Here is a 57,671-nt window from a genome sequence, read left to right as displayed (position 1 = left end):
GCCCAAGGCCCTGCCGGCCATCGCCAAGGCGCTGCCGGTCGGTGACCCGGGTGAGCTGCTGCGCCGCCGCCCGGACATCCGCAGCGCCGAGCGCCAGCTGGCGGCCGCCACCGCCAACGTTGGCGTGGCCACCGCCGACCTGTTCCCCCGCGTCAGCCTCAGTGGCTTCCTCGGCTTTACCGCCGCCCGCGGCTCGCAGATCGGCTCGTCGGCAGCCAACGCCTGGGCGCTGGGCCCGAGCATCACCTGGGCGGCCTTCGACCTGGGCAGCGTGCGGGCCCGCCTGCGCGGCGCCAAGGCCGATGCCGAAGGTGCACTGGCCAACTACGAACAGCAGGTGCTGCTGGCGCTGGAAGAGTCGGCCAACGCCTTCAGCGATTACGACAAGACCCAGCAGCGTCTGCTGTCGCTGATGCGCCAGAGCGACGCCAGCCGCAAGGCTGCAGAACTGGCCTCGATTCGTTATCGCGAGGGTACCGTGGACTACCTGGTACTGCTCGATGCCGAACGTGAGCGGCTAAGTGCTGAAGACGCACAAGCTCAGGGTGAAGTCGACCTTTATCGCGGCATCGTCTCGATCTACAAGGCCCTGGGTGGCGGCTGGCAACCGGAGACGGTGGCCAGCGCGCACTGATTCCACTGCCTCAACGACTCCTTTGGTTGGCTCCTCCCCCAACCGTTTGCCCCGCAGGCCATGGCCCGCGGGTTTTTTTTATGTTTGCCATCGTATTCACCCCAATACGCAGTGCATGGAATGCCACCGCAGGCCTGGCGCCTGGCCAACGGCGTGCCCGGTTCGGTTGCATTTACCCCCCGGCTGGCCCAAGCTCTGCCCTTCCCGCCGCCACGGATCGTCCGATGCCCAGACGCAACCGCTACCTGATCGCCCTGCTGTTGTCGATTCTGGTATCGGCCCTGTTCGGCTACCTGTGGCGCGACGCCCCGCCAACCCCGCCGACCTTGCCAGCACACAGCTACGCCAAGGCGCTGCGCCAGGCCCATGACGGTCAGCCCGGCGCCGCACGGGTGCTGTACCAGCAATTGCAGCGTAACGACCTACCTGCGATCCGCCGTGCGGCGCTGTACGCCGAGTTGCCCAACTACCCCTCGCCGCAGGCATTGAAACTGGCCCGCCAGGACCTGGAACATGCCGAGCCGCTGGTGCGTCGAGCGGCCATTGCCAGTATCCGCCGCCTGTTACCGCCAGCACAGCGCAGCCTGGTACTCGGCCCGCTGCTGGACGACAGTGAGCAAAGCGTGCGTTTTGCCGCCGTGGATGCCCTGTTGGGCCTCGATCCCGACGCCATCGGCCTCTATTTCGGCCCCCTGCAGTCAGCCTTGGAGCAATACCAGCAAGCCCTGGAGCAACAGCCTGAAGATGCCGACGCCCAAGTGCACCTGGCGCGCCTGTACCTGCACGAAAACGACTACACGCACGCCGCTGCGGCCCTGCAGCGTGCGCTCGCGATTGCCCCCGGCAACCTCAATGCCCTGGCGACTCAGGTACGCCTGCTCGAGCGCCAGGGCCACCACGACGCCTCCCGCCAGGTGCTGGGCAAAGCCCTGGCGCTGAGCCCCGACTCGGCCTTTCTGCAGTATGAGCTAGGGCTTTGGCTGAAGCGCCACGAACAGCGCGAGTATGCCTTGCTGGCCCTGTCCCGCGCCGTCGAACTGGACCCGGACAACGCCGATTACCGCTATACCCTGGCGGTCACCCTGCATGAGCTGGACCAGCTCGACGCCGCCCAGAAGCAACTGGAAACCGTGCTCAATCGGCAGCCAGCCAATCGCCGGGCACGGGTGCTGCTGATTCAATACTGGAAAGAGTCCGGCCAGTTGCAGAACGTGCAAGTATCGCTCGCCGAGCTGGAGCGTCAGAACCCGGACGACCCTGTGCTGCAACAGGGCCTGTAGGCAGTACCTGAACTTAGTTGAACCCTGAGCCTGTGCCAGGGTCCAGTGGGTATAAGGCCACCCTAAAGGAGAGTCGTTTTGGCCAGTTCGTTGGCGCTGGATGAACGTGCCTTGATCCTCGCACCGCCACAACTGGCGGCGGATACCTCACGTCTGCTGACTTCCGCCGGCATCAACAGCCTCTGCGCGGTCGACCTGGCCAACCTGCAGGCGCGTCTGACCGAGGGCGCAGGGTTGGCGATCATTGCCGAGCAGGTGTTCAGCCAAGGCCCAAGCGCTTTGCTGCAGGCATTCATCGACCAGCAACCGAGCTGGTCGGATTTGCCCATCGTGCTGCTGACCCAGGGCGCCTGGTCGGCCGCTGGCGTGAATCACCATCCAGTGGGCAATCTGCTCTGGCTGGTTACGCCCTACCAAAATGCCCAGTTGCTGCACATCACCCAGTCCGCGCTGCGCAACCGGCGGCGACAGTACGTGACACGTGACCAGCTCCATGGCATGCAGCAGCGCCTGGACAGCCGGCCTTCAACTCCGGAAGAAGAGCAGGACCGCAGTGAGTTCACCCGCTGCCAGGCACGCAAGATGGAGGCCATCGGCCAACTGGCCGGCGGCGTCGCCCATGACTTCAACAACCTGCTCACCAGCATCAGCGGCAGCTTCGAACTCATCCAGCGGCGCCTGCGCCAAGGCCGCAGCGACGGCCTGGATGGCGTTCTGTGCATGGGCCGCGAGGCCGTTTCACGCGCCGCCCGCCTGACCCACCGCTTGCTTGCCTTCTCTTCCCGTCAATCGCTGCACAGCCAACGTATAGACCTGCATACCTTGCTCAAGGCGGAACGCCTGGGCGCTCGCCTGAGCCCGTCGATAACCCTGCAAGTGCACGCGGCCAAAGACCTGTGGCCCGTGGAGGCGGATGACCAGCAGTTGCAGGAGGCCCTCGACAACCTGCTGCTCAATGCCCGCGAGGCCATGCCCAACGGTGGCCTGCTATGCATCGAGGCGAACAATCATCACATCGCCACCGAGCAAGCTGCTGACGGCGCTTTGCGCACTGGCGACTATGTGCGCCTGCGAATCACCGACAGCGGCCAAGGCATGGCGCAAAGCACGCTGGAGCACGCCTTCGAACCCTTCTTCAGCACCAAGGCGACCGGCCAGGGCATTGGCCTGGGGTTGTCGATGGTGTACGGCTTCAGCAAGCAGTCCCATGGGCATATCACCCTCAGCAGCGAGATTGGCCAGGGAACCCAGGTGGAGCTGTATTTGCCACGCCATGTCGACCAGGCCCGGCCATCCAGCAAGCCTGTGCCGGCCAGGCAAGACGGCTGCAGCCGACACGTGCTGGTTGTCGAGGACGATCCCCATGTGCGCCAACTGCTTTGCCAGGCGCTGGACGAAAACGGCTTCCCCTGCCAAAGCGCAGCCGACGCCAACGAGGGACTGAAGGTGCTGCGCTCGGCACAACCGGTGGATTTGCTCATCACCGATGTGGGCTTGCCCGGCATGAACGGCCGGCAACTGGCAGAAATTGCCCGCAGCCTGCGCCCACGATTACCGGTGCTGTTCATCACCGGTTACGCGGAAACGGCCATGGCCCGCGAAGGCTTCCTGGGCGCTGACATGCACCTGATCTGCAAGCCGTTCGAGTTGCAGCAGTTGCAGGCTCGAGTGACACACATTCTAGGCAAGCCTTGAAGCGCCCTACACGTCAAGCAGGCGTAGCGCTTCATCGGCAAGATGCGCCAGCGAAAACGGCTTGTTCAACAATGCCGTGCCCGGCTGATCGAGCAATTGCGCTTCAATCGACTGATCCGCATAACCGGTGATGAACAGAATTTTCTGCTGTGCAAGCTGCATGCGCATGGCCTTGGCCACTTGCCGGCCACTGAACCCACCCGGCAAACCGATATCGGTGATGACCAGATCGAAAGGGCCGCCATGGCGAAAGCGCTCCAGTGCGCTATTGGCATCGCCCACATCCGTGACGTCAAACCCACGCTCAGTCAGGTATTCGCGCATGACCGCGCGCAGATCAAGCTCGTCATCCACCAGCAGCAGGCGCTCGCCCCGTGCCATGCGCTGCGAAAGCGGTACCGGCGCGGGCTCATCCGGAACCGGCTCATGGCTCCTCGGGAAAAGCATGGAAACCCTGGTGCCCTGCTCCGGCGCCGACTCGATCCAGGCATACCCCCCCGACTGACGGACGAAGCCATACACCATCGACAGGCCAAGCCCGGCCCCACGCCCGAGAGGTTTGGTTGTGTAAAACGGTTCGAAAGCCCTGGCGATATCCGCCGCGGCCATGCCATGGCCATCATCCTCGACATGCAAGGCCACATAGTCGCCCGGCGGCAAGCCACCTTCATCCGGGAAGAACGCGGTCAGCCGTTCGTTGACGCTGCTGATGGTGACATTGCCCTGTTCCAGGCACGCTTCACGCGCATTGGCACACAAGTGGATCAAGGCATTCTCTAGCTGGGGTACGTCCAGGCTCACTGCCCAAGGTGCAACGTCCAGTTGCCAGTGCAAGCGCATCTCTGCCCCCAGCGCCCGCAGCAACAGGGGTTCGCTCAGACGTAACTGCCGATTGAAGTCCAGTGGCCGAGGGGCCAATGGCTGATGGCGGGAAAATGCGATCAACCGATGGGTCAGGTCCATGGCACGCTGCACCGAGTCGCGCGCAACGTCCACGTAGGCCTCCACACGCTCCAGCCGCCCCTCCTGCAGGCGCCGCTGCAGCAGTTCGAGGCTGCCACCGATACCGGACAGCAAGTTGTTCATTTCATGGCCCATGCCGCCCGCCAACTGGCCAACCACCTCCATACGCTCACTGTTGTGCATCAGCGCCTCTGCCTGACGCGCCGCCTCTTCACGGTCTGCGGTGATGTCCCGGCCAACCGCCGTCAGCAGGCTGCCGTCAAACCTCGCACTCCAGCGAAACCAGTGGTAGTGACCATCGCGGTGTCGCAGGCGGATCTCCAGCTGCTCCGCGTGGCTGCATTGGAACAGCCCGGACACTGCCAATCGTACTTCGGTACGCTCTGTCGGGTGCACCAGCTCCATCACCGACATCGTCTGCACCTGCTCTTGTGTCCAGCCCAGAATGCGGTACCAGGCAGGGTTGGCGGCATGCAGTTTCAATTCTGGGGTGAGCATCATCATCGCTTCGCGCGACAGCAACCAGAACTGCTCTCGCTCGGCCACATGCTGCTCAACCTGGCGTTCAAAGCTCTGCACCTGCTCACGCCAATGGCGGTGGGCCTCGACGCTGGCCGTGGTCTCGATCACCGTATGCAGAAACCCCGCCACGTTACCGAGTTCATCGTGCAGGGGGGCATAACCGAATGCGCACCATAGTGGTTCGGCGCCTTCACTGCGGACGATACGCAGGGGTGGGTCCTCGACAAAATTCGAGTGGCCTTCCAGTGCCTTGAACACCCAGGGGCCCACTGCAGGCCAGATATCACTCCACAGGGTATCGAACGCCATGCCCAGCGCATCCGGTAATGCCCGCAACGCCCGGTAGCCATCGTTATGCACCACACACAGGTCCGGCCCCCAGACCACCGCACATGGGAAAGGTGACAAATGCATCATGTCCACGGCAATGCGCAACGAAGCAGGCCAGCGCGACAATGGCCCAAGCGAGGTACGCCACCAGTCGAACTGGGCTATCCGCTCCCCCATCGGCTCGATCGATGGCAAAACAGGCGACTGCAGGATGACCTGCGGCGCGGGCTCGCGTGGCTTACCGTTAGCGACCAATATCGTGACTCCAGCAATGCTCAGGGTTGACCACAGCGCCGCCAAGCCTGGCACGCTCGCCCGTGGATGGATTCAAGTTAGCACAGCACGTCCGGCACACCATGGCGGAGTTGCTGGTGGCAGCTATGCTATTTAGGTTTTCCCTCGGGCCAGGGAGCACCGGCCCATTCAGGTTGGCGACGGGAGCAGGGTCATGAGCAAGAAAATTCTGGTGGTGTTGACCAATACAGCGAAGTATCCAACCCTCAAACGGGCGACCGGGTTGTGGCTGGGTGAAGCCGTTCACTTTGTCGAGAAAGTCGAAAAGGCCGGCTACACGGTCGATTATGTCAGCCCACAGGGCGGTTACGTTCCCGTCGACCCGAAAAGCCTGCAGATGGCCCCTGACCTGGACTGGCAGTGGTATGACGACAAGCGCTTCATGACGCGCCTGGGCAGTACCTTGGCCCCAGGGCAGGTGAAGGCCAACGAATACAGCGTCATCTATTACACCGGTGGGCATGGGGTGATGTATGACTTCGCAGAAAGCCAGGCTCTGCAGGAACTGGCACGCAAAATCTATGAAAAAGGTGGCATTGTCGCAGCAGTCTGTCACGGCGTAGTCGGCCTGCTGAACATCAAGCTGAGTAACAACTGCCTGCTGCTCAAAGACCGCAAGGTGACCGGCTTTTCCAACATAGAGGAAAAACTGGCCGAACTGGACGACGTAGTGCCGTTCCTGACGGAGAACGAACTTGGGGCGCGCGGCGGTGAGTACAGCAAACATGATGAGCCGTGGAAGCCGTACGTGGTCGACGATGACAGGCTGATCACCGGGCAGAACCCCGCTTCCACCGCCTTGCTGGCCGAGGCAGTGCTGAAAAAGCTCAAGGGCAGTTAGCTACATCAAGGCGCTCGCTTTCCTACCGCTTCAACTGCAGCCGGACTACAGCAGCCCGGTCAGCAAATACATAGGCTCAGGGCTCAACTGTTCACCACGGACAGTTTCAGAGCGGAGAACTATTAGCCTATGTCGAAAATCATGCACGCGGGGCGCAGCATGGTGGAGCTGCTGCTGCTCATTGCAGTGGCGCTGGTGCCTGTGGTTTCCGGTTTGCTGGTGATGGCTTTCCAGCTGGAAGCGAAACTTGCGGAAAACGCCAGCATTTCCGTTCAGGAGGCGGTTTTCAGCGTCGACAATGCGCTGGACAGAATGCACGAGACGGCCCTGCGCACCCTGCCATTTGCAGGGGAATCTTGCGATAACGTCAAAAGCGCCTTGCAGGACCAGGTTGCCATCCGCTCCATGGTCAGGTCGCTGACCTTGCTCAAAGACAATCAACCCTACTGCAGCACGGCTTCAGGTTCGCTGGAGCATTATTCATCATTCGCGTCGTCCGGCCAGCGGGTCGCACTGTCCTACGGCCCTCCTGACACGCGCCAGAAGCTGCTGGTCGACTTTCACCAGAAGGGCAAGAACAATGGCGTGATCGTGACAGCCTATGCCATGCAGATTCGCAACGAACTGGATGGCTTTCAGGATGGGCTGACACTGCTGGTCGAGTTTGGCGACCGCTACATATGGAGCAATGGTGATAGCCGCGGCCTTGAACGCCCTTCACAGTCCGAATTCTTTACAAGCGCCATGTCGGCCAAGTATGGATACACGGTCAAAGGTGGCTACCCAGCGGGTTTCACCGCTCAGGAAATCCGCCAGTCGGTGCTGCAGATCGTCCCCTCACTGATGCTGGTGGGGATCGTGACCGGTTCGATCGTCTACCTGGCCCTGTTCAGGGCACGTGCCAACAGGCGGGGTACCGCCGCCGAACGAACATGACGACGACGGTACTCCAGGGGCGATCAGTCTGTGCTCAGCACGCCACGGCGTACCTGGTCACGTTCGATGGATTCGAACAGCGCCTTGAAGTTGCCCTCACCGAAGCCATCGTCACCTTTGCGCTGGATGAACTCGAAAAAGACCGGGCCAAGCAGGGTTTCCGAGAAAATCTGCAGCAGCAGGCGCTTGTCTTCGGGCTGCGACGCACCATCGAGCAGGATGCCACGCGCTTGCAGTTGGTCGACCGGCTCACCATGGCCAGGCAGGCGCTCTTCGAGCATTTCGTAGTAGGTTTGCGGTGGCGGGGTCATGAAGCGCATGCCCAGCCCCTTCAGGGCATCCCAGGTCTTGAGCAGGTCATCGGTCAGGAAGGCTACGTGCTGGATACCTTCACCGTTGAACTGCATCAGGAACTCTTCGATCTGCCCTGCGCCCTTGGACGACTCTTCGTTGAGCGGGATGCGGATCATGCCATCAGGCGCAGTCATGGCCTTGGAGGTCAGGCCGGTGTATTCGCCCTTGATGTCGAAGTAGCGGATTTCACGGAAGTTGAACAGTTTCTCGTAGAACCCGGCCCAGTAGGCCATGCGCCCGCGGTAGACGTTATGGGTGAGGTGGTCGATGATTTTCAGGCCAGCACCCACCGGGTTGCGATCCACGCCTTCGATGAAGTTGAAGTCGATGTCGTAGATAGAGCTGCCTTCCTCGAAGCGGTCGATCAGATAGAGCGGTGCCCCCCCGATACCCTTGATCGCCGGCAGGCGCAATTCCATCGGGCCGGTTTCGATTTCTACCGGCTGAGCGCCCAGTTCCAGGGCGCGGGCATAAGCCTCATGGGCATTGCGCACGCGAAAAGCCATGCCACATACCGACGGGCCGTGTTCAGCGGCGAAGTACGAAGCGATGCTTTTGGGTTCATTGTTCAGGATCAGGTTGATGCCACCCTGGCGATACAGGTGCACATCCTTGGAACGGTGGGTGGCCACTTTGGTGAAGCCCAGTATCTGGAATACAGGCTCAAGTACGCCTGGGGTCGGCGAAGCCAGTTCGATGAATTCGAAGCCCATCAGGCCCATAGGATTTTCAAAGATATCAGCCATGTTCGTGTTCTCATCTGCAGCGAAAATTATTGATTGCGTGGGATGTGGAACAGGAACGGCGGTGAGCACGGAATGCCCCGCACGCTACGGGCGAGGTAGTCACCTATGATCAGCTTGAACCCATGGTATGTCATATGGACCCATTCTCGGCGGGCTTGATCCTTCGGACGTGAAGGACCTTATTGTTGTATTCGTAAATCGATTCTACATTGCGTAAAATGGTTTGTCGCGTTTTAGTTGCTCGTACGCGGCGACAAACGGCTATCCTCTCGTTTTACTTCATGATAGTCAGATCAGCATGCCCCTTACCGTCAAACGCCGCGCCGCACTCAGCTGGCGCACGCTCTTGCCCTGGGTCGTCGGCGTGCTGCCGGTCATGTGCGGCCTGGCCGTGATGAACTGGCAGGTCGAGCGCGAAATGCAGGCCAGCAGCCAGGCCACCACCCGCCAGGCACTGGAGCACGTCGAACACATTCTCGACGACCTGTCCCGTGCCGCCAATTCGCTGCTTCCACTGACTGACAGCCCATGCGAGCAGGTCAAGCTTATGCTACGGGCCCAGGTTACCCGCAATGCCTTCGTGCGCTCGACCAACCTGTTCAGGCACAACAACCTTTATTGCACTTCGCTGTTCGGCGAGTTCGAAGAACCGGTCAATCCTGGCGATTACGTCGACGGCAAGTTATGGCTGATGGACGGCAACTCGGTTACGCCGGGCCACCCGCTGCTGGTCTACCGTGCCAGCGACGGCGACCACGGTGCAATCACCACGGTGGATGGCGACCACCTGCTGACTGCACTGCGCCTGATCGGCCCCGATGAAGAACTGCAGATCCGCGTGGGCGACGCCTGGATGGGCAAGGACGGGGTGGTCCACAAAGGCGTATCCCCTGCGGCCCCCAGTGCCAACGTGCTGATTGGCTCAACCCGCTACCCTTTCAGCGTGCAGGGCGGCTACAGTGCCGACAAGCAAGGCCAACTGTTACGCAGCCACTACCCTGGCCTGCTCAGTCTGCTGCTGGTACTGGGTGCCTTGGCGGCGCTGGTGTGCCGCTGGCAGATTCGCCGCGCCACCTCTCCGCGTGCCGAACTGGAGCGTGCCCTGCAGGCCGATGAATTCCTGCCGTATTTTCAGCCGGTGGTGCGCAAGGGCGATTACCGCTGGGCTGGCGCGGAAGTGCTGATGCGCTGGCACCACCCGCGAGAGGGCCTGGTTCGCCCCGACCTGTTCATCCCCTATGCCGAACACAGCGGGCAGATTGTCGCCATGACCCGCGCGCTGCTGACACATACCGCGCAAAGCCTGGCGCCCTATGCCGGGCTGTTGGAAGACGGCTTCCATATTGGTGTCAACATCACCGCTGACCACTGCCGCGACCTCAGCCTGCTGGATGACTGCCGCACATTCCTGCAGCACTTTCCGCCCGGCCGGGTGGTGCTGACCCTGGAGCTGACAGAGCGCAAGCTGATCGAGCCTACGCCGGTCACCCTTGAGTTGTTCGAAAAGCTGCATGCCATGGGCGTGATGATTGCCCTCGACGACTTCGGCACCGGCCAGTCGAGCCTCAACTATCTGCGGCAATTCAAGGTCGACTACCTGAAGATCGACCAGAGCTTTGTTGCCATGATCGGCGCCGATGCGCTGTCAGTACACATTCTCGAGACCATCATCGAACTGTCGGGAAAGCTGGACCTGGGCATCGTCGCCGAGGGTGTGGAAACCGCCATGCAGCGCGACTACCTGGCCGCGCACGGGGTGGACTTCCAGCAGGGTTACCTGTTCGCCAGACCCATGCCGGCCGCCCAGTTCCTCGAAGCCCTGGCCACTCGCCCGGGCGCAACGCAGTTGCCGCAAGATGCGCCCCCTGAGATCATGCGCGGCTGATCAACCCGCTCAATTCCCGTATTCGAGGCATTCGTGTCAAAAGGCATTGTTTCATCGGTCATGGCGTCCTGCCTGTTCGCTGTGATGTACTTCTATACCTCCCTGCTCAAGCCACTCGATGGCGAAGAAATCTTTGGCTGGCGCACCCTGCTGACACTGCCCTGCCTCACCTTGTTCATGCTTGTCTCGAAAGACTGGAAGCGGGTGGGCGAACTGATGGGCCGGGTAAAACGCACGCCGGTGCTGTTGCTAGGCATGATCGGCACTTCCTGGCTGATGGGGGTGCAACTGTGGCTGTTTCTCTGGGCGCCCCTGCATGGGCGCAGCCTGGAAGTGTCGATGGGTTACTTCCTGCTGCCACTGGCCATGGTCCTGACCGGGCGGCTGGTATATGGCGAGCGGCTGTCACGCCTGCAGACGGTAGCCGTGGCCTGCGCCGCACTGGGCGTAGGCCACGAGCTGTACCAAAACGGCAGTTTTGCCTGGGAAACCCTGCTGGTAACGATCGGCTACCCGATCTACTTCGTGCTGCGCCGACGCTGCCGCACCGACCACCTGGGCGGCCTGTGGTGCGACATGTGCCTGCTGCTGCCGTGGGCGCTGTACTTCGTGATCCAGAGCCCACTGTCCAACGCTGACCTGCAAGCACACCCCGGGCTGTACGTGTTGGTACCGATCCTTGGCGCGATCAGCGCTTCGGCGCTTATCGCCTACGTGCTGGCCAGCCGCATGCTGCCATTCAGCCTGTTCGGCCTGCTCAGCTACGTCGAACCCGTGCTGCTGGTAGGCGTGGCGTTGCTGCTGGGCGAAACCATCGGCCCGGATCAGTGGCTGACCTACCTGCCAATCTGGGCCGCAGTACTGGTGCTGGTGCTTGAGGGCTTCAAGCACCTGCTACGTCAGCGTCGCCGTTCGGTGTAAGCCGTACCTGGCGTACCCGTCGCTCTTCAACCGCCTCCACGGTCAGCATCCAGCCATTCCAGGCTAGCCGGTCACCGACCATCGGCAGGCGGTCGAGCAAGCTCATCACCAGGCCCGCAAGGGTCTGGTAATCCTCGGTAGCACGGGCGCTGAAGCCAGTACGCGCCTGCACCTGGCTGAGGTTCAGCGCGCCGCTGACCACGAAGCCTTCCCCCTCCTGAACGATGCCCGGGCCTTCAACCTCACTGGCATCCGGCAGCTCACCGGCAATCGACTCAAGGATGTCGGTCATGGTCAACAGCCCGGTGAAGTCACCGAACTCGTTGACCACGAAGGCAATATGGGTCGACTGACCGCGCATTTGCTCCAGGGCATTGAGGATGCTGAAGCTCTCCAGCAGGTTCAACGGCGCCCGGGCCATGCTTTCCAGGTCGGGCTGGCTGCCCGAGAGCAGTTCCTTCAGCAGTTCCTTCTTGTGCACAAAGCCCAAGGGCTCGTCCACGCGACCATCGCGGATCAGCGGCAGGCGCGAGTACGGCGAATTGGCCAGGGCCTGGGCAATGGCGTCGGCCGGTTGCGCCAGGTCAATCACATCAACCTCGGCACGGGCAGTCATCACCGTACGAATCGGCCGCTCGGCCAGGTTCAGCACGCCGCTGATCATGACCCGCTCACGGCGGTCGAACAGCACCTGTTCCCCGCCGCCCTCGACCAGGTCGGCAATCTCCTCCCCAACCTCGTCAGCCTCGACCCGGCGGCCGCCCAGCAGGCGCAGCACGGCATGGGCAGTGCGTTCGCGCAACGGCCGATGCTGTTGCAAGCTGCGCTTGCGGCGGGCACGGGCCAGCTGGTTGAACAGCTCGATCAGGATCGAGAAGCCGATGGCCGCGTACAGGTAGCCTTTCGGGATATGGAAGCCCAGGCCTTCGGCGGTGAGGCTGAAACCGATCATCATCAGGAAGCCCAGGCACAGCATGATCACCGTAGGGTGGGCGTTGACGAAGCGGGTCAGCGGCTTGCTGGCAACGATCATGATACCGATCGAGAAGATCACCGCGATCATCATCACGGACAACTCATCGACCATGCCGACCGCCGTGATCACGGCATCCAGCGAGAATACCGCGTCCAGTACCACGATCTGGGCAACGATCGGCCAGAACGCGGCATGGCGCAGCGTGCCGCTGGCCTGGGTCACGTGACCTTCCAGGCGTTCATGCAGCTCCATGGTGGCCTTGAACAGCAGGAACACACCACCGAACAGCATGATCAGGTCACGGCCAGAGAAGCTCTTGCCGAACACTTCGAACAGCGGTGCGGTCAGGGTGACCATCCACGAAATGCTGGCCAACAGGCCCAGGCGCATGATGAGCGCCAGGCTCAGGCCAATGACCCGCGCGCGGTCGCGCTGATGGGGCGGCAACTTATCGGCAAGGATGGCGATGAACACCAGGTTGTCGATACCCAGCACCAGCTCGAGGACGATAAGCGTCAACAGGCCTAACCAGGCCGTGGGGTCGGCTAGCCATTCCATTAGCGGGTACTCACGAGGGGCACGTCACAAGGACGGGAGAAGGATGGCCAGAAAGGCCGAAGACTGGGGGGCTCCGCGAAGGTGCTCATATAGACCTTGATAACAAATTGGGAGAACGATGCTACAAGCACAGCAGGTTTCTGTAGTAGCGCAAAACTATTACAAAACCTGTAACAACCCTGCATCGCCCTTAGCCCTGCAGGTGCGAGTCGTGCGCAGGTACTTTTGTTCAATACAGCAGAACGCCGGCCACGCGAGGATAACGCCTCCCCAACCACGCGGATCTTCCTCATGAGCCTATACCTGTCCATGGCCGCCTTCGCCCTTGCGGCCTCGATCTCCCCCGGCCCGGTCAATATCGTCGCACTTGGCAGCGGTGCCCGCCATGGCCTGCGCGCCAGCGTTGCCCATGTGGCCGGCGCCACGCTGGGGTTCTGCCTGTTGCTGGTGCTGGTCGGGCTGGGCCTGCATCAACTGCTGTTGCGCTGGCCCTTGCTGGGCTTGATGTTGCACTGGGGCGGTGTAGCGTTTCTGCTGTACATGGCGTGGAAGCTGGCCAGTGACGACGGTAACCTGAACAACGCACAGCCTACCCAAGCCCCTTCAGCCTGGCACGGCGCAGCGATGCAGTGGCTGAACCCCAAAGCCTGGTTGGCAGCCGTTGCCGGGGTGGGTGCCTACACCGGCGGTGAACAGCACTTGCTGTGGCTGTTTACCTGGATCTACGGGCCGATCTGTTTCATCTCGGTGGCCTGCTGGGCCTGGGCCGGCAGCGTGGTTCGCCAGTACCTGGACAACCCACGTTACCTGCGCATGCTCAATCGGAGCCTGGCCGTGTTACTGGTCGCCAGCGCGGTTTACCTGATTTTTTAAGGCTTGCACGGCTCCTGCAGGAGCGCCCAGGCTAGCGCCGGCATTTCTGTAATGCCCCGGTGTCGCCGCCAGGTGCTGTTTGAATGCCCGCTGCAGGTGTGCCTGATCAGCGAACCCGGCCTCCTGTGCAACTTGAGCAATTGAGCTGCCCTGGCGCAACTGTGCCCGGGCCAGTTGCACGCGCTGGTCTAGCAGGTAGCCATGCGGCGTCAGGCCGAAGCGTTGGCGAAAGGCACGAATCAGGTAGGACCGAGACAGGCCGCAAGCCCCGCAGATGTCCTCGAGGCTGAGCGGGTCACTGCGATGGGCGCGTATGAACGCTGCCGCTGCATCCAGCCGTGGGTTGCCCTCGCCACCCTCGCTGGCATTACCACCAAGCATGCCCGGCAACTCGTGAAACAGGGCCGCCAGGCGGGCTTCGCGATCAGGCAGCCTGGCATCGAACAGGTCGGCAAAGGCCTGCAACAGCCGCCGATACAACACAGGCGAGCGACTCCAGGTCTGCGTGGGCAGGGTAAAACCCACTGCCTGCAACCAAGGCTGATCGACGAACAGCATCAGGTAAGACCAGGGTTCCCCGGCAACAGGGTTGCAGGTATGCACCACGCCTGGGTTCATCAACACCGTGGTACCCGCCCCAACCTCAACGCACTGGTCACTGTTGATGTAAGTGCTACGTCCCCCCGTGATCACCCCGATGGAGAAACTCTCGTGAGAGTGCGCGGCGTAGCACACCTTGCGCCCGTCCCCTACCCGTCGGGCTTCGACGAACGGCAAGGCAGGGTCGCGCCAAAACCGTGATACCTCGATCATCCTCTACTGCCCTGCCCGCCGCTGATCCATGCACGGATACTACACATTTATCGAGGAAACAGATCCAGCGTGCGCTCCACCTCGTCAATATCGATCCGGAAACCATCGCCTTCCGGTAGGCCTACCACAAAGCCGAAATGCTGGTGATCACGATCCGTCAGGTATTTGTAGTAACTGACGAAACGGTTCGGCGGCTGCAAAGTCAGCAGGCAGCCTCCCGCCTGCAGCACATTCACGCCATGCACCAACTGGCTACCCTCCACCCCGATGACCACTTTAGCCCCGGCGCAGGCCGCGACAATGCTCGGCACATCGGACTTCAGCGGGTTGACGATGCGAAAACCGCGGGTCGTGCGCAGGTGTTCGGCAAGCTCCAGCTCGTTGCGCAACAGGCGCAGGTCACCATCACCGCCCCGTAACAGGAAAACCCCCGGGTGCTGCGTGTGCGTCACATGCGACAGCAGCTTGTCACCCATGGCTCGGTAGCGAGCATGCCGGCTGCGGTTGTTGCTCTGGTCATCGAACAGCACCAGCTCACGGAAGAACGCACTGCGCAGGCGCAAAGGCTTCATGTCCAGCCAGTCTTCATAGGCCGGTGCCTGGGTGAACAGCGGATACCTGGCAGAGGGGGCGGTGGTCACCGGGATGCCCTCGTTGCAGGCCAGCGCATAGGTCGGGCAATCTTCCATCAGCCAGGTGCCGAACCAGGCGTTACCGTTTAGCGTGCAGTAGATCGCAGCGCGGTCGATTTCATGGTCGATGAGGATGGTCGGGAAGGTACTCGGCTTCTGTGACAGCCAGTGGCTGGCCTTGCCCTTGTACAATGCCCCATCGACCAGCCATACATCCTTGATCAGGTAGCCGCGGGTTGGCCCTTGCAACGTGTGGATACCTCCCGCCATGGTCTGCGCCGGGTGCACGTAGGGGTAAAACCGCTTGCCTTCCCAGCCCGTCACCCGATCCAGCTGGCCAGGCAGGAAAATGGCCGGCGGTGAAACCGTGGCTTCGCCCGGGGCAATGTCCCAACTCTTGGTGGCGACGCTCTTGAGATCGATCGCCGTTTTTCCACCCAGCCGTTTGCGCGCCATGTATCGGTAGGCGGCCAAGGTCCAGGTGTGTTGCCTGGCTGCGGGCGATGCACTGAACTGCGAGATGTCGCTTCCCATGAAGCGTCCCCCCCTGATGACGAAGACTGGAGCCCGGCGCCAGATCAAAGCATCCCTGGCAGTTACTCAACTACTCGTGACTCTTTCCATGCTGGGAGGCGACTGCAAGCTGGCGTAGCGGCTGCGCAATGTTTCCACAAACGGTTCGCCTGCCCCGCTGCCTCCGTAGAGATAAATCTTGTGCAGGCCACCAAACACCATTTCGTGATAGCGGCTGGCAACTTCCTCATCGCTTGGGCCATCCGGGAGCCCCAGGTGCAACGTCAGCTTGTCGCCTTCGACCGCGAACATCGGCGTGTCCCACAGGAACTTTGCCGTACCGGTCTTGGGCAGGCGAACAAACAGGTACGCATGGTTACCCAGCGAATCGATATCACCACCGCGGCGGCGCTTCCACTTCAGCAGGCCGTCGTCCGGGCGCGCCAGACACAGGCCGATGTCGTAATAATCGAAGCCCTGTTCCAGTGCCCATTCAAGCGCCATGAAAGTGGTGATCGAATTCACCTCGCGCAATTTCTTCGCATCGGAAAACACCGCCTCGCAATAGCCAAAGCGCAACGTGCTCCAGTAACGCTTGCCGCTGCGTACCACTTCACACCCCAGGTGGCAGCCAATCACCTCATCGCCCAGCATGATCAAGTCAAGCCGGCCGACACTCTTGGCAATACGGAACACCTCTTCGGTAGGAAACTGCGCGGCATGAATGCCCTGCCGGGCCGAAGCATAAGGGCGCAGCAGATCCCGGTCGGCCATGGCGATTTCTTCGTCCGAAAGGGCTTGGCGCATGTGATAAAGCGGCCGGTTCTTGCGAATGCTGCGTCGCAGTTCGCTGTCGTAGCGGGCAGTGATGTCTTCCAGTGGGCGCCCCAGCGGCACCACGGCGCTCAGGTAGTGCGGCACTGACAGCGACCCCGACGTGGGCATTTCGCTGATGACTACGACGTGGCTGGCAGCCGCCGTGGCACTTGCACTGTCCACGATCGATGCGCTGCCCTGGCCCTTGCCACCGATCAGCAGCTTGGCCATTTCCCGTTGCTGCTTGCGGCCGATGTAGAGGATTTCGTACGGGCTCTCCTGTTGCGGGCGGAACCTGGCGACTTCCCAACGCCAGAGACAGGCACGCGCCAACATTTCTCGCACTTTGCTGGCCAGCAGCCTGATTTCGTAGCGCAGGGAGGGCGACAGGAGCTTGCGCGCCACAGTCGTCAAGGTCTTTTTCATTTCTTCTTCGACGTCCTTTGAAGTGCACTGTTGGCCAATCGGAACAAGAGAAAAAACCCGGCAAAAACACTTAATACTTTGATTTTTATTGTTTTACTTGAAACTTTACTATCACATTCAGTAACAATTTAAGATGCCTGCAAACGCTTTGGCAAGCGGCTTCTGGCTGACTTTTGATCAAGTTTCATGGCGTCAAATTCCCCGCATCAAACCAATGCTCAACACAACTTTTGCTATAACCATGCCCATCGAGCGTCCGCTGGCTACTTCGCTATCAATGAGTAACCTTTGACGCCTACTTTGCATCAACGCCTTTCAGTTCGCTGACTGCTTGCCGGACAGGCATTGGCGGCCATGTTGAACCAGACTGGTGTTTTTCCTGCAGCCAGTGCATGCTCGTAGCTGAAACGATTCAACTGACTTGAAAACCGCCCTTTGATGTGAGGTGCAGTACCCATGGACCGTTTGCTCGATTCACTCTTCCCCAGCGCCGAGAACATCCCGGAAACCTGGCGCCTGGGAGCCCCACTGGAACAACGCGACTACCTGGTCAACGGTGAGCTCAGGCGCTGGGACGGCCCGTTGGCCACGGTGCGCAGCCCGGTGTGGCTCAAGCAAGGCGACGAAGAGCATCAGGTCATACTGGGCAGCGCCCCGCTGCTGGATGCCGAGACCGCGCTTACCGCCCTCGATGCCGCCGTACAGGCCTATGACAAAGGCCGTGGCGCCTGGCCGAACATGCGCGTGGCCGAGCGTATCCAGCATGTGGAATCCTTCCTTGCCCGCATGCGTGAACAGCGCCAGGCCGTGGTCAAGCTGCTGATGTGGGAGATCGGCAAGAACCTGAAGGATTCGGAAAAGGAATTCGACCGCACCTGCGACTACATCGTCGACACCATCAACGCCCTCAAGGACCTGGACCGCCGCTCCAGCCGCTTCGAGCTGGAACAAGGCACCCTCGGCCAGATCCGTCGCGCCCCGCTGGGCGTGGCCCTGTGCATGGGGCCCTACAACTACCCGCTGAACGAGACCTTCACCACGCTCATCCCGGCGCTGATCATGGGCAACACCGTGGTGTTCAAGCCGGCCAAGTTCGGCGTACTGCTGATCCGCCCCTTGCTCGAAGCATTCCGCGACAGCTTCCCGGCAGGCGTGATCAATGTCATCTATGGACGCGGCCGGGAAACGGTGAGCGCGCTGATGGCCAGCGGCAAGGTCGATGTATTCGCCTTCATCGGCACCCACAAGGCCGCCAGCGACCTGAAGAAACTGCACCCACGCCCGCATCGTCTGCGCGCCGCACTGGGCCTGGACGCCAAGAACCCGGGCATCGTGCTGCCCCAGGTCGACCTCGACAACGCTGTCGAAGAGGCCGTCACCGGGGCGTTGTCGTTCAACGGCCAGCGCTGCACGGCACTGAAGATCCTGTTCGTGCACGAGGATGTGGTCGAGGCCTTCCTCGACAAGTTTCAGCACAAATTGGCGGCGCTCAAGCCCGGCATGCCGTGGGAACCTGGCGTGGCGCTGACTCCGTTGCCCGAGCCTGGCAAGGTCGACTACCTCGATGGCCTGGTTGCCGATGCGACGGAAAAGGGCGCGCGCGTACTCAACGAAAATGGCGGGCACAGCCGCGGCTCATTCTTCTACCCGGCCTTGCTGTACCCGGTCAGCCGGGAAATGCGCGTGTACCACGAGGAGCAATTCGGCCCGCTTGTACCGGTGGTGCCCTACAGCGACCTGCAGACAGTGATCGACTATGTGCTGGACTCCGACTACGGCCAGCAACTGAGCCTGTTCGGCAACGACCCGGCCACCATCGGAAGCCTCGTCGACATCTTCGCCAACCAGGTCGGGCGCATCAACATCAATGCTCAGTGCCAACGCGGCCCTGACACCTACCCGTTCAACGGCCGCAAGAACAGCGCCGAGGGCACCCTCTCGGTGGATGACGCTTTGCGTGTGTTCTCCATCCGGACGCTGGTCGCCACCCGCTTCCAGGAGGCCAACAAAGCGCTGATCAGCGAGATCATTCGCAACCGCCAGTCGAGCTTCCTGACCACCGACTACATCTTCTGACCGCCGCGCTTATAGACAATCGATCTAGCGTCACTGTCGATTTTCCATCTGGGCGAACGACTCTAAGCAACAGGGCGCCTTTCGGCGCCCATTGCACAGGAGAGTCGAACATGGCAGTTAAACCCATTCCCGAAGGCCAGCACAGCATCACGCCCTACCTGGCCATCAACGACGCCGCCAAGGCCATCGAGTTCTACAAGCAAGCCTTTGGTGCGGAGGAAATGTTCCGCCTCGATGCCCCAGGCGGTCGCGTTGGCCATGCCGAACTGAGAATCGGCGATTCGTCGCTGATGCTGGGCGACCCCTGCAACATGGAAGGCGGCCTCACCGCCAGCCAGAAGCTCAACGGTGCGGGTGTAGGCCTGCACTTGTATGTTGAAGACTGCGACAAGGTCTACGCCCAGGCCCTGGCCGCCGGGGGCATCCAGTTACAACCCTTGACCGACCAGTTTTACGGTGACCGCAGCGGCACCCTGAAAGATCCGTTTGGCAACATCTGGTTCGTGTCCACCCACAAAGAGGACCTGACCCCCGACGAGATTCGCGCCCGTGCCGCGAAGATGTTCGGCGGTAGCCAAGCGACGAGTTGAAAGCCGCGCGACTTTGCTTGAAGCTTGAGGCTCGTAGCTTGGAGCTGCTTCATGCGAATCATCGACAAAACCGCCACCCAGGTGCGCAGCCTGACCCCCGCTGAAGAGGAACTGCTGGTCGGCTTTGCCACCGGCAGCCTCGCCGGCCCGCGCCTGCTACAGGCCAACCAGCTACTGATGAAAGTACGCAACGCCAACCAGTGGCTGGCTTGCGACTGCCGCAACGATGCCTTGCCGGTGCTCAATGTCACCCTCAACGGCAGCACCGGCACACTTTTCCTCAAGAACAACCCGGGCACCGCCGAGCACGCGCCTGGCTGCCCGTTCACCAAGGACGAGCGGGAAGCCGCCGAACGTGAAAACGACCCCGCACCACCCGCCGCCTGGCTGCCACCCGACACCCCCTTGCGCCTGATCAGCGACTTCCGTGCTGGCACGGCCGGTGGCGCCGGCGATGGCAACGACAAACGCGAACAGCAGCGCCTGCTGTCACTGCTGCTGACCTGGATTGAAACCAGCGGGCTCAACCTTTACGCCACCCACCTGAAGAAAGACCTGACCACACAGTTTGCCGAGTTGCGCAGCGTGGCCAGCCGCTATCCGCTGCTGGAGCGGGTGCCCGCCAGCAACTACCTGGAAACCCGCCTGGACATGAAGCACATGATGATGCTCAAGTCCCGCCTGCGCGAAGCCTCTGTGTTCGGCAACCATCGCCGCCATGGCCTGCTGCTGGACTGCGTCGACCAGATCAAAGGGCGCAAGTTGTTCAACAACCGCAGCGAAGACGGCTTCGACTTCCAGGGGCATCACCTGTACTGGGGCGGGAGCCGCACCACCGGGCCGTTGCTGGCGCTGATGATCTACTCGCCGACCAGCGCCGGAAGCCATTTCTATGAGCTGATCCATGTGGCCAGTGTGCCCGTGCTGTCGCGCGCGCACCTGTTCCCGGTGTACCGTGATGAAGAGCGCGAGCCGCTCAAGGCATTGGTGTCGCTGATCGACTGGATGGCCAGTAAAGGGGTGAAAGTGCAGATGCGTCGCCCCGTGATTGGTGGGCAGGTGATGGATGAGCTGGTGCTGACCTCGGACCAGGACCGGGTGTTGTCAGTGTCGCTGCTGGAACAGCCCATCGGCCCCGAGCCGGATACCGAGAACTTCAAGCGCTACGCCGACTTCAAAAGCCTGGAAACGTTCCGCAAGTTCGTTGCCGGCTTTTTCATGCGCGAGCGTTGAAATTGGCTCGCGCAGTTCCCTGCAGGAGATCGCCCTGCCCTTGGGGCGGGGCGGTCACTCAGCGAACACAGGCGGCAAGCGGCTAGACAAGGGTGCATTGGCCGCACAGGCGCGTCAGCCCAGGAACAGCTTGTACGCCGGGTTGTCAGTCTCGTCCCAGTACCGATACCCCATCTCGTCCAGCGTCAATGGCAAGCCCGCCAACTCGTCCGCTGGCACTTCCAAAGCAGCGAACACCCGCGCCTCCGCCGCACCATGGTTGCGGTAATGGAACAGGCTGATGTTCCAACGCTTGCCCAACCGCTCCAGAAACCCCAGCAACGCCCCTGGCCGTTCGGGGAACTCGAAGCGCAGTACCCGCTCATCAGCCCCTGACGCGGCATGCCCGCCCACGGTATGGCGCACATGCAGCTTGGCCAGCTCGTTGTCGGTCAGGTCCAGCACGCTGTACCCCTGCTCCCGCAAGCTGGCCAGCAACTGCTCACGTGGGTCGTGCACCGGGTGGGTCTGCACGCCAACGAACAGGCGCGCCTCCTTGCCGGGGTAGAAGCGGTAGTTGAATTCGGTGATCTGCCGCTTGCCCAGTGCCTGGCAAAAGGCCCGGAAGCTGCCCGGCTGCTCCGGAATCGTCACGGCGATGATCGCCTCGCGCTGCTCACCCAGCTCGGCCCGCTCGGCTACATGGCGCAAGCGGTCGAAATTGACGTTGGCCCCGGAGTCGATGGCCACCAGGGTCTGCCCCTGCACACCTTCACGCGCCACGTACTTCTTGATACCGGCCACGGCCAAGGCCCCGGACGGCTCGGTGATCGAACGGGTGTCGTCGTAGATATCCTTGATCGCCGCGCACAGCTCGTCACTGCTCACCGTCACCACCTCGTCGACGAAGTGGCGGCACAGCTCGAAGCAATGGGCGCCGATCTGCGCCACCGCCACGCCATCGGCAAAGGTGCCGACCTGCGGCAGGATCACGCGCTCGCCGACGGCCATGGCAGCCTGCAGGCAGTTGGAATCTACCGGCTCGACGCCGATCACCTTCACGTCAGGGCGCAGGTACTTCACGTAGGCGGCGATACCGGCGATCAAGCCGCCACCGCCCACGGGCACAAAGATCGCGTCCAGCGCCCCCGGGCGCTGACGGAGGATTTCCATGGCCACGGTACCCTGCCCGGCGATCACATCCGGGTCATCGAACGGTGGCACGAAGGTCGCGCCTTCGCTGTCGGCCAGCTTCAGCGCGTGGGCCAGCGCATGCGGGAAGCTCTCGCCATGCAGCACCACATGCCCGCCGCGCGAACGCACGCCTTCCACTTTCAACGATGGCGTGGTGGTGGGCATGACGATGGTTGCCTTCATACCCAGATGCGATGCGGCCAAGGCCACGCCCTGGGCATGGTTGCCCGCCGAAGCGGTGATCACCCCGCGCTCACGCTGCACATCGGTCAGACGCGACAGGCGGGTGTAGGCACCCCGGATCTTGAACGAAAACGTAGGCTGCAGGTCTTCGCGCTTGAGCAACACCTGGTTGCCCAGGGCGGCAGACAAGGCCGGGGCCGCTTGCAGGGGCGTTTCAATGGCCAGGTCGTACACCGGCGCCGCAAGAATGCGCCGCACCTGCTCCGACAGCAGTTGCTGGGGGGTGACGGTAGTACGAGGGACACTGAAGCTGGTCATCGATGACTCCTTGGCTATTTTTACGTTGCCCAGGAGTCAGAGAGAAAAACCCGCCTCCAGGGCGGGTTCGGTGCACGTACGCGCTAGCCCGCCAAGCTGATAATGGCGGTAATAATAATGGCGTTCACGTGCGGGAATGTATTCATGGGGTAGGAACTTAGCCTGCCTCGCAGCCGAAAGTCAACACTTGGCCTGCTGCGCCGAAAGCGGCACATCGAACACCTTGTCGAAGCCCCACTGGAAGACAAAGGCGTAAACGAAGAAGAACACGAACAACGCCAGATTGGTCAGCAGTGCGGCCCACAGGCTCACGTCCAGCCAGTACGCCACCAGCGGCAACAGGATCACCACCAGCCCACCCTCGAAGCCCAGCGCATGCAGCAGGCGCCGCAGGAAGGTGCGCTCACGTTTGGGCTGGCGCGCTTCCCAACGTTCGAATACCCAGTTGTAACCCATGTTCCAGCTCATCGCGATGCCTGACATCAGCACCGACAGCACGGTCGACTGCGCCATGCCGGCGCCGAACGCCAGCTCCAGTGCGGGCGCCACACAGGCGACGGCGATGGCCTCATAGAGAATGGCCTGGACGATCTTGCGGGCCTTACCTTGCATGTTCAGCTCCCTGAATGAACGACCTGTAAAGCTACAAGATGCAGCCCGCAAGAAACAGCCCGAAATTTGGACAATCCCGCGTTCGGCTGCTTGTATCTATTCCGTACATGACAGTGACATCTCCTGCACCTTCGTCGAGGGAACGAGCGAGGATAAGACGATGGCCCACTCTGCCCTGCCGGTGGCTGACACATGAGCCTGGTATTCATCGATTTTCTCACTTACCTGCTGTTCGGCCTGAAGCTCCTGGCGATCACCCTTGCCTCGTTGATGTTCCTGCTGGGTCTGGACGACCTGTTCATCGATCTGTGCTATTGGGGGCGCACGCTGATCCGGCGTTTTCGCATCTACGGCAAGTTCGAAAGGGCCGATGAGAAGCGCTTGTACGAAGTCCCGGAAAAACCTTTGGCCATCATGGTCCCCGCCTGGAACGAAGTCGGCGTGGTCGGTGAAATGGCGCGCCTGGCCGCTTCGACCATCGACTACGAGAACTACCAGATCTTTGTCGGCACCTACCCCAACGACCCGCAAACCCAGGCTGACGTGGACGCGGTGTGCCTGCACTTCCCCAACGTGCACAAAGTGGTCTGCGCCCGCCCCGGTCCCACCAGCAAGGCCGACTGCCTGAACAACATCATCGACGCGCTGCTGCGCTTCCAGCAGGACGCCGGCATCGAGTTCGCCGGTTTCATCCTGCATGACGCCGAAGACGTGATCTCGCCGATGGAGCTGCGCCTGTTCAACTACCTGCTGCCAAGCAAGGACATGATCCAGATCCCGGTGTATCCCTACGCACCGGAGTGGAAGGGCTTCACTGCCGGCCACTATGTCGACGAGTTTGCCGAAAACCACGGCAAGGACGTAATCGTGCGCGAAGCGCTGACCGGCCAGGTGCCCAGTGCCGGCGTCGGCACCTGTTTCAGCCGCCGCGCCATCAGCGCACTGCTCGAGGACGGCGACGGCATTGCCTTTGACGTACAGAGCTTGACCGAAGACTACGACATCGGCTTTCGCCTGAAGCAAAAAGGCATGAAGTGCATTTTCGCCCGCTACTCCATCACCGACCCGGCACTGACCCTGAAGCAGGAATGGCGCCCAGGCATGAGCCGGGAATTCTCCCAGGTGATCTGCGTGCGCGAGCACTTCCCGCGTGACTGGCAGCATGCCATCCGGCAGAAGTCGCGCTGGATCGTCGGCATCGTGTTCCAGGGCACCAGCAACCTCGGCTGGAGCCGCAAGGGCGCGCTCAACTATTTCCTCTGGCGTGACCGCCGCGGGCTGTTCGCCTACCTGCTGAGCTTCCTGGTCAACCTGTTACTGCTGGTGTTGCTGGCCATGTGGCTAGTCACGGTGATTGCGCCGGAGTCGTGGCGCTTCATGTCGATCCTCAGCGACAGCTGGTTGCTGTCGACCCTGCTGTGGCTGAACGGCCTGATGCTGCTCAACCGGCTGTTCCAGCGCGCCTGGTTCGTCACCCGCTTCTATGGCATCGGCGAGGGCCTGCTGTCGGCACCGCGGATGATGTGGAGCAACTTCGTCAACTTTTTCGCCAACCTGCGTGCACTGCGCCAGGTAATGGAAATGGGCGATTCGCGGCGCGTGGCCTGGGACAAGACCACCCACGAGTTCCCCGCCATCGCCACCCCGGCTCGCACACCACTGGGCCAGCGCCTGGTGGCCAAGGGCCTGATCACCGACGAACAGTTGCAACAGGCCATCACCAGCCCGGTTCGTCGGCGCCTGGGCCGCGAGTTGCTGCTGCGTGGCTGGCTGAACAGTGAGCAGTTGGTGGCCACCCTGGCCGAACAACTGGACCTGCCCTGGGCACCGCTGAACCCGTTCAAGCTCAGCCCGCAACTGATCGCCAAACTGCCGCGCAAGCTGGCCACCCATTACGGCGTACTGCCCGTGGACGAAGACGGCGACACCCTGATCCTAGCCAGTGAAAGCCCGGTCAGCCAGGTGTCGCTGGGTGTGATCAGCCGCCAGCTGAAACGCCCGGTCAAGGCACGCCTGGCCCCCCAGGGCCGGGTCACGCTGGGCCTTCGCTACCACTACCCAAGCCCCTGGCAGCATCAAGAAACCCGAGACATGCTGGCCGTGCTTGAACGCCACCAGGACGACGAAGCGCTGCTGGAGCGGGTCAGCCATCACCAAGTCATGCTAGGCGCGCTACTGCAGGTGCGCGGCATGGTCCCTGTCACCCTGTTCAACCAGGCGTTGATCGACTTCGACCCCGAACACCAAAGCCTCGGCGAGCACCTGATTGCCCGCGGCATCATCACCAGGCAGGTGCTGGAGCAGGCCCTGATCGAACAGGCCAGTGAACAACAAGTGGCGATTGATCTGACCCGGGAGGTGGCATGAAGCCGCGTTTTTCCCTTGCTTTCACTGGCCTGCTGCTGTGCTCCGCCGCCCTGCCCGTTGCCGCTTCGGCGCCGATGACCGACTTCCAGCGGTTCACCAGCTTTCCGTTCATGGACCGCAGCTATCGCGAGGCCAGGAAAGACAACTGGGCTGAAGTCGAGCGCCTGACCCGCCATGTGCTGGGCCGGGTACCGAACAACGACGAAGCCCGCGCCCTGCTGGTCGAAGCCCTGGCCCACCAGCGCCGTTACAAGGAGGCCCAAGCGCTGGCTGAACAGCTAGGCGACAGCCCCGAATATGCCGACGCGCTGCTGGAGCTGCGCCTGACCTGGATCGAGCAGGACCCGCCACCGGCCAGCCAGGTGGAACAATGGCTGGCCGCCAGCGACGGCAACCACCGGGTACAGCTGTGGCAGGCCTACAGCCTGAGCCTGGCCAAGTTTGGTGGCGCCGCCAAAGCACTGGACTGGCTCAACCAACTGCCGCCCGGTGGGGACGGCCAGGTCCTGCGCCTGGCCCGGGCCACCTTCGCCGAACAGCTGCGCAACTGGAAAGAAACCATCGAGCAACTGCAGCCGCTGGCCGACACAGGCCAGTTGCCTGCCCAGGACTGGCAACGCCTGGCCAATGCCTATATCCAGCAAGTCGACGAAAAGGGCCTGACTGCGCTGCTGGCCCACGCCCCCTCCCCCGCAGCGGCCAACCAGACACGGCTGGCCATGGCCAACCGCGCCATTGCCGTCGGCCACCACCAGCAGGCCCAACGCTGGCTGCAGTCGCTACCGCCTGATCAACTGCAGCAACCCGAGCAGCGCCAGCAACTTTGGCAACTGGCCCGCGAAGGCGACGATGCAGCGCTGGTGCGGCGCCTGAGCAACGACCTGCAGCGCCCCTGCCTTGAAACGGTCGACTGGCTGTCGCATCAAGACCCGGACCTGGCCCGGGAACAGTTCAAGGCCTGCTCCGCCAGCGCCGACCCTCGGGCCTATGCCGTGCTCAAGCAGCGCCTGTATGGCGCCCCGCAGCCGCCCCCGCAGCCGCGCACCGCCGCAGAATGGGAACAACGCTATCGGCAGACCGGCGACCTCGCAGCCCTGGAACAAACCACCTTCCTGTTGACCGAACAGGGCGACGGCGATCACGCACGGCACTTGCTGGAGCAAGCCTACGACCGCCGCCAGGGCCGCCTCGGCCCATCGCTGCTACAGCGTCTGGCCAACCTGTATGCCCGTGACGACGGGCCCCTGGACAGCCGCCGCATGCTCGGCCTGATACCCCGGGTCAACGCCAACACCCGCGCCCAGTTGCTCGGGCGGCTGGCCGAGGCCGGCCAGTGCGATGCCGTGCGCCAGGCAGTGCCGGCCACCCCGAGCGAACCGGGCCAGTACCGCGCCCTCGGCCGTTGCGCCATGCCCGACCAACCGGGTGCGGCGGTGGTCTACTACCAGGCTGCCGAGCGTTTGGGCGACCCTGGCAACCGTCTACCGCTGGCCTACGCACTCGAAGCGGCCGGCGACTCCGAAACCGCCCAGCCGATCTGGCGCAGCCTGCCAGACAGCGCCTTTACCGATAATGCCCGCATCACCGCTGCCCGCGGCGCGCTGAATGCAGGCGACGCCGATGCAGCACGCCGCTACTGGGACGCTGCCGCGCACCAGAGCGCTGATGACTGGGCGCTGGGCGCCGCCATCGCCCAGCGCCAAGGTGACCCGCTGGCCGCGCTGGGCTTCCAGCGCCAGGCTCTGGCGCACAACCCGCGCCCCGACCACTACTACGCCGCATCCAGCACCGCACAACTGGCCGGCGACAGTGCGCAGAGCACCGCCTGGCTGGCCGAAGCCGTGCGCCTGGCCCCCAACCAGCCGCGCTATCGCGCCGACTACGGCATGCGCCTGGCTGGCTCGACAGACAAGGCTCAGCGCATGCAATCGATCCCCTACCTTGAACACGCCACTCACGACTTCCCCGAGGACTACCGCCTTGGCGAAACACTCGCCTTGCGCTACGACGAACATGCCGACAGCGCTGCGGCACGCCGCGAACTGCGCCGCATTCTCGACGTAGAGCAGAACCTGGTCGACGGTGATGACGAATACGGCAGCCTGGAGGCCCGCAAGTACCGCCAGCGCCGCGCCCACGAGAGCCTGTCACGGCGCGACACCATTACCCTGGCCAGCACCTGGTCGCCGGCCGGCACCTCGACCAACGACAAGTTTCTCGACAATGGCCAGCGCAGCGGCAGCTCGCGCCGGGCGCAATCGCAGAACGTGCAGCTGGCCATGTGGGACCATGCCCTGGGCGAGGAGCCCAGCCGCAATGGCAGCACCCTGTCAGTGTATGGCCGGGTACTGTTCGGTGGCCAAAGCCGCACCGACTATGCCCAGAGCATGGGAACCGGTGTCGGCCTGCGCTACAAGCCGCTCGGCCAGTCCAACCTCAACCTGTATGCCGAGCTTTACCACCAGCGGCAGATCGACGAAGCACACTATCGCGGCCTCAGCCTTGGCCAGTTGCTGAGCCCGGCCAAGGTCGGCGGCAACTGGGGCGATTTGCGCCACCACGCCGAATCGAGCAATGACCTGCTGCTGCGCGCCACCGCCTCGTTCCTCGACCAGGGAGGCTGGCGCAACGATTGGCGCATCGATGAGGACGACTGGAACGAACGGTTCCTCTACCTCGATGCTGCCTGGTGGACCCGCGCCGGCGACCATGCCTGGCTGTCGCGCTACCAGCAGGGCCACGCCTGGAAGCTGCCGGGCAGCTCGCCGCAAACGCTCATGCCCTACGGCTTTGTCGAGTTCTCCAGCCAGGACCCCAGCAACGACTGGCGCCAGGACGCCCGCGCCGGGGTTGGCGTGCGCTGGCAATGGTGGTTCGACGACGACCGCTACAACGCCTACCGCGGCTCGCTGAAAGTGCGTGCCGAGTACCAGCAATCGCTGGGCGGTAACCTCTACGAGCGCGCCAACGGTGTGCTGGTCGGTGCGGAGATGACCTTCTGATGCGTACGCTCATCGCCTTCTGCCTGCTGGCCCTGTGCCTACCGGCCACCGCTGACCAGCGCCTGTTCTACCAACCCCTGAACCGCGATGCCAGCGTCACACCCGCCCAGTGGCAGCAACTGTGGCAAGCCACCGCGGCCCAAGGTGGCAAAACCCTGATCGTGCAATGGAGTGCCTATGGCGACAGCGATTTCGGCGGAGCCAAAGGCTGGCTGGCCAACAGCCTGCGCACGGCGCGTGCCGAAGGCCTGCAACTGGTGCTGGGGCTGTACATGGACCCGGCCTACTACCAGCGCCTCGACGAGCTGGATGGCGAAGGCCTGAACAGCTACTGGAAAGCGCAGCTGGGGCGGTCGCTCAGCCAGTACCAGCAACTGCGCCAGGCCTGGCAGTTGCCAGTGGACGGCTGGTACCTGCCCATGGAGCTGGACGACCAGCATCTGCGCGAGACCGAACGGCGCGATGCGCTGTACAGCCAGTTGCAGGCCTTCAACCGCCAGTTGGACAAGCCGTTGCATATCAGCGCCTTCAGCACAGGCAAGCTGACGCCGCGGGTCAATGCCCTCTGGCTGGATCAACTGGCCGGCTTGGGCTTGACTGTGTGGTGGCAGGATGGCGCCGGCACCGGGCGTTTGCCGGCGTTGGTGCGTCAGGGTTACGAGCAGGCGTTGCCGTGCCGGGTGGGTGTGGTGCGCGAGGCGTTCCGCCAGGTGAGCGCGCCGGAGCAGGCGTTTCGGGCGGAGCCCGCCGAGCCCCGGCTGGGTAGCGGGTGCCATGCCGAGGCAGTGTTTGCCTTGCGCTACCGGCCCTGGGCCCGAGGTATCTTGCCACAGCAATGAATTACCAGGGCCGGCCTCTTCGCGGATAAACCCACAGGGCCCCCACACCGTACGGTCCCTGTAGGAGCGGGTTTACCCGCGAAAGGTCCAAGCCTGAAAAAGTAGTAGCCTCAGGAGCCCACCGATGTTCAAGACCATCGAAGCCCACGTACGCCAGCAGGTCGCGCCCGCCGCCCTGCGCGCCGAGTTCCGCCAGCACGAATTCGAGTCCATGCGCTCGTTCTGCCTGCTGGTATTCTCGATCAGCGTCCTGATCTGGCTGGTCTTCGACCTGATCGTCAGCTTCCTCGGCGACCAAGGCTTCACCTGGCTGTCCTTCCTGTTCATCGCCCTGCTCGGCAGCCTGATCGTAGTGCTGCATTTCACCCGCCGCAGCCATCACTTCGACGTGCTCAACCTGCTGTTCATTACCGTCATCACCCTAGGCATGCGCCTGGTGATCGAAGGCATCCCGATAGCCCTGCGCCCGGTGTGGTTGGTGCTCGGGGTGTCCACCGTGCTGTATGCCATGTCGGTGCTACCGGTGCGGCGCTGGTCATTCTTCTGCGCCATGGTCATCACCTGGGTGATGCTTAATCCGTTCTACCACACCCGCATCGAGCCCCATGCGCTCGAAGGCGCCATGCTGATCAGCTATGCCGTGTTTCTAAGCGGCCTGGTCAGCTACAGCTACCTGCAGATCCGCAAGGCCAAGCTGCACAATTTCTACCTGTCCAAGGTGTTGCTGGAGCAGGCCTACGTCGATGCCCTGACCGACATTCCCAACCGCCGCTCGTTCATGGCCCAGGCCGACCGCCAGCTGCGGATGGCGACGTCCGGGCAGTACCTGGCCATGATCGATATCGACAATTTCAAGCGGGTCAATGACCGTTTCGGCCATGACGTGGGCGATGAAGTGCTCAAGCGCGTGGCCCTGCATATCAAGACAAGCATGGCCGATCAGGCGTTTGCCCGGCTGGGAGGTGAAGAGTTTGCGATCTTCTTCGAAGGGCTGGATCAGCAAGGGGCCGAGCAGCGAGTGGCCGCGCTGTGCCAGCGCGTGCGCGAGGACGCTGGCGAGCACCCGGTCACCATCAGCATTGGCCTGGCCAAGGTCGACCGGGGAGAGAGCCTGACCACCGCGCTGGTCCGCGCCGACCAGGCATTGTATGAAGCCAAGCACACTGGCAAGGACCGCTTTGTGTCGTGGTCCAGCGAGCTGGCAGAGCAGGATTAGCAGGGCCGTCTCTCGCGATTTCAGCGCCCCCTATCCGCCGGCGGGTAAACGAATCCTGAACTGCGCCCCACCCAGCGCCGACTGCGCCAGGGTCAAGGTGCCACCCTGCCCCTCGATCGCCCGCCGGCTGATGGCCAACCCCAGGCCAAAACCACCGGTGTTGCGATCGCGACTGCGGTCCAGACGGTAGAACGGCTGGAACACCCGCTCGCGCTCCTCCACAGGGACGCCAATCCCGTCATCCTCCACCGTCAGCAGGCAGGCGCCATCGGCTTCCAGGCGCAAGCGCAGCAACAGGCTTTCATCGCAATAGCGCATGGCATTGCGCACCAGGTTCTGCACCGCGCGCGCCGTCAGTCGCGGGTCCAGTACAAAGCGCGGCAACTCACCCTCGGCCCGCACTTCCCACTGGATACCCCGGCCATCGAGTTCCTCGGCAAAGCCCCCAAGCACACTGTCGACCAGCTCCAGCAGCGATACCTCCACCCGCTCCCGCGCCTGGTCGGCGTTGTACAACCGGCTATAGGACAGCAGCTCCAGCACCAGTTCATCCAGCTCGCGCACATGCCCGACCAGCTCCAGCAGGCGCTTGCGGCTGGCTGGCGGCACTTCGTCGAACAGCAGCACCAGGCCGAAGTCCAGCCGGGTCAGTGGCGTGCGTAACTCGTGCGATACCGCATTGAGCAGTTCACGCTGCTGGTTGACATGGCGTTCCAGGTCACTGGCCATGGTGTCGAATACCCCGGCCAGTTCACCAATGTTGGAGTGAGGCGAAATGTGCGTACGCTCGGCCATCTGCCCCTGGCCCAGGCGCCGAGCGGTCTCCTTGAGGCGCTCCAGATCACGCCAGTGCGGCCAAACCCACAGCAGCAGGCAACCCAGCATGGCTGCACCAATCAATACGGTCACGCCCCACGACAGCACGTTGATGTCCAGCGGGTCTGGCGGGGAATGCAGGCGTACCAGCCACTCCTTGTCCAGCGGCGCCAGCACCGTCTCGTAATAGCCCCACTCGGCAATGCGCACTGCGTACAGGCCATGCTCCAGGCGCGCCTGCTCCTCATCGCTCAAACCGGCCTGATCCCTGCGCAGCAGCTGCAGTTCCAGTGGCGCGAAATCACTGGCCAGTTCCTGCTCCACCGCTGGCCACTGCTCGCGCGGGGCCTGGCGGAACTGGCGCACGATCAACGCTTGTACACCCTTGGCCTGGTCCAGGTTGTAGGCCATGAACCGGTCGCGGAACAGGCCGACGATGGTGTCAGGGATGAACAGCAATGCACCGGCGTAGGCGACGATGATCACCAGGTACAACCGCACCAGGATCTTGAGCATGGCCGATCAGCACTCCCACTCGACACGGCTGAACAGGTAGCCCTTGCCCCACACGGTCTTGATCTTGCGCGCTTCGCCGGCGTTGTCGTCGAACTTGCGCCGCAGTTTGGAAATGGCCACGTCAACGGAGCGATCGGTGCCATTGAACTCGATGCCACGCAGCTGTTGCAGGATACGGTCGCGGTTCATCACCTCACCAGCATTGCGCGCCAGCACCACAAGCAGGTTGTACTCGCCGCTGGATAGTTCCACCTCCTCGCCGCGCCAACTCACCGTGCGCTCGGCCAGGTCGATACGCAGGCCACCAATCAGGATCAGGTCGTTGTCCAGGCGCGGTTCGTTGACACTGCTGCGGCGCAGCAGCGTGCGCACCCGGGCCAGCAGCACGCGTGGCTCACAGGGTTTGGTCACGTAGTCGTCGGCCCCCATTTCCAGGCCTAGCACCTGGTCATGGCTATCGTCGCGGGCCGTCAGCATGAGGATTGGCAGGCTCTGCGACTCCTGGCGCAGCAGCCGGCACAGCTGCAGGCCATCGATGCCCGGCAGCATCAGGTCAAGGATGACCAGGTCAGGCCTTTGCCGACGGTACTCGTCCAGCACATGATCGCCCCGGGCGATCACCTGGACATGGAAGTCGTTGCGTTGCAGGTAGCTGGCGATCAGCTCGGACAGGGCGCTGTCGTCTTCGACCAGGAAAATGTTCGGCATAGGTGCTTGGGCGTCTGGGTTGAAGTAAGCCTGTGGCGAGTGCTTCGCGGGTAAACCCGCTGCTGCAGGTCCCCGTAGGAGCGGGTTCACCCGCGAAAGGGCCAGCACAGGCGCATGCAGAATATAGAACCCAACCACTCGACAGGATCATTCTTCACACTTTTTCACACTCGCCCTACAGGTATTAACAGCCGCCCAGGCAGCGTCTGCCTTAGCATGTACACGGTCATCATCGGAAGATCCGCATGCCTACTACCCTCTCCCCGTGCCTGCGCCCGTTGGCGCTCATGGCATTCCTGAGCCTGTCCCTGGCCGGTTGCAGCGACAGCGCCGAGCCAGACGAACCGGCCCCCACTGCGCAAGTGCGCGTGGAAACCCTGCAACTGCAGCCACTGGCCATCAGCAGTGAACTCAGCGGCCGTATCCTCGCGCCACGCACCGCCGAAGTGCGTGCGCGGGTCGCAGGTGTGGTGCTCAAGCGGGTGTACCGCGAAGGCAGCGACGTCAAGCGGGGTGATGTACTGTTCCTGATCGACCCGGCGCCGTTCAAGGCCGACCACGACAGCGCCCGCGCCACGCTGGCCAAGGCCGAGGCCACCCGGTACCAGGCGCGCCTGCAAGAGCAGCGCTACCGCGAGCTGGTCGACGACAAAGCCGTCAGCCGCCAGGAATACGACAACGCCAAGGCCAGTTTCCTGCAGGCCGATGCCGAAGTGGCCGAAGCCAGGGCGGCGCTGGAGCGCGCCCGGCTGAACCTCGGCTATGCCACCGTGACCGCGCCGATCTCCGGCCGAATCGGCCGCGCCCAGGTCACCGAAGGCGCGCTGGTCGGGCAAAACGAAACCACCCCGCTGGCGACCATCCAGCAGTTGGACCCGATCCATGCCGATGTCACCCAGTCTACCCGCGAGCTCAACGCCCTGCGCCGCGCCCTGCGCGCCGGCGAATTGCAGCAGGTGGGCGACGGCCAGGCACGCGCCACGCTGATCCAGGATGACGGCAGCGCCTACCCGCTGCCGGGCAAGCTGCTGTTCTCCGACATCAGCGTCGACCCCAGCACCAACCAGATCACCCTGCGCAGCGAGTTCCCCAACCCGGACCTCGACCTGCTGCCAGGCAGCTACGTGCGGGTACGCCTGGAGCAAGCGGTGCAACCCAAGGGCCTGAGCGTGCCGCAACGCGCCATCCTGCGCGACAGCGCCGGTGTGCCCAAGGTGCTGGTGGTAGACCAGCACGCCCGGGTCAGCGACCGCCAGGTTGTACTGGGCAGCGCCCAGGGTGACCGCTGGATCGTCAGCGAGGGCCTGGCGGCCGGTGAGCGGGTGGTGGTCGAGGGCCTGCAGCACGTCAAGGCCGGTGACCAGGTGCAGGTCGACAACACGCCCGCTGCACCACCCATCGCACAGCATACCGGCCAGTGAGGGCCTGATTCATGCCGCAATTCTTCATCGATCGCCCGGTATTCGCCTGGGTGGTCGCACTGTTCATCCTGCTGGCCGGCGCGCTGGCCATCCCGCAACTACCGGTGGCCCAGTACCCCAACGTGGCACCGCCGCAGGTGGAAATCTACGCCGTGTACCCGGGCGCCTCGGCGGCGACCATGGACGAAAGCGTGGTCAGCCTGATCGAACAGGAGCTCAACGGCGCCGACAACCTGCTGTACTTCGAGTCGCAGAGCAGCCTGGGCAGCGCCACCATCACCGCCACCTTCGCCCCGGGTACCCACCCGGACCTGGCCCAGGTCGACGTGCAGAACCGCCTGAAGGTGGTCGAGTCGCGCCTGCCGCGCCCGGTCACCCAGCAGGGCCTGCAGGTGGAGAAAGTGTCCACCGGCTTCCTGCTGTTGGCGACCCTCACCTCCGAAGACGGCAAGCTCGATGAAACCGCACTGTCGGATATCCTTGCACGTAACGTGATGGACGAGATCCGCCGCCTCAAGGGCGTCGGCAAGGCCCAGTTGTATGGCTCCGAACGGGCCATGCGCATCTGGATCGACCCGCGCAAGCTGATCGGTTTCAACCTCACGCCCAACGATGTAGCCGAAGCCATCGCCGCGCAGAACGCCCAGGTCGCCCCTGGCAGCATCGGCGATCTGCCCAGCCGCAGCACCCAGGAAATCACCGCCAACGTGGTGGTCAAAGGCCAGTTGAGCAGCCCCGAAGAGTTTGCTGCCATTGTCCTGCGCGCCAACCCGGACGGCTCCACGGTCACCATCGGGGATGTCGCCCGGGTTGAAATCGGTGCCCAGGAATACCAGTACGGCACGCGCCTGAACGGCAAACCGGCCACGGCCTTCAGCGTGCAGTTGTCGCCCGGCGCCAACGCCATGGAAACCGCTACCCTGGTACGGGCGAAGATGCAGGACCTGGCGCGCTACTTCCCGGAAGGCGTCAAGTACGACATCCCCTACGACACCTCGCCGTTCGTCAAGGTGTCGATCGAGCAGGTCATCAACACCCTGTTCGAGGCCATGCTGCTGGTGTTCGCAGTCATGTTCCTGTTCCTGCAGAACCTGCGCTACACGCTGATCCCGACCCTGGTCGTGCCAGTGGCATTGATGGGCACCTTCGCCGTGATGCTGGCCATGGGCTTCTCGGTCAATGTGCTGACACTGTTCGGCATGGTGCTGGCCATCGGTATTCTGGTCGACGATGCCATCGTGGTGGTGGAGAACGTCGAACGCATCATGGCCGAAGAAGGCTTGCCGCCCAAGGACGCCACACGCAAGGCCATGGGCCAGATCAGCGGTGCAATCGTCGGCATCACGCTGGTGCTGGTGGCGGTATTCCTGCCCATGGCCTTCATGCAAGGCTCGGTGGGGGTGATCTACCAGCAGTTCTCGCTGTCGATGGCGGTGTCGATCCTGTTCTCGGCGTTTCTCGCCCTCAGCCTGACCCCGGCATTGTGCGCCACCCTGCTCAAGCCCGTGGCCAAGGACGAGCACCATGAACGCAAAGGCTTTTTCGGCTGGTTCAATCGCCGCTTCGAAAGCATGAGCAACGGCTACCAGCGCTGGGTAGTGCAGGCGCTCAAGCGCAGCGGCCGCTACCTGCTGGTGTACGCGGTGCTGCTGGCGGTGCTGGGCTACGGTTTCAGCCAGCTGCCTACGGCGTTCCTGCCTACCGAAGACCAGGGCTACACCATCACCGACATTCAGCTGCCGCCGGGCGCCAGCCGCATGCGCACCGAACAGGTAGCCGCGCAGATCGAGGCGCACAACGCCGAAGAACCGGGTGTGGGCAACACCACCTTGATCCTCGGCTTCAGCTTCTCCGGTAGCGGGCAGAACGCGGCGCTGGCCTTCACCACCCTCAAGGACTGGTCCGAGCGCGGCGCCGACGACAGCGCCCAGTCGATCGCTGACCGCGCGACCATGGCCTTCACCCAGCTCAAGGACGCGATTGCCTATTCGGTACTGCCGCCCCCCATTGACGGCCTCGGTGAGTCGACCGGTTTCGAATTTCGTCTTCAGGACCGTGGCGGCATGGGCCACGCCGAGCTGATGGCAGCCCGTGACCAGTTGCTCGAAAGCGCCAGCAAAAGCAAGGTGCTGACCAACGTGCGCGAAGCCTCGCTGGCGGAAAGCCCGCAGGTGCAGCTGGAAATCGACCGCCGCCAGGCTAATGCACTGGGTGTGTCGTTTGCCGATATCGGCACGGTGCTGGACGTGGCCGTGGGCTCCAGCTACGTCAACGATTTCCCCAACCAGGGCCGCATGCAGCGGGTGGTGGTGCAGGCCGAAGGTGACCAGCGCAGCCAGGTCGAAGACTTGCTGAACATTCACGTGCGCAACGACAGCGGCAAGATGGTGCCACTGGGTGCGTTCGTGCAGGCCAGGTGGGTCAGCGGCCCGGTGCAACTGACCCGCTACAACGGTTACCCGGCGGTGTCGATCTCAGGCGAGCCAGCCGCCGGCTACAGCTCGGGCGAGGCCATGGCCGAAGTCGAGCGGCTGGTGGCGCAGCTACCGCCCGGTACCGGCCTGGAATGGACCGGCCTGTCACTGCAGGAGCGGCTGTCCGGTAGCCAGGCCCCCCTGCTGATGGCGCTGTCGCTGCTGGTGGTGTTCCTGTGCCTGGCAGCGCTGTACGAAAGCTGGTCGATCCCGACTGCGGTGCTGCTGGTCGTTCCGCTCGGTGTGCTCGGTGCGGTGCTGGCGGTGACCTTGCGCGGCATGCCCAACGACGTGTTCTTCAAGGTTGGCCTGATTACCCTGATCGGCCTGTCGGCGAAGAACGCCATCCTGATCATCGAGTTCGCCAAGCATCTGGTAGACCAGGGCGTAGACGCCGTCGACGCCGCCGTGCAAGCGGCCCGCCTGCGCCTGCGGCCGATCGTGATGACGTCGCTGGCGTTCATCCTCGGCGTGGTGCCCCTGGCCATCGCCAGCGGCGCAAGCTCTGCCAGCCAGCAGGCGATTGGCACCGGGGTGATCGGCGGCATGCTCAGCGCCACCCTGGCGGTGGTATTCGTGCCGGTGTTCTTCGTGGTGGTGATGCGCCTGTCCGGGCGACGCCAGGCGCATGACAGCGACGGGCAACCCGTGCCCCGCGAAAGCTGACTGGACAAGCCCCGCGTGAAATGGGAGGGTTCCCGGCAATGACTGCCCGGAACCCTTTTTCATGCCTGACGCACTCCCCCCCTGCTCCATCCTCATTCTCGCCGGTGGCCGCGGCCAGCGCATGGGCGGCCGTGACAAGGGCCTGGTGGACTGGCAAGGCGAGCCGTTGATTGCACACGTTCATCGAGCGGTGCGGCCACTGAGCGACGACCTGGTGATTTCCTGCAATCGCAACCAGGCGGCATACCAGGCATACGGCGACCGGTTGGTGGGCGATGCAGAAGCCGACTTCCCCGGGCCGCTGGCGGGGGTGATTGCCGGGCTCAGGGTGGCACGTCATGCATGGGTGGTGGTGCTGGCTTGCGATGCGCCGCTGGTTGATCGCGAATTGATCGAGGGCCTGCTGCGGTTGGCAGTGGCCGGTAACAGCGCGGCAATGGTGCGTCAGGGTGGTTTCTGGCAGCCGATGTTCAGCGTACTGCCCAGGCGGGTGTTGCCGGTGTTGGAGCAGGCCTGGGCAGCGGGTGAGCGGAGTTTGCAGAAGGCCTTGCTGCGCGAGGCGGTGCAAGGGCTGGAGTGCGCCGAGAGTGATCGCCGGCTAAGCAACTTCAACAGCCCGGAACGGCTGCAGGACTGAGGGCATGACACCGCTACCACAGGTAGCTCACTGGCTAGCAGGGCCTGCCCTTTCGCGGGTGAACCCGCTCCTACGGCGGCCTGTGTCCAACTCCCGATGCGTGTCCACCACCGATCTGCGTAGGAGCGGGTTTACCCGCGAATACGGTGGCGGCTGCGACGGTGAATGGCCAGGGATACTGGCCAGCAGGACCGGCCCTTTCGCGGGTGAACCCGCTCCTACGGCGGCCTGGGTCCAACTCCCGATGCGTGTCCACCACCGATCTGCGTAGGAGCGGGTTTACCCGCGAATACGGTGGCGGCTGCGACGGTGAATGGCCAGGGATACTGGCCAGCAGGACCGGCCCTTTCGCGGGTGAACCCGCTCCTACGGCGGCCTGGGTCCAACTCCCGATGCGTGTCCACCACCGATCTGCGTAGGAGCGGGTTTACCCGCGAATACGGTGGCGGCTGCGACGGTGAATGGCCAGGGATACTGGCCAGCAGGACCGGCCCTTTCGCGGGTGAACCCGCTCCTACGGCGGCCTGGGTCCAACTCCCGATGCGTGTCCACCACCGATCTGCGTAGGAGCGGGTTTACCCGCGAATACGGTGGCGGCTGCGACGGTGAATGGCCAGGGATACTGGCCAGCAGGGCCGGCCCTTTCGCGGGTGAACCCGCTCCTACGGGCGAGCGCGCAGGCGGTTCAAATCTCGGGCAAGGCTGTTGCTTTCAGCTCTTCGACACTGATCTCGCGCATCCGGAACTTCTGCACCTTGCCCGTCACCGTCATCGGGAACTCGTCGACAAAACGGAAATACCGGGGCACCTTGAAGTGCGCAATCCTTGCCCTCGCCCACTCACGCAACTCTACCTCACTGACAGCATGCCCCGGGTGCAGCCGCACCCAGGCCACGATCTCTTCACCGTACTTGCTGCAGGGCACGCCAATCACCTGCACATCGGCCACCGCCGGGTGGGTGAAGAAGAACTCCTCCAGCTCGCGCGGGTAAATGTTCTCGCCGCCGCGAATGATCATGTCCTTGCTGCGCCCGACAATACGCACATAGCCCTGCTCGTCCATCACCGCCAGGTCGCCGGTGTGCATCCAGCCCTCTACGTCAATGCTCTCGGCGGTAGCTTTGGGGTTGTTCCAGTAACCCAGCATCACGCTATAGCCGCGGGTGCACAGTTCACCGATCTCACCACGCGAAACAGTGTTGCCTTCAGCGTCCACCACCTTGCTCTCCAGCCGGGGCTGGGTGCGACCGACGCTGGTCACGCGACGCTCCAGGTCGTCAGCGGCACCGGTCTGCAAGGACACCGGGCTGGTCTCGGTCATGCCATAGGCAATCTGCACTTCGGCCATGTGCATCTCGCCAATCACCCGGCGCATCACCTCGATCGGGCAGGTCGCGCCGGCCATGATCCCGGTGCGCAGGCTCGACAGGTCGAATTCACCACGCTGCGGATGGTCCAGTTCAGCAATGAACATGGTCGGCACGCCATACAGCGCAGTGGCTTTTTCCTGCGCCACTGCGCGCAGCGTGGCCAGCGGGTCGAAGGCATCGCTGGGGTAAATCAGTGCGCTGCCGTGGGTCATGCAGCCAAGGTTGGCCATGACCATGCCGAAGCAGTGGTACAGCGGCACCGGCACCACCAGCCGATCGTGCTCGGTAAGGCCCAGGCTTTCACCGACCATGTACCCGTTGTTGAGGATATTGCTGTGGCTAAGGGTGGCCCCCTTGGGGAAACCGGTGGTGCCTGAGGTGTACTGGATGTTGATCGGGTCGTCGCAACGCAATTGTGCCTGGCGTGCGGCCAGGGCCTCGCCGCTGACGGCCTCGGCACGGGCCTGCAATGCGTGCCAGGCCAGAAACCCCGGCGGTGGCGACAGCGCCAGGCTGACCACGCCACGCAGTTCGGGGAAGCGCTCGCAGATCAACGCACCCGGTTGGCTGCTGGCCAGGCCCGGGAGCAGGCCCTGCAGCATGGCGTGGTAATCGGAAGTCTTGAATGCGTCGGCACAGATCACCCAGCGGCAGCCGGACTGGCCAAGGGCATAGTCCAGTTCGCTGGAGCGGTAGGCCGGGTTGATGTTGACCAGGATCGCGCCGACCTTGGCGCTGGCGAACTGGGTAATGCACCACTCGGCGCAGTTGGGCGCCCAGATGCCAAGACGGTCACCGGGCTGCACGCCCAGGGCCATCAGCGCGCGGGCGTGCTGGTCGACGGCGTCGGCCAGTTGCCGCCACGTGTAGCGCAGGGCCTGATGGTGAACCACCAGCGCCTCACGGTCGGGGAAGCGGGCCACGGTGGCGTCGAAGGCGTCGCCGATGCATTGGGTCAGCAGGGGCTTGTCCTGGGTGCCCTGGGTGTAGCTTGGCTGGGGCATGGGCGTTCTCTTGTTGTTCTTGTGTTTTCTGTGCTGGCCTCTTCGCGGGTAAACCCGCTCCTACAAAAACCTCCACCGGCCTCAAATGTGGCGCCGTCCTTTGTAGGTTTACCCGCGAAGAAGCACAGACCGGTTTAGCGAACGAACACCTGCGGCGTCGTGGTAGACATGTCACCACCCGGCAACTTGATGTTCTTTACCTTTTCCAACGTATCCGGGTTGAACACCGCCAGGTCATTGAAGGTGCCGCCCAGGTAAAGCTTGTCGCCCTTCTTGTCGAACGTCACGCAGTAGTAGGTGTGCTCCAGATTAGCCGCCTTGATCAGCTTGCGCTGTTTGATGTCGTACTTGGCCAGGCGGTTGAGCACGCCGTAGATCTGGTTCGGGTCCTTGGGCGAGCGCAGGCCGGTGAAGTACAGCTCGGTCAGGTCGGCGAACTCCTGGGTGTGGGTCTTGCCGGTCTTCAGGTCGATGCTCAGGTAGCCATACAGCGGTTCGGCGGTGGCCGGGTCCTGCTTGTCATCCTTGAACCTGGCAATGGTGTACAGCATGGTGAACTCATGGCGCGGGCTCTGGTGCGGCCAGAAGTACAGCACGTCCGGGGCGCTGTAGCCTTTGCGGTTCCAGTTGCGCAGCGGCAGGGCGACCGTGTACTTGCCGGTCTTCACGTCCATCTTGTAGATGTCCGGCCCGGCAACGTACAGGCTGCCATCGTCGGAGGCGCGCATCAGGTACACCTGGCGCGGCATCGGGAAGGTGCGTACGGGCTTGGCCTGAAGGCCATCAGCGGTGCTGAACACCTCCAGCCGCGGTGGTTTGACCACGTAATGGTCGTTCAGCCTCTGGGTCGGGTTGACCGTGGCATACACCTCTTTGCCGTCTGGGCTGATGGCGAACGAATAGATCGACCGGCCGACTTCACCGGCTACGCTGGACAGGTTGGCGTGGAAGGTGTTCTTGCAAGTGTCCAGGTCGATGCCGTAGATGTCGCCGTAATGGTTGTTGAGCACGTAGGCGGTGCGGTTGTCCGGCGCCATCATTGCGGTGCCAGGGCCGAACTTGTCGGGCATCCGGCAGCTCTTGTAGACCGTGTCACTGGCCACATCGACCACATGCAGGTTGTTCGGGTAGTTGGTCACGATCATGTATTCGTGGCCAGCCTTCAGTGCCGGGCCAGTGTCGTCGGCCTGTGCCTGCCCGGCGCAAGCCATGGCGGCGATGGTGAGCGCCAATGGCGCGCAGCGTCCAGCTTTCATGCGGTTTCCCCTTGTCATTCTTGTTGGGCCGTCACTTGTCTTTCGGGAACACGGTACCGAGGTTGCGCCAGTCCTCTGCCGAGTTGGACGCCTGGGCGTTCCAGTCCTGGTAGGTGCTCATCATGTCCGGCACCTGGGCCGGCCACCAGCAAGGGTCGGAACAACCATAAAGGTCAGCCTCCATCGGCTGGCACAGCGAGCTCACGCCGCCAAAGGCGTCCACCTCCCAGCCCGGGTCGGTAGTGGCCGTGCAGCCTGCCACCGCGCTCATTGCCATCACTTCTTCGACACGGTCTTCGGCGGCGGCCTGCTCCAGGATGCGCGCCTTGTTGTTCAGGGGCTTCAAGTGCTTCATGTCAATGCGCCTTCCGCGGGGTGATGTAGCGATCGATGAAGGCCGGGTTGACGGCCATGATGCGGCTGTAGACTTCAATGCCGAAGTCCACCCAGTCGCGCATCAGTTCGCAGTAGTGGTAAGTCGGGTGCTGCGGGTCGCCGTAGCGCGCATAGCTTTCGTGGTAGCAGCCGCCGGAGCACAGGTTGCGAATACGGCAGCTTTCACAGCCGGTGTTGCTGCGGTCCAGGCGCTGCGACAGGAAGTCGTTGAGCTGCGCCTGCTTCACGCCCTGGTGCACGTTACCGAAGGTGGGCAGGCTGGAGCCGGTGAAGCGGTGGCACAGGTTCAGCTCACCTTCGTGGTCCACCGCCAGCATCTTCAACCCGGCGCCACACGGCAGGGCCTTCTTGTGGCCTTCGTGGATGTCGGTGATCAACTGGTGCAGGTTGGAGAAGCCGATGTTGCGGTGCTCCAGTGCCGCCTCCAGGTAGCGCCGGCCGAGTGCCTTCATGTTGGCGAAGACCTGCACCAGCTCTTCGCCAGTGAGGTTGAAGTCGGCCATGTCGCCAGAGGTAACCGGGGCAAAGCCGACCTCGGCGAAACCCATTTCATTGAACAGGTGGTTCCAGATGGTTTCAACGTCGGTAATGCCACGGGTCAGCGTGACCCGGGCCCCCACCGGCCGGCTGGTGTAGCGCGACAGCAGCAGGTCGGCCTTGCGCCGCACCACGTCATAGGTGCCCTGCCCGCCCACGGTGATACGGTTGCGGTCGTGCACGGTCTTGGGGCCATCGATGCTGATCGACAGGCCAAAGCGGTGGGCGTTGAGCCAAACGATGATTTCTTCGGTCAGCAAGGTAGCGTTGGTGGTCATGATGAACTCCACCTGCTTGCCCGCCTCGGCGAACCGCCGCTCGCAGTAAGCCACCATGTGCTCGATCAACGGCCGGTTGGACAACGGTTCGCCACCGAAGAACACCACGCTGTAGCGCTGCTCGTTGGGTGATGCCTTGAGCAGCATCTCCACCGAGGCTTCGGCGGTGGCGGTACTCATCTTCTTGCCGGCGGAAGGCTTGTCCAGGTCTTCCTTGTAGCAATAGGTACAGCTGAGGTTGCAACCGGTGTTGACGTTGAGCACCACGGTGTTGAGCGCGGTGCGCTCGACTTGCCTGAGGGCGATTTCCGGGGTCAGCGGCGAGCCGTCGCTGACCAGCTCCAGCGCGATCAGCTCGCGCAGGGTGTCCTGGATATCCTCGCCGGCAAACTGCTGGCCAAGGCGCTGCATCAGCTCCTCGGCCGAGCAGCCTTGCTGGCGCAAGGTGTCGATGATGCCGCCGGTCACCGCGTCAGCGGTGAACAGCGAACTGCTGGGGATATGGAACAGCATGCGGTCGGCATCAACCTGTACTTCGTGCAGGTTGCGTTCGACCAGGTTCAGTAGTACGCCCATGGCGACCTCCCGATAATCGATCCGTTGGAAAACCGTTGCAGCCTGCCGTTACGGCAGCGGCGGGTTGTTCCAGCGCTGTACGGTGACGATCATGTGCCCTTCGCCGGTCTGGCCACCGTCGGCCAGCGTGGCGATGACCTTCAGGTTACCTGCGTTGTTGGTCATCATCTTGCGCTCAGGGTTGGGCCCGGCACCGCCTGGCACGAACACACCGTCGGCCTGCATCTGCCCGGCGAACTTGACGTCTTCATCCTCGACAGCACGCTCGTTGAACGGCTCGACCTTCCAGCTGGCCGGCAGGTAGCCGATACGCAGCGGCTGGCCATTGGCATCCTTGCCCCAGGCTTCGGCCTCGAAACGCCCCTGCACTTTCGGCACGGAGGCACCGTTCTCGCCAATGCGCGCGATGGAGAACGCCGGCACGACCTTCACTTCGTCGACCTTGTCGTAAACCGCCAGGTTCACGCCCTTGAGCGCACCTACCGCCACCTCGCGCAGGCCTGGCCTGGCATCGGATGCGGCGAGGGCCTTGACCCTTACCAGGGTCGGGGTCTGCTCCAGCACTTCGGTCACTTCCACCCCGGCACCCAGGTCCGGCTTGCCAGTCAGGCCACTGCCAACCAGGGTGATTTCGCTTTCGCCTCCGGCTTTGATGAACGCCGGTTGTACCGCCAGCAACTGCGCCTTGCCTTCTTTTACGGCGCTGAAGTCCAGGCCGCGCTCATCGTGATCGGCTTCGAACATACGGCCTTTCATTTCGCCATCCAGCGCGGCGAACACCTGGCGCAGGTTGGCATCGCCAACCTTCACATTGCCCCGCCATTCATAACCGTTGTACAGGATGGCCGAGCCGCTGCCGTTGAACGGTGTACCGTCGGCGTAAGCGCCCTTGACCTCGACCTTGAAGGTATCGCCCTCTCCGGCCGTGACGCTCATCACCCCACGTACATCGCCCTTGGCCAGCATATGGCCGCTGAATGCCCACTGCCCCGGCAGTACGTCCGCCTTGGGTTTGGCCTTCTGCCATTCGGCCCAGGCCGCGCTGTCCATCGGGAAGCGCTTGGCAAGGTCCGGCACCACTTGCTGCAGGGCGATCGGCAGCCAGTCGCGGTCACGCGCCTGGGCCTGGTATTCAAGGGACGGCCATTGGCCAAGGTGGAAGTGGACCAGGTGTTCCCACTCCTTGGCCGGGCGCCGTTGCAAGGCGACACGGGCACCCGAGTGGCAACGGCCACAGGTCTCGCTGAGCTGGGTGTCGAAGTGCTCGACGGTATTGAGCCGACGCTCCATGGCGTAACGCACGCCATCGGTTTCGCTGGGCGCCAGGCCCTGTTTGTCGGCCAGGTATTTGACCAGCGTGCGACGATCGTCGTCGCTGATCTGAAGGCCATGCATCACCTGCATGCGGGCGATGCTCATCAGCCAGCCTTCCGGTGTCTTGCGCTGGTGGCTGATGCGGCTATAGGTGTCGTTGCCTTCGGGGATATGGCACCCCATGCACTTGTTCTGCAACAGGCTCGGGCCCTGCTCGGCCGCCATGGCCTGGGTGCTCAGCAGCGCGGCGGCGACCAGCGCCAGTTTGCCCGCATGCCGCCGGAGTCGAGTCGTCTTCAAGGTCAGACCTCCACGGTTGTTGTTCTTATCGTTTTCGCACGCTTTGGTACAGCAGGTGTGCATGTGACGGTTGTGATACAGGAACTGTGCCAGTTAGGGTAAAAGCGTTTCCTTTCAGCCTGTTAAGCGGTTTTCGGGGCTTGGCCAGGAGCCGGGATGGCCATTTGCAGCGTGCCATTTCGCGACAGGGTGTTTCATGTTGAGACAGGGCCCGCGAAGAGGACGAACAGCCACTGTTTCACCACCGTCTCACACCGTCTCAATGTGCAACAGCGCAACCCGGCAATCGCAACTTTGCGCTCAGGCAAAAACCAACGCCCACAATGCTTTGCGGCCATATGCCCAGGTTGGCACGGCCATTGCGCCAGTGCCCGTCACATCCAATGACAAGAGGCACAGCCCCATGCTTTCCGAACTGCCCATCCTGCCCGCCACCCGCGCCTTTCTCGAACGCAAGCTGAAGATGCGCATCGGTGCCGACTGGCAGGACGCCGCCAGCGGTCGCACCCTGTCGTTCCGCAACCCGGCCACCGGCGAAGTGCTGGGTGAAGTGCCGGCCGCCGAGGCCGAAGATGTCGACCGCGCCGTGCGCGCTGCACGCCAGGCCTTCGACGACTCGCCCTGGAGCCGCATGCGCCCGCGCGAGCGGCAGAACCTGCTGTGGCGCCTGGCCGACCTGATGGAGCGCGATGCGCGTCAGCTGGCCGAACTGGAATGCCTGAACAATGGCAAGAGCGCCGCCGTGGCCCAGGTGATGGACGTGCAACTGGCCATCGACTTCCTGCGCTATATGGCGGGCTGGGCCACCAAGATCGAGGGTAGCACCGTCGAAGCGTCCATGCCGTTGATGCCCAACGACCAGTTCCACGGCTTCGTACGCCGCGAGGCAGTGGGCGTGGTTGGCGCCATCGTCGCCTGGAACTTCCCACTGCTGCTGGCCTGCTGGAAGCTCGGCCCGGCACTGGCCACCGGCTGCACCGTGGTGCTCAAGCCTGCCGATGAAACCCCACTGAGCGTGCTCAAGCTGGCCGAGCTGGTCGACGAGGCCGGCTACCCGGCCGGTGTGTTCAACGTGGTTACCGGTACCGGCCTGAACGCCGGCGCCGCGCTCAGCCGCCACCCCGGCGTAGACAAACTGACCTTCACCGGCTCCACCGAGGTCGGCAAGCTGATCGGCAAGGCGGCCATGGACAACATGACCCGCGTCACCCTGGAACTGGGCGGCAAGTCGCCGACCATCGTCATGCCCGACGCCAACCTGCAGGAAGCCGCAGCCGGTGCGGCCACGGCGATCTTCTTCAACCAGGGCCAGGTGTGCTGCGCAGGCTCGCGGCTGTATGTGCACCGCAAGCACTTCGACAATGTGGTGGCCGACATCGCCGGAATTGCCAATGCCATGAAGCTGGGCAACGGGCTGGACCCGGCGGTGCAGATGGGCCCGCTGATTTCAGCCAAGCAGCAGGACCGCGTCACCGGCTACATCGAGCTCGGCCGCGAATTGGGCGCCACCATCGCCTGCGGGGGAGAAGGTTTCGGGCCTGGTTACTTCGTCAAGCCGACGGTGATTGTCGATGTGGACCAGCGTCACCGACTGGTACAGGAAGAAATCTTCGGGCCGGTACTGGTGGCGATGCCATTCGATGACATCGACGAAGTGATCGGCATGGCCAACGACAACCCCTATGGCCTGGGTGCAAGCATCTGGTCCAACGACCTGGCCGCGGTGCACCGCATGATCCCGCGCATCAAGTCCGGCTCGGTGTGGGTCAACTGCCACAGCGCGCTCGACCCGGCACTGCCGTTTGGTGGCTACAAGATGTCTGGCGTTGGTCGTGAGATGGGTTCAGCGGCCATCGAGCATTACACCGAGCTGAAATCGGTGTTGATCAAGCTCTGATCTTTTTCCTGTACCGGCCTCTTCGCGGGTAAACCCGCTCCTACACCAGGTATCACATGCCCTGTAGGAGCGGGTTCACCCGCGAAGAGGCCGGCACAGGCAACAAAAAAACAACAATAAAAACCATGGAGCAAACCCATGAGGCACACACTCGCCTGCACATTGGCCCTGCTGTTAACCGCCCCCGCCAGCCAAGCCTACGAGCTGTACAACCACGATGGCACCACCCTCAACGCCGACCTCGAAGCCCTGTTCGGCGTCTTCCACAGCGACGAAAGCTTCAACCAGGCCGGCAACCGCCAACCCGGCAGCACCGCCTGGCAGGAAGGCTACGTAAAATACGGCCTCAGCGGCAGCCAGACCCTGGCCGATAGCGGCACCCTCTACGGCGCCTTCAGCCTGCTCAGTTCCGCCACCTGGGGCGATGGCGACGCCGCCGGCCTGACCCTGGGTGACGAACGTCGCACCGCCATCGAAGACCTGTATTTGGGCTGGCGCTCGGCCAACCTGTTTCCGGCGCTGGGCGAAGATGGCGTCGACATTTCCGGTGGCCGCCAGGTCGTCACCCTGGGTGATGGTTTCCTGATCCAGGGTGACCCGGTCAACCTGGGCAAGGTCGACCTGGGGGCCAACTTCGACCGCGGCGGTGCCTACTACCTGGCCGCGCGCAAGGCCTTCGACCGCACCGCCGTGCTGCGCCTGGGCGGTAACCAGGGCTGGCGCGGCGACCTGATGTGGTTGAAGTCCGACAACCATTACCAGGCCGACACTTCCCTGGCGGTAGCCAACCTGGAGCACGTCGCCGATACCGGTACCGTCGGCCTGAGCTGGATCCGCGGCCTCGACGTGGACCAGCGCTACGCGCAGATCATGGGCCTGGAACACCGCGACGGCATGGACACCGCCAGCCTGCGCGGGCGCGGCAACCTGGGCGTGAAAGACCTGGAGCTGGCCGCCGAGTACGTGACTCAGGACAAGACCGGCGGGCGCGAGAATGCCTGGTACCTGGAGGGCAACTGGACCTTCTCCCAATTGCCCTGGTCACCCACCGCCACCTACCGCTACAGCCGCTTCTCCGAAGGCTTCGACCCGCTGTTCTATGGCCTGAGCCGGGGCTACGGCACCTGGTTCCAGGGTGAAGTGGCAGCCAACTATGCCGGGCCCTTCAACAAGAACAGCCAGGTGCACCATGTAGCGCTGAAGGGCAAGCCACGGGACAACCTGACCGTCGGCGCACTGTACTTCGACTTCGACACGCTGGACACCGACCAGGGCAACCTTGGCGGGCGCGAGCTGGACCTGTATGTGGAATGGATGGTCAACGACCACCTGCTGATCAGTCCGGTGGTGGGGTTCTACAAGCCGGAGCGCAGTGCTGCCAATGGCGGTACGCAGCTAGGTGGGCGGGATACCGGGACTTACCTGCAATTGATTGTCGGGACCTTTTTCTGATCCGACATCCTGGGGCTGCTTCGCAGCCCATCGCGACGCAAGGCCGCTCCCACAGGGTTGTATGGTTGGGTTGTGTGGTTGTGGACTGTGGGAGCGGCCTTGCGTCGCGATAGGCCGCAAAGCGGCCCCGGCAATCTCAAACCAACCCCTGCTCCCCCAGCCACCGCCGCACCCTCCTCTGCTGTTCACCCGCAAGCCCCGACAACACCGCCTCAACAGGCCGCCCACTGCGTATTTGTCGCACCACAGGCGCCAGTTCCACCCCCTGCAAGTGCCACACCCCCAACGGCTGATCCGCTGTCACCACCACCTCGGCCGCATCCACCAGCCCATCACGCAGTACAGGCCGCCGCTCAACCCGCACCGCTTGCCAATCAGGCGCCTCATGCAGGGGTTGCGCATCCGGCCAACCCTGGCGCCGGGCCCAGAACGGTTGCCCCACCCGGCTCTGCTCCTGGGCATAGAAATCCCGGCCAATGCGGGCAAAACGCAAGAACAGCTGCTCGACCCGCTGCTGGTGAAACTGCCGCGCCAGCTCGGCCCGCTCAGGTCTGCGCAGCAACGTATTGATCACCACCGGCGCCTGCAATGCCGAAGAGAGCGACTGAAAAATCCCGTTGCCCGACAGCGGGTCAACGGCCATGGCGGCATCCCCCACCCGAATCCAGTCCTGCCCGACACACTCACCCGCCAGAATGGCGGTACTGCTGCGTGCATGCACCTGTGCCGGCCTCAATGCCTGATCGTCGAACAGTTCAGCGACCAACGCGCTGCGGCCCCGCAGCGTCACGCAGTACGCTGCCAACCCAGCCTTTCCCGGCAGCCCTGCAGCGTCCTGAGTGACTTGCCAGTAACAGCGGCCATCTTCCAGCCGTGCCATCCACGCCCAGCCATCCTCCAGGCTCTCCACCGCCGACGCAGGCGCACCGGGGCTACCCTGCCAGACATTGAGCAGGCTGACCGTTTCCGGCCCACGCAGGCGGTCTGCGGCCAGGGGTGCCTGGCGGCCTCGGGCCTCGACCAGGAAATCAGCGGTCAGCACCTGCCCATCGTCCAGGCGCACATGATGACCGCCCCCCTGCACGACCTCACGCACCCGCCCCTCGACCACACTCACGCCTGCGCGCTGAAGGTCTTCGCGCAGCGCCTGATCAAAACGTTGCCGGTCGAGCAAAAACTCCTGGTTCATCTGCAGATGCTGGCCGTTCCAGTGCACCTGGCGGGTGGCCGGCATGGCCGCCTGGCTCAAGGCCCCGCCAAGGCCTGCGTGACGCAAGCCCTCCAGCACCCGCTGCGAAACACCTTCAACTGCCGCGAAACGGCGCCACTCCGCCACCACCGTCACGGTGTAACCCAGCCGCCGCAAGCCAATGGCCGTGGCGGCACCCGCAGGGCCGGCACCCAGCACCACAATGCGCGGCTCAACCATGGCTGGGACCCCGTCGCTCGGGCCCGTTGAAGGCCGCATGCTCACGCAACCAGTCATGCACCTGCTGGCGGTCCATCCCCTGGGCATCACGCAGCAAGGCGGCAATCTTCCCGCTCAACGCCGCACAACCCAGGCTCGCACCCGCCCGCTCACCCGCGCCCACGTAAGCGCCAAAATCCGCCTGTCGCGTACCCAGCCACGACCACTGGCCCGGTGCACAGCGGGCATCGCCGGTGACCCGAATGACGCCTGGGTAGCTGGCCGGGAACACCGGCCCACCCTGCGCCGGGCTGGATGCACACAACAGCACACCTGCGGCCAAAGCCTCGGCACAGGCCTGGTGCAGCACGGGCCGGTCCTGCTGCAAGCCCAGGCTGAGGTTGACCAGCGTGGCTCCCGACTCCACCAGCCACAGCAATGCGGCAGCCACCTGCAACGCACTGGTGCTGGCCTGGGCACTGAACACCTGGGCCACCAACACAGACACAGGACCAGCCTGGTGTTGCAAGCTGGCGAACACCGCACTGCCGTGCCCAAGTTGGTCGGGGAGTATTGCACCTTCGCGCAACTGGCCGTCTTCCAGCCAGAAACGGCGGGCGTCCAGCAAGCCGTTGGCCTGCTCCGGCGAGCAACCGCTGTCGATGATGCCAACGCGCACGTCAGTGCCCATGTTTGATCACCTCCTGCGCCAGTACCTGCAACTGGCCGTCATGCAGTTGCAGATGCAGGTCGGCATCGGCCAGGGTCGAAGCCCGGTGGCTGATCAGGATGCGCGTGCGGTCGGCGAACAGCTGGTCGATGGCCGCGATCACTTCACGTTCGGTGGCCTCATCCACCGCCGAAGTGGCCTCGTCCAGCACCAGGATCGCCGGGGCCTGCAACACTGCACGAGCAATGGCGATGCGTTGTTTCTGGCCCCCGGACAACTGCTGGCCGCGCTCGCCCAGCAAGCCATCCAGGCCCAGCGGCAGGCTGTCGACCAGGCTGTCCAGCCGCGCCAGGCGCACCACCCGTTCCAGTTCATCACGGCTGGCCTCGGGCACGCCATAAGCCAGGTTCTGCGCCAGGGTGCCACGGAACAGCACGATGTCCTGGCTGACCACGGCGATTCGCCTGCGCAGCGCAGCCAGGTCAAGGTCGCGCAGGTCGACGCCGTCCAGCAGGATGCGCCCGGCGTCCGGGTCGTAGAAGCGCTGCAGCAGGTCGATCAGGGTTGACTTGCCCACCCCGGAGGCACCGCTGATGGCGACTTTTAGGCCACCCGGGATGCTCACCTGCACGTTGTTCAGTACCGCACCCTGACGCCCCTCATGGGCAAAGCTCAGCGCCTCCAGGCGCAACTCGCCGGGGCCATCGGGGATGGGCTGCGGGTTGGCGGTCTGATGTACTGCTACCGCTTCCTGCTTCAATTCCATCACCCTTCCCAGGCTGACAGCCATGCGCTGCACCGCCACGTACAAGCCCAACAGGCTCTGCACCGGCCCAACCGCCATGCCCATGTAAGTAGAAAAAGCGATCAACGCGCCCAGTTGCCAGGTGCCCTGGATCACCCACCAGCCACCGACCAGGAACGCACAGGCGCGGCACCACGAGGTGAGCGTGCCGGGGATGGCCTGGGTGAAGAATTCGGTCACCTGCACCTTCAGCAGCTGACGCATGTAACCTTGCCCAAGCTGGTCCAGGCGCCCTGCTTCCCGGCCTTGCTGGCCGGCCGCCTGAATGAACTTCATCGCCGGCAGGGTCTCGACCAGGAAAGACGACACATCCGCCGAGCGCTCACGCAAGTTGCGCACTTCGCGCTCCACCTTGCGCCGCATCCAGCGCAGCCACAGCACCTCGATCGGCACCAGCAGCGCCAGCAACAGGGACAACTGCCACGACAGCATCAGCATCAACGTCACCGCGCCCACCAGGCCGATCACCGCCGACACCGCCGAGAACAGCGAGTCCACGGCAAAGCGCTGGATCTCTGCCACATCGCCATCCAGCCGCGAAAGAATGTCGCCGATACGCCGCCGCCCGTAAAAGGTCGGCGACAACTGCTGCAGATGGCGGTAAAGGTCGTCGCGCAAGGCGAACAGGATGCGCCCCGACAGGCGCGTATGCAGGTAGCGGTTGACGCCAGCCAGCACCGTGCCCAGCAGGCCCGCGCCGATCATGATTGCCGCCATGTGCCAAAGCGTTTGGTAATCCTTGGCCAGCAGCCCCTCATCGATCAGGGTCTTGACCAGCCAGGGTTGCGCCAGCGCCAGCAGCGATGCACCTAGCGACAAGCTGAGCAACAGGCCGATGGCATGCCGATGGGGGCGCACGAAACCATACAGCCAGGCCAACGCCTGGCGCATGAGTACAGGGTCGCTGGAATCCACCAGCCTTGCGAACAGGCCGCCCACGTCAGCCGCGCAACTGCTTGAGCTTGCGGTACAGCGTCGCCCGGCTGATACCCAGTGCCGCGGCGGCGGCCGAGACGTTGCCCTGGTGGCGCGCCAGAGCACCGCGAATCTGTTCCAGTTCACTGTCCTTGAGGCTGCCGGAGGGCGCTGTGCTGCTGGCCAGTTCGTCCAGCAGGCAGTCGGTAAGGTGATCGAGGGTCAGCACCTGCTCGCCATCCTCGCGCATGGCCAGCGCGGTGCGCACCACCATTTCCAGCTGACGGATGTTGCCGGGCCAGTCGAAGCCTTCGAGCAACGCGGTCAACGCCGGGTCGAGGGTTACGCCACGCGCATCGGCCTTGTCCAGCAGGCCCTGAATGATCGCCGCCAGGTCCTCACGTTCGCGCAGGGCCGGCAGGCGCAGCGACACACCGTTGACCCGGTAGAACAGGTCTTCACGGAAGTGTTGTTCCTGGACCAGGCGCTTGAGGTCGCGGTGGGTGGCGCAGATCAGCGCCACGTCGATGTCCTGCTCGTCACCCGCCCCCAAGGGTGCTACCCGGCGCTCCTGCAGTACCCGCAACAGGCGTGCTTGCAGGGCGAGCGGCATGTCGCCGATTTCGTCGAGGAACAGCGTGCCACCATGGGCCTGCATCAGCCGCCCGACCATGCCGCCCCGGCGCGAACCGGTGAAGGCGCCCTCACGGTAGCCGAACAGCTCGGACTCGATCAGCCCTTCGGGAATGGCCGCGCAGTTGACCGCCACAAACGGTTTGTCGGCACGCGGGCTGGCCTGGTGCAAGGCCCGAGCGACCACTTCCTTGCCGGTACCGGTTTCGCCCAGCAGCAGCACTGGCAAACCATTGCCCAGCCCCTGGCGAGCCATGCGCAGGTTGCGCGCCAGGCGTTGATCACCACCGGCCAGAGCATCGAGTGCAGGCGACTGTTTGCTCAAGGCCGGCTTGCTGGATGGTGTGCTGGGGGTTACCCGGCCATGGCGCGGCAGCTGTAGGGCACGGAAATAGAACTCGCCCTTGGCGGTCTGCACGCTGCTGACCCCGCCCTGCCACAGGCGAGCGATAAAGGCCGGGGAACGTTCGCCCAGCAGGTCGGTGCTACGCCGCCCAATCAGTTCGTGACGCGGCACCTGCAACAGCTGGCAGGCACTGTCGTTGGCAGCCAGCACTTCGCCGTCCAGGCTCAGGGCCAACAGGCCGTGCCAGGCACTGTTGAGGTACTGCGGGCGGCTGTGGAAGGCCAGCACCAGGTGCTCCGGGTGGCACAGGCCAAACAGGCGGCTTTCAATGTTGCCGGCTGCCAGCATCAGGGTCGACAGGCTGTCCTGCGGTTGCGCCATCACCCCTTCGCGGGTGATGTCGAGCACGCCGATCACCTCGCCGCGCGGGTCGCGCAGTGGCACGGAAGTACAGGAGAACGGGCTCAGGCGGTCAAGGTAATGTTCGCCGCAGTTGATCAGCGTCGGCCGGCCTTCGACCACGGCCGTGCCGATGGCATTGGTGCCGCGCAGCGATTCGCTCCAGCAACTGCCCGGGTGCAGATCGCGCAGGCCTTCGCGTTGCAGCACGTGCTTCTGGCCTTCGATGGCCAGCACGTTGGCCTGGGCATCGCCGAGGATGACGATGCCAGCCTTGCCCTGGCGCGCGACCAGGTAGTCGAGTTCGGGGGTAACGGCATCGATCAGCAGGCGGTTGCGCTCCAGCAGCAGGCGCAGGTCATGGCCCTGTTCCAGGCCCAGGCCGACCTGTTCGCCCTGCAGGCAGTCCAGGCCGTGGCCCAGGCTGCGGCGCCAGGAGGCGTCGATCTCGTCGCGCAGCATCCCTAGCGGTAGTTCGCCTTCGCTGGCCAGCTTCAGGCGGGCCTCGCGGGATTCGTGCAGCGGGTCGTGGGCGTTTGTTATAAGTTGTCGCGCCATTTTCTACTCCGGCTGTGCCCCGCAATGTGACGGGGTACGGGCTTGGGAATTTTCCGCAGTGTGCGGGAGAAATGGCTGGGCGTCATCTGGTAGTGGATGGATTGGGGTGTAGCTGGCCAGGTTACTTGAAGCTGGCGCAATCCCTGTGGAAGCTGGCTTGCCAGGGTTCGCACCAACCCTGAGGACTGCGCTGTACCTGTGGGAGCGGGCGAGCCCGCGAAGAGGCCCTCGAGATCAATCAGGGATATCGATCGATATCACCAATAGCCAAGCCCCGTCAGGCACTCGACGCCGCCTTCCGCCCAGCCAGCTGCTGCCTCTCAACCCCATCCAGCAACGCCTCCACCACCGCCTTGGCCGAATCCAACCCATGGTCATTGCTCAACAACAGATCACGGCAGGTGCCCTTGCCCAGTTCCAGCGCCTTGAGGTTGGTCGCAAACGCCCCTTTCAGCAGCGTGGACAGGTGCACCAGCGCATCTTCGTAATCCACGCCCGAACGAACGGCGAACAACGGTGGATGGCTGCATTCGCAGGTGGAGAAACTGGAGGCCGCCGTGGTGGCGCGTACAGGAGGATCAGGTAAGCCTTTTGTCATTGTGTCGCTCCTTGATTCACTGGAGTCGCCACACAACGTGACCAAACGAATGGGTGGCGACTGTACGCGGGTTGGTCAACCGGGAATCAAGGAAACCGGCGCGCACGGAGGCGCCCCACGCACAGCCGCCATTAAACGAAACAGCCGGGCACAAAAAAGCGCCAACTGTATCGCAGAGCGGGCGCTTGTGCGCCTTGATGATTGCGGGTGACCAAACCCGACTGCTGGATTGACAGCAGCGGGCAAAGACTACCGAGGTCAGGGAAGGGTTTCAAGCTGAGGGCATGCGCAGTAACACTTCTGTTGCCTGATCGCACTCCTGGCCGGCTGCCACAACCGCCGCTCGATCCCCTGCGCCAGCAAGTGCCCCACCGCTGCGCACGTTGGTGTCGGTTGGGCCTCATCTGGTTGATGGAGCCCGTTAGGGTTGAGCAAGGAAGATAAACACTGAGTTACAAGTATCAGAAGCTTCCTACTTGTCGCCAAATCATCAACACCCCGTTTATTTCCATCCCTCCACGGCGCTCGTACCCTTCCAGTACACCCTCACCCTGAACGCTACTCCACGTTGCAGCGCCCACAGGGCTGTGCCCCGCGCATCAAGGACATGCCATGTACCGACAATCCGATCTGCGCTTCAGCTTCCAGCCCTTGGCCGGTGATCATGAATTCGAGGTGGTTTCATTCGAACTTGACGAAGCCATCAGCGCACCCTTCCAGCTGAGGCTGGAATTGATCAGTCACGAGGATGACGCCGACTTCGGTAATTTGCTCGATAAACCGGCGCTGTTCACTATTTGGAAAGGGCAACGCCCACTGCGCTTCGTGCACGGTCTGATCAGCACGTTCAGCCAGGGCGAAACCGGTTTTTACCGTACTCGTTACCACGCCTTGGTCGAGCCGACGCTGGCCCGGGCCGAGTTGCGTTCAAACTGGCGCATCTTCCAGCAAAAAACCGTACCGCAAATCCTTGAACTGATGCTGCAGCGTCAAGGCATCAGCCGTTATGAAATCAGGAGCATCGGTGAGCACCAGGTACGCGAGTTCTGTGTGCAGGCCGGTGAAACCGACCTCCATTTCATCGCCCGCCTGGCGGGCGAAGAGGGTTTCGTCTATTGCTTCGAGCACACGCCGAAACACCATCAGCTGGTCATCACCGACCGGCTACTGACGCTGGGACAGATCAGCCGATGGGCAACAACTGCCGATGAAGACAATGAAGGCTCTTTCGAACAGGACGAGGTCGGTCCCGACCAGGTACTGTACCGGGCCATGGGCGGTGGCGATCAGGCCAGGCCTTGCCTGAAGCGCCTGCGTTACAGCGAACAGGTTCGTACTGCGCGGCAGGTGCAACGGGACTACACCTTTACTAACCCACAGTATCGGCAGGAACATCGAGCATCCGACAGTCGTATCACCCATCAGTCCCGGAACTATGAGCGTTTCGACTACCCCGGCCGTTACAAGCGTGATGCGGTTGGCGTGCCCTTCACAGCCAACCGTCTCACCGCCCTGCGTCATGATGCCTGCATTGCGGAGGTTGAAGGCGACGATGTACGGCTGCAGCCCGGCCTGGGTTTCACCCTTGTCGAACATCCCCGCAAAGATCTCAACGCACACTGGCGCGTGATGCGTGTGCACCATGAAGGCAGCCAATTCACCAGTCTGCAGGAAGAAGCAAGCGGTGCCGATCAGAGTACACGCTACACACAGGAAGCCGTGCTGGTGCCCGGCCGAATCGAATGGCGACCCGCGCCGCTGGACAGGCCTCGTATCGATGGCCCACAGATGGCTACCGTTGTCGGTCCAACCGGCGAAGAAATCTATTGCGACGAATGGGGGCGGGTCAAGGTCAGCTTCCCATGGGATCGGGAAAGCAACAACAATGAGTTCAGCTCCTGCTGGGTACGCGTGTCGCAAGGCTGGGCCGGCGGCAGCTGGGGCTCGATGGCCATCCCGCGCATCGGCCAGGATGTGATCATCCAATACGTCAACGCCGACCCCGACCAACCAATGATCACCGGACGCACCTACTGCGGAAATCAACTGCCGCCCTATGACCTGCCGGAACACAAGACCCGCATGACCATCAAGAGCCAGACCCACAAGGGCAATGGCTTCAACGAACTGCGCTTCGAAGATGAACTGGGTCGCCAAGAAGTGTTCATGCATGCAGAAAGGGATATGAACACCAAGGTCAAGCACGACCAGACCCTCAATGTCGGTAACGACCGCGCCACTGCAACAGGCCGGGACCACACCACCAGTATCGCGCGTGACGAATCAATCGAAACAGGCCGGGACCGTCGCGATCATGTTCACCAGGACCGTTTCACCAGGATCGACCGCAACGACGTCCACACGGTCGGTAACTCAAGCCGCACCAAGATCACCGCCGACCACAGCCTGAACATCGGCGGCAACCAGTCACTTGTTATCGAAGGCACACGTGCCATTGAGGCCCGCACGGCGCAACGCCTGTTGACCCGGGCGTACATGCTTCAGGGTACGGAACGGATCCACATCCGTGGTCCGAGCGGCAAGATCATTTTCGATGCCGACGGCATCACCATCGAAGCGCCCAACATCCGCTTCAAAGGCAACGTCACCTACCAGACACCGGTACAGGCCCAACTCGATGCCATCGAAGCCGCTGTCCGCGAGGGCTCGCCGCTGATCGAAGAGTGCCCTTTTGCCGGTGAGGATGACGCATGAGCCTGCACCGCCAACTAACTGAGGGAAGCCTGTGCACGGGGACCGTGAACGCAAGCCTGTTCGTGCTTGCCGAAGCGTCGGCCAATCCGGACCTGCTGGGTAGGCTGGAGTTTCATGCCAGCCAACACCACAGCCTTTGGTATCTGGAATATGACGCCGGGTTGGAGAGGCATGCCCCAATACTCTTCCAACTGATCGCGGGCAGCGAAGTGGACGCGTGGCTAGGCGGACTGAAGGGGCGTTTCACCGGTACCGTGATCGAGGCCGCCTTGCCCCTTGAAGCGCTCGCACGGCACCTGCGCCGCTTTGGCAAAGCTCAGGCAGGACGACGTCGTTATTTTTTGAGGCTTGGTGACCCCCAATCATTAAGCCTGTACGTCGCCTCACTG

The 57,671-nt window shown here is 63.2% G+C and carries 42 protein-coding genes (2 of these 42 running past the window's edge); 22 read left to right on the top strand and 20 right to left on the bottom strand.

Annotated features, from left to right (window positions below):
- The 3 genes from PRJ_RS12705 to PRJ_RS12695 form a co-directional block, all read left to right on the top strand.
- Positions 1–634, top strand: partial view of an efflux transporter outer membrane subunit gene (locus PRJ_RS12705; RefSeq protein ID WP_104961572.1) — the final stretch only. 782 nt of this gene lie to the left of the window's left edge; only the last 634 of its 1,416 coding nucleotides appear in the window; the start codon falls outside the window, past its left edge; its stop codon occupies positions 632–634.
- Between the two features lie 224 nt (positions 635–858).
- Positions 859–1,914 carry a HEAT repeat domain-containing protein gene (locus PRJ_RS12700; protein ID WP_104961571.1) on the top strand — a complete coding sequence of 352 codons (1,056 nt, stop codon included), beginning with the start codon at positions 859–861 and terminating at the stop codon, positions 1,912–1,914.
- Positions 1,915–1,992: 78 nt separating this feature from the next.
- Positions 1,993–3,609 carry a response regulator gene (locus PRJ_RS12695; RefSeq protein ID WP_104961570.1) on the top strand — a complete coding sequence of 539 codons (1,617 nt, stop codon included), beginning with the start codon at positions 1,993–1,995 and terminating at the stop codon, positions 3,607–3,609.
- Positions 3,610–3,615: 6 nt separating this feature from the next.
- Here PRJ_RS12695 and PRJ_RS12690 read toward each other — a convergent pair whose 3' ends face one another.
- Entirely contained in the window at positions 3,616–5,679 is a 2,064-nt protein-coding gene (locus PRJ_RS12690) for a PAS domain-containing sensor histidine kinase (RefSeq protein WP_104961569.1), read from the bottom strand.
- Positions 5,680–5,872: 193 nt separating this feature from the next.
- Between PRJ_RS12690 and PRJ_RS12685 the strand changes: the two genes are divergently transcribed.
- Entirely contained in the window at positions 5,873–6,559 is a 687-nt protein-coding gene (locus PRJ_RS12685; protein ID WP_104961568.1) for a type 1 glutamine amidotransferase domain-containing protein, read from the top strand.
- A 129-nt stretch (positions 6,560–6,688) separates the two neighbouring features.
- On the top strand, positions 6,689–7,495 hold the full coding sequence (locus tag PRJ_RS12680; RefSeq protein WP_104961567.1) for a CSS-motif domain-containing protein: 807 nt from the start codon (positions 6,689–6,691) through the stop codon (positions 7,493–7,495).
- A gap of 23 nt (positions 7,496–7,518) precedes the next feature.
- On the opposite strand, the gene hppD is transcribed toward PRJ_RS12680, so the two are convergent.
- Complete coding sequence (gene hppD, locus PRJ_RS12675) at positions 7,519–8,595, bottom strand: 4-hydroxyphenylpyruvate dioxygenase (protein ID WP_104961566.1); 1,077 nt, start codon at positions 8,593–8,595, stop codon at positions 7,519–7,521.
- 298 nt (positions 8,596–8,893) lie between these two features.
- Here hppD and PRJ_RS12670 point away from each other — a divergent pair, with 298 nt between their 5' ends.
- Positions 8,894–10,480, top strand: a complete 1,587-nt coding sequence (locus PRJ_RS12670) for an EAL domain-containing protein (RefSeq protein ID WP_104961565.1) — start codon at positions 8,894–8,896, stop codon at positions 10,478–10,480.
- A 33-nt stretch (positions 10,481–10,513) separates the two neighbouring features.
- Positions 10,514–11,401: an EamA family transporter RarD gene (rarD, locus tag PRJ_RS12665; RefSeq protein WP_104961564.1), complete on the top strand. Its 888-nt coding sequence runs from the start codon at positions 10,514–10,516 to the stop codon at positions 11,399–11,401.
- Here the strand turns inward: rarD and PRJ_RS12660 are convergent.
- Complete coding sequence (locus PRJ_RS12660; RefSeq protein ID WP_010954303.1) at positions 11,364–12,935, bottom strand: TerC family protein; 1,572 nt, start codon at positions 12,933–12,935, stop codon at positions 11,364–11,366. The genes rarD and PRJ_RS12660 overlap by 38 nt on opposite strands.
- 291 nt (positions 12,936–13,226) lie before the next feature.
- On the opposite strand from PRJ_RS12660, the gene PRJ_RS12655 reads away from it, so the two are divergent.
- A complete protein-coding gene (locus tag PRJ_RS12655) occupies positions 13,227–13,808 on the top strand; it encodes a LysE family translocator (protein ID WP_104961563.1) in 582 nt (193 codons plus the stop codon).
- On the opposite strand, the gene PRJ_RS12650 is transcribed toward PRJ_RS12655, so the two are convergent.
- The 3 genes from PRJ_RS12650 to PRJ_RS12640 form a co-directional block, all read right to left on the bottom strand.
- Positions 13,773–14,621 (bottom strand): AraC family transcriptional regulator, encoded by an 849-nt coding sequence (locus tag PRJ_RS12650; RefSeq protein WP_104961562.1) that lies wholly within the window; start codon positions 14,619–14,621, stop codon positions 13,773–13,775. The two genes, PRJ_RS12655 and PRJ_RS12650, sit on opposite strands and share 36 nt — an antisense overlap.
- Before the next feature lie 47 nt (positions 14,622–14,668).
- Entirely contained in the window at positions 14,669–15,787 is a 1,119-nt protein-coding gene (locus tag PRJ_RS12645; protein WP_010954306.1) for a glycosyltransferase 61 family protein, read from the bottom strand.
- Positions 15,788–15,853: 66 nt separating this feature from the next.
- The gene (locus PRJ_RS12640; RefSeq protein WP_104961561.1) at positions 15,854–17,008 is read right to left on the bottom strand and encodes a hypothetical protein; all 1,155 of its coding nucleotides are present in this window, start codon (positions 17,006–17,008) and stop codon (positions 15,854–15,856) included.
- A 456-nt stretch (positions 17,009–17,464) separates the two neighbouring features.
- On the opposite strand from PRJ_RS12640, the gene PRJ_RS12635 reads away from it, so the two are divergent.
- The 3 genes from PRJ_RS12635 (at position 17,465) to PRJ_RS12625 (ending at position 20,907) form a co-directional block, all read left to right on the top strand.
- The gene (locus PRJ_RS12635; RefSeq protein ID WP_104961560.1) at positions 17,465–19,084 is read left to right on the top strand and encodes an NADP-dependent glyceraldehyde-3-phosphate dehydrogenase; all 1,620 of its coding nucleotides are present in this window, start codon (positions 17,465–17,467) and stop codon (positions 19,082–19,084) included.
- 110 nt (positions 19,085–19,194) lie between these two features.
- On the top strand, positions 19,195–19,674 hold the full coding sequence (locus tag PRJ_RS12630; RefSeq protein WP_104961559.1) for a VOC family protein: 480 nt from the start codon (positions 19,195–19,197) through the stop codon (positions 19,672–19,674).
- Positions 19,675–19,725: 51 nt separating this feature from the next.
- Complete coding sequence (locus PRJ_RS12625) at positions 19,726–20,907, top strand: hypothetical protein (protein WP_104961558.1); 1,182 nt, start codon at positions 19,726–19,728, stop codon at positions 20,905–20,907.
- A 114-nt stretch (positions 20,908–21,021) separates the two neighbouring features.
- Here PRJ_RS12625 and ilvA read toward each other — a convergent pair whose 3' ends face one another.
- Together ilvA and PRJ_RS12615 are read right to left on the bottom strand one after the other, a co-directional pair.
- Positions 21,022–22,581 (bottom strand): threonine ammonia-lyase, biosynthetic, encoded by a 1,560-nt coding sequence (gene ilvA, locus PRJ_RS12620; RefSeq protein ID WP_104961557.1) that lies wholly within the window; start codon positions 22,579–22,581, stop codon positions 21,022–21,024.
- Positions 22,582–22,761: 180 nt separating this feature from the next.
- The gene (locus PRJ_RS12615) at positions 22,762–23,193 is read right to left on the bottom strand and encodes a PACE efflux transporter (RefSeq protein ID WP_010954313.1); all 432 of its coding nucleotides are present in this window, start codon (positions 23,191–23,193) and stop codon (positions 22,762–22,764) included.
- A gap of 192 nt (positions 23,194–23,385) precedes the next feature.
- Between PRJ_RS12615 and nrfB the strand changes: the two genes are divergently transcribed.
- The 4 genes from nrfB to PRJ_RS12595 all read left to right on the top strand — a co-directional run bounded on the left by nrfB (position 23,386) and on the right by PRJ_RS12595 (position 30,617).
- Entirely contained in the window at positions 23,386–25,560 is a 2,175-nt protein-coding gene (nrfB, locus tag PRJ_RS12610; protein WP_020192081.1) for a cyclic di-3',5'-guanylate-activated glycosyltransferase NrfB, read from the top strand.
- Positions 25,557–28,562, top strand: a complete 3,006-nt coding sequence (locus PRJ_RS12605) for a phage receptor (RefSeq protein WP_104961556.1) — start codon at positions 25,557–25,559, stop codon at positions 28,560–28,562. The genes nrfB and PRJ_RS12605 overlap by 4 nt, the downstream gene beginning before the upstream one ends.
- On the top strand, positions 28,562–29,401 hold the full coding sequence (locus PRJ_RS12600) for a DUF4434 family protein (protein ID WP_104961555.1): 840 nt from the start codon (positions 28,562–28,564) through the stop codon (positions 29,399–29,401). The genes PRJ_RS12605 and PRJ_RS12600 overlap by 1 nt, the downstream gene beginning before the upstream one ends.
- Positions 29,402–29,525: 124 nt before the next feature.
- Positions 29,526–30,617 (top strand): diguanylate cyclase, encoded by a 1,092-nt coding sequence (locus tag PRJ_RS12595; protein ID WP_020193450.1) that lies wholly within the window; start codon positions 29,526–29,528, stop codon positions 30,615–30,617.
- A 30-nt stretch (positions 30,618–30,647) separates the two neighbouring features.
- Here PRJ_RS12595 and PRJ_RS12590 read toward each other — a convergent pair whose 3' ends face one another.
- On the bottom strand, positions 30,648–31,949 hold the full coding sequence (locus tag PRJ_RS12590; RefSeq protein WP_104887717.1) for an ATP-binding protein: 1,302 nt from the start codon (positions 31,947–31,949) through the stop codon (positions 30,648–30,650).
- A gap of 6 nt (positions 31,950–31,955) precedes the next feature.
- On the bottom strand, positions 31,956–32,657 hold the full coding sequence (locus tag PRJ_RS12585; RefSeq protein ID WP_104961554.1) for a response regulator transcription factor: 702 nt from the start codon (positions 32,655–32,657) through the stop codon (positions 31,956–31,958).
- Positions 32,658–32,902: 245 nt separating this feature from the next.
- Between PRJ_RS12585 and PRJ_RS12580 the strand changes: the two genes are divergently transcribed.
- The 3 genes from PRJ_RS12580 to mobA all read left to right on the top strand — a co-directional run bounded on the left by PRJ_RS12580 (position 32,903) and on the right by mobA (position 37,855).
- A complete protein-coding gene (locus tag PRJ_RS12580) occupies positions 32,903–34,078 on the top strand; it encodes an efflux RND transporter periplasmic adaptor subunit (RefSeq protein ID WP_104961553.1) in 1,176 nt (391 codons plus the stop codon).
- Positions 34,079–34,089: 11 nt separating this feature from the next.
- Entirely contained in the window at positions 34,090–37,218 is a 3,129-nt protein-coding gene (locus tag PRJ_RS12575) for an efflux RND transporter permease subunit (RefSeq protein WP_104961552.1), read from the top strand.
- Positions 37,219–37,279: 61 nt separating this feature from the next.
- A complete protein-coding gene (mobA, locus tag PRJ_RS12570; RefSeq protein WP_053870400.1) occupies positions 37,280–37,855 on the top strand; it encodes a molybdenum cofactor guanylyltransferase MobA in 576 nt (191 codons plus the stop codon).
- Positions 37,856–38,540: 685 nt separating this feature from the next.
- On the opposite strand, the gene PRJ_RS12565 is transcribed toward mobA, so the two are convergent.
- The 5 genes from PRJ_RS12565 to peaA form a co-directional block, all read right to left on the bottom strand.
- A complete protein-coding gene (locus PRJ_RS12565) occupies positions 38,541–40,229 on the bottom strand; it encodes a fatty acid CoA ligase family protein (RefSeq protein ID WP_104961551.1) in 1,689 nt (562 codons plus the stop codon).
- 134 nt (positions 40,230–40,363) lie between these two features.
- Complete coding sequence (peaD, locus tag PRJ_RS12560) at positions 40,364–41,485, bottom strand: quinohemoprotein amine dehydrogenase subunit beta (protein WP_020193817.1); 1,122 nt, start codon at positions 41,483–41,485, stop codon at positions 40,364–40,366.
- Between the two features lie 31 nt (positions 41,486–41,516).
- Positions 41,517–41,840 (bottom strand): quinohemoprotein amine dehydrogenase subunit gamma, encoded by a 324-nt coding sequence (qhpC, locus tag PRJ_RS12555; protein WP_004375838.1) that lies wholly within the window; start codon positions 41,838–41,840, stop codon positions 41,517–41,519.
- 1 nt (position 41,841) lies between these two features.
- Positions 41,842–43,272 carry a quinohemoprotein amine dehydrogenase maturation protein gene (gene peaB / locus PRJ_RS12550; RefSeq protein WP_104961550.1) on the bottom strand — a complete coding sequence of 477 codons (1,431 nt, stop codon included), beginning with the start codon at positions 43,270–43,272 and terminating at the stop codon, positions 41,842–41,844.
- Between the two features lie 48 nt (positions 43,273–43,320).
- Entirely contained in the window at positions 43,321–44,886 is a 1,566-nt protein-coding gene (gene peaA, locus PRJ_RS12545; protein ID WP_104961549.1) for a quinohemoprotein amine dehydrogenase subunit alpha, read from the bottom strand.
- A 403-nt stretch (positions 44,887–45,289) separates the two neighbouring features.
- Between peaA and PRJ_RS12540 the strand changes: the two genes are divergently transcribed.
- Positions 45,290–46,783: an aldehyde dehydrogenase gene (locus PRJ_RS12540; protein ID WP_020192690.1), complete on the top strand. Its 1,494-nt coding sequence runs from the start codon at positions 45,290–45,292 to the stop codon at positions 46,781–46,783.
- Between the two features lie 138 nt (positions 46,784–46,921).
- Complete coding sequence (locus tag PRJ_RS12535; RefSeq protein ID WP_104961548.1) at positions 46,922–48,235, top strand: hypothetical protein; 1,314 nt, start codon at positions 46,922–46,924, stop codon at positions 48,233–48,235.
- A 136-nt stretch (positions 48,236–48,371) separates the two neighbouring features.
- Here the strand turns inward: PRJ_RS12535 and PRJ_RS12530 are convergent, their stop codons facing one another.
- The 5 genes from PRJ_RS12530 to PRJ_RS12510 form a co-directional block, all read right to left on the bottom strand.
- A complete protein-coding gene (locus PRJ_RS12530; protein WP_104961547.1) occupies positions 48,372–49,664 on the bottom strand; it encodes an NAD(P)/FAD-dependent oxidoreductase in 1,293 nt (430 codons plus the stop codon).
- Positions 49,657–50,334: a S8 family serine peptidase gene (locus tag PRJ_RS12525; RefSeq protein WP_104961546.1), complete on the bottom strand. Its 678-nt coding sequence runs from the start codon at positions 50,332–50,334 to the stop codon at positions 49,657–49,659. The genes PRJ_RS12530 and PRJ_RS12525 overlap by 8 nt, the downstream gene beginning before the upstream one ends.
- Complete coding sequence (locus PRJ_RS12520) at positions 50,324–52,057, bottom strand: ABC transporter ATP-binding protein (protein WP_104961545.1); 1,734 nt, start codon at positions 52,055–52,057, stop codon at positions 50,324–50,326. The genes PRJ_RS12525 and PRJ_RS12520 overlap by 11 nt, the downstream gene beginning before the upstream one ends.
- 1 nt (position 52,058) lies before the next feature.
- Positions 52,059–53,969 (bottom strand): sigma-54-dependent Fis family transcriptional regulator, encoded by a 1,911-nt coding sequence (locus PRJ_RS12515; protein WP_104961544.1) that lies wholly within the window; start codon positions 53,967–53,969, stop codon positions 52,059–52,061.
- A gap of 277 nt (positions 53,970–54,246) precedes the next feature.
- Complete coding sequence (locus PRJ_RS12510) at positions 54,247–54,483, bottom strand: hypothetical protein (protein WP_104962873.1); 237 nt, start codon at positions 54,481–54,483, stop codon at positions 54,247–54,249.
- A gap of 696 nt (positions 54,484–55,179) precedes the next feature.
- Here PRJ_RS12510 and PRJ_RS12505 point away from each other — a divergent pair.
- Positions 55,180–57,282: a type VI secretion system Vgr family protein gene (locus tag PRJ_RS12505; protein WP_104961543.1), complete on the top strand. Its 2,103-nt coding sequence runs from the start codon at positions 55,180–55,182 to the stop codon at positions 57,280–57,282.
- Positions 57,279–57,671: the 5' portion of a DUF4123 domain-containing protein gene (locus PRJ_RS12500; RefSeq protein WP_104961542.1), read on the top strand. 183 nt of this gene lie beyond the right edge of the window; the window shows 393 of its 576 coding nt (coding positions 1–393); it begins with the start codon at positions 57,279–57,281; its stop codon lies off the right edge, out of view. Before PRJ_RS12505 ends, PRJ_RS12500 begins: the two co-directional genes overlap by 4 nt.

Source organism: Pseudomonas sp. XWY-1, from assembly GCF_002953115.1.
Lineage (GTDB): Bacteria > Pseudomonadota > Gammaproteobacteria > Pseudomonadales > Pseudomonadaceae > Aquipseudomonas > Aquipseudomonas alloputida.
This window is presented reverse-complemented; position numbering and strand designations above follow the sequence as displayed.

What these genes read in the sequence shown, in the direction of transcription:
- PRJ_RS12700 (WP_104961571.1), top strand. Translation starts at nt 859, where the DNA reads ATGCCCAGACGCAACCGCTACCTGATCGCCCTGCTGTTGTCGATTCTG.
- PRJ_RS12685 (WP_104961568.1), top strand. Translation starts at nt 5,873, where the DNA reads ATGAGCAAGAAAATTCTGGTGGTGTTGACCAATACAGCGAAGTATCCA.
- PRJ_RS12680 (WP_104961567.1), top strand. Translation starts at nt 6,689, where the DNA reads ATGTCGAAAATCATGCACGCGGGGCGCAGCATGGTGGAGCTGCTGCTG.
- hppD (WP_104961566.1), bottom strand. Translation starts at nt 8,595, where the DNA reads ATGGCTGATATCTTTGAAAATCCTATGGGCCTGATGGGCTTCGAATTC.
- PRJ_RS12670 (WP_104961565.1), top strand. Translation starts at nt 8,894, where the DNA reads ATGCCCCTTACCGTCAAACGCCGCGCCGCACTCAGCTGGCGCACGCTC.
- PRJ_RS12660 (WP_010954303.1), bottom strand. Translation starts at nt 12,935, where the DNA reads ATGGAATGGCTAGCCGACCCCACGGCCTGGTTAGGCCTGTTGACGCTT.
- PRJ_RS12655 (WP_104961563.1), top strand. Translation starts at nt 13,227, where the DNA reads ATGAGCCTATACCTGTCCATGGCCGCCTTCGCCCTTGCGGCCTCGATC.
- PRJ_RS12650 (WP_104961562.1), bottom strand. Translation starts at nt 14,621, where the DNA reads ATGATCGAGGTATCACGGTTTTGGCGCGACCCTGCCTTGCCGTTCGTC.
- PRJ_RS12645 (WP_010954306.1), bottom strand. Translation starts at nt 15,787, where the DNA reads ATGGGAAGCGACATCTCGCAGTTCAGTGCATCGCCCGCAGCCAGGCAA.
- PRJ_RS12640 (WP_104961561.1), bottom strand. Translation starts at nt 17,008, where the DNA reads ATGAAAAAGACCTTGACGACTGTGGCGCGCAAGCTCCTGTCGCCCTCC.
- PRJ_RS12635 (WP_104961560.1), top strand. Translation starts at nt 17,465, where the DNA reads ATGGACCGTTTGCTCGATTCACTCTTCCCCAGCGCCGAGAACATCCCG.
- PRJ_RS12630 (WP_104961559.1), top strand. Translation starts at nt 19,195, where the DNA reads ATGGCAGTTAAACCCATTCCCGAAGGCCAGCACAGCATCACGCCCTAC.
- PRJ_RS12625 (WP_104961558.1), top strand. Translation starts at nt 19,726, where the DNA reads ATGCGAATCATCGACAAAACCGCCACCCAGGTGCGCAGCCTGACCCCC.
- ilvA (WP_104961557.1), bottom strand. Translation starts at nt 22,581, where the DNA reads ATGACCAGCTTCAGTGTCCCTCGTACTACCGTCACCCCCCAGCAACTG.
- PRJ_RS12615 (WP_010954313.1), bottom strand. Translation starts at nt 23,193, where the DNA reads ATGCAAGGTAAGGCCCGCAAGATCGTCCAGGCCATTCTCTATGAGGCC.
- nrfB (WP_020192081.1), top strand. Translation starts at nt 23,386, where the DNA reads ATGAGCCTGGTATTCATCGATTTTCTCACTTACCTGCTGTTCGGCCTG.
- PRJ_RS12605 (WP_104961556.1), top strand. Translation starts at nt 25,557, where the DNA reads ATGAAGCCGCGTTTTTCCCTTGCTTTCACTGGCCTGCTGCTGTGCTCC.
- PRJ_RS12600 (WP_104961555.1), top strand. Translation starts at nt 28,562, where the DNA reads ATGCGTACGCTCATCGCCTTCTGCCTGCTGGCCCTGTGCCTACCGGCC.
- PRJ_RS12595 (WP_020193450.1), top strand. Translation starts at nt 29,526, where the DNA reads ATGTTCAAGACCATCGAAGCCCACGTACGCCAGCAGGTCGCGCCCGCC.
- PRJ_RS12590 (WP_104887717.1), bottom strand. Translation starts at nt 31,949, where the DNA reads ATGCTCAAGATCCTGGTGCGGTTGTACCTGGTGATCATCGTCGCCTAC.
- PRJ_RS12585 (WP_104961554.1), bottom strand. Translation starts at nt 32,657, where the DNA reads ATGCCGAACATTTTCCTGGTCGAAGACGACAGCGCCCTGTCCGAGCTG.
- PRJ_RS12580 (WP_104961553.1), top strand. Translation starts at nt 32,903, where the DNA reads ATGCCTACTACCCTCTCCCCGTGCCTGCGCCCGTTGGCGCTCATGGCA.
- PRJ_RS12575 (WP_104961552.1), top strand. Translation starts at nt 34,090, where the DNA reads ATGCCGCAATTCTTCATCGATCGCCCGGTATTCGCCTGGGTGGTCGCA.
- mobA (WP_053870400.1), top strand. Translation starts at nt 37,280, where the DNA reads ATGCCTGACGCACTCCCCCCCTGCTCCATCCTCATTCTCGCCGGTGGC.
- PRJ_RS12565 (WP_104961551.1), bottom strand. Translation starts at nt 40,229, where the DNA reads ATGCCCCAGCCAAGCTACACCCAGGGCACCCAGGACAAGCCCCTGCTG.
- peaD (WP_020193817.1), bottom strand. Translation starts at nt 41,485, where the DNA reads ATGAAAGCTGGACGCTGCGCGCCATTGGCGCTCACCATCGCCGCCATG.
- qhpC (WP_004375838.1), bottom strand. Translation starts at nt 41,840, where the DNA reads ATGAAGCACTTGAAGCCCCTGAACAACAAGGCGCGCATCCTGGAGCAG.
- peaB (WP_104961550.1), bottom strand. Translation starts at nt 43,272, where the DNA reads ATGGGCGTACTACTGAACCTGGTCGAACGCAACCTGCACGAAGTACAG.
- PRJ_RS12540 (WP_020192690.1), top strand. Translation starts at nt 45,290, where the DNA reads ATGCTTTCCGAACTGCCCATCCTGCCCGCCACCCGCGCCTTTCTCGAA.
- PRJ_RS12535 (WP_104961548.1), top strand. Translation starts at nt 46,922, where the DNA reads ATGAGGCACACACTCGCCTGCACATTGGCCCTGCTGTTAACCGCCCCC.
- PRJ_RS12530 (WP_104961547.1), bottom strand. Translation starts at nt 49,664, where the DNA reads ATGGTTGAGCCGCGCATTGTGGTGCTGGGTGCCGGCCCTGCGGGTGCC.
- PRJ_RS12525 (WP_104961546.1), bottom strand. Translation starts at nt 50,334, where the DNA reads ATGGGCACTGACGTGCGCGTTGGCATCATCGACAGCGGTTGCTCGCCG.
- PRJ_RS12515 (WP_104961544.1), bottom strand. Translation starts at nt 53,969, where the DNA reads ATGGCGCGACAACTTATAACAAACGCCCACGACCCGCTGCACGAATCC.
- PRJ_RS12505 (WP_104961543.1), top strand. Translation starts at nt 55,180, where the DNA reads ATGTACCGACAATCCGATCTGCGCTTCAGCTTCCAGCCCTTGGCCGGT.